This window comes from Dietzia sp. IBK-p2-15D (assembly GCF_057773105.1).
The window spans coordinates 57,002-112,491 of the sequence record NZ_JBYMTK010000002.1; the positions used below are offsets into that span (position 1 = coordinate 57,002).

Sequence of the window (55,490 nt, forward strand, 5' to 3'; positions counted from 1 at the left end):
GTGATCGCGCGGACCATCCGCACGTCGTCGTGGTAGCGGCCGAGCTTGGTCAACGGGTCGCGGCCGTGGAAGCCCTCGAGGTCCGGGTCGTGCTCGGAATAGAGGAAGTAGAAGGGCACGGGATTGGTCCGCCGCGCGAACCCCTTGCGCGCGTGCCAGCTGACGTCCATCGCCCGGTACCACTGCAGTGGCCCCGCGAACCCGGTGCGCGCGTACTCCTCCTCGTAGGTGTCCATCTCCTCGACCGACAGCCACGGCCACGGCAGCGGTGGCGCCTCGGGCAGCGCGTCGAGATAGGTGGAGCCGGGCGGATGCTGCCACACGTCGAGGTAGTGATAATCCGCCGACAATGCCCAGAAGACGCGGGTGAGGAACTCACGCTCGCGCCCCGCCAGGTCGGCCTCGGCCACACCGGGCTGCGCGAAGTAGTGCAGGTGGAGGAAGTGCTTCCGCGCCATCATCGCCGACCCCTCCAGGGGCGGGACCGACCCGGCGGTGCTCATGAACGGGTTCTCCATCCCGATCACCGCGCGGACCCGCCCGGGTTCGAGGTGGCACGTGTCGTAGGCGACGCCGGCGCCGAAGTCGAAGCCCACCAGTACCACCCGGCCCGCGTCCTCGGCATCGCAGACGGCCACCACGTCGTCGACGACCTCGCGCGGGGCGTACGCCGCGACGTCCGTGGGCGCGTCCGACCCACCCATCCCGCGCAGATCGGGGGCGATGACCCGCCAGCCCGCCGCGGTCAGGTCGGGGATCAGGCGGTGCCACGTGAACCAGAAGTGCGGGAAACCGTGCAGGAGAACCACGGTCCCGGGGCCGTCGCCGGTCGGCGCCGTGGCGGACCGGGGGTCGGGGTCGGCGACCACGTAGTGCAGTCGGACGCCGTCACGGTCGACGGAGCGGTGGTCGATCATGGTGATCACCTTGCCTGTTCGATGGGGCTGACGGGATCGGTTCGGGGTGTGTGCGAGGTCTGTCGACGACGCCGACGACGACGAGGTCACCCCTCCCCCGAGACGAGAGCCCCGGCCCGGCCTGCGGAACAGGCGGGACCGGGGCTGACCGGCCGGGGGCCGGGTCTGGCTGCTCGCTGTGTCAGGCTCGCGGTGTCAGGCTCGCTGTGTCAGGTCAGTGCATGACCGGGCACTTGAAGTCGACCTTCCAGTCCTGGATCGCGTTGAGCCAGCCCGAACGCAGACGCGTCGAGTCCCCCAGCGAGGTGATGTCCGGCATGTGATCGGCGATCGCGTTGAAGATCAGCTCGATCTGCAGCTTGGCCAGGTTGGCGCCGATGCAGTAGTGCGGGCCGTTGCCGCCGAACGTCAGGTGCGGGTTCGGGTCGCGGGTGATGTCGAACGTGAACGGATCGGAGAAGACGTCCTCGTCGAAGTTCGCCGAGCCGTACATGATCGCGGCACGGTCACCCTTCTTCATGGTCACCCCGCCGATCTCCACATCCTCGGTGGCGGTGCGCTGGAACGAGGTGATCGGGGAGGCCCACCGCAGGATCTCGTCGTAGGCGGTCGCCGGGCGTTCGCGCTTGAACAGCTCCCACTGGTCGGGGTTCTCGAGGAACGCGATCATCCCGTGGGTCGTGGCGTTGCGGGTGGTCTCGTTGCCCGCCACCGCGAGCAGGACCACGAACCAGCCGAACTCGTCGGAGGTGAGCTTCTCGCCGTCGACATCGGCCTGGATGAGCTTGGTGACCAGGTCGTCACGGGGGTCGGTCTCGCGCTTGGTGGCCAGCTCCTGGGCGTAGGAGAGCACCATGGCGTTGGCCGTCTGCGACTCCTCGACCTTGCCGGGGACGTCGTAGCTGGTCATCTGGTTGGACCACTCGAAGATCTGGTGACGGTCCTCCAGCGGGATGCCGATGAGCTCGGCGATCGCCTGGAGCGGGAGCTCGGAGGCGACGTCGACGATGAAGTCGCCGCTGCCCTTCGCCGCCGCGGTCTCGACGATGTTCTTGGCCTTCTCGGCGAGGTGCTCGCGCATCTTCTCGATGTTGCGCGGGGTGAACCCCTTCGAGATGATCCGCCGGTACTTCTTGTGCTCCTCGCCGTCCTGGTTGATGAACAGCAGGCGGGTGAGCTCGACGATCTCCCGCTCGGTGCCGGGGGCGAAGCGCGGGATGGCGGTGTTCTCGAAGGTGGAGAAGACCTCGTTGGTCCGGCGCGAGATCTCCTTGACGTCCTCGTGCTTGGTGACGACCCAGTAGCCGTCGTCGTCGAAACCGTCGACCCCGGGGTCCTTGGCGCACCACCAGATCGGCTCGGTCCGGCGGAGGTGGGCCCACTCGGGATGCGGTAGGCGCTTCTCGTAGAGCTCCGGATCCGTGAAATCGAACCCCTCGGGAATGGTGACTGGCTGCACTGGCACTCCTTGACCACGTCTGATTGCGTCTCGTGCTCGAACGGCGCCGGGACATCTCTGCCCTCACCCCGCAATGTAATCTAGAACACGTTATAGGCACCATACTGGAACACGTTCACTTCTGGGTCGTCGTTCCTGATCGCCCGGAGCGCCCGGTCGCCCCCCGCACCGCGAACTCGGAATCCCCCGCCGGGTGACGTAAACTAGAACTCGTTCTAACCTTGCTTCCAAAGGAGCGCATCCATGGGAAATCCCGTCATCGTCGAGGCCGTCCGGACCCCGATCGGAAAGGCTCGCGGCGCACTGTCGGGCCTGCACCCCGCGCACCTGCTGGGGGCCTCGCAGAAGGAGGTCATCCGGCGCGCCGGGATCGACGCCGCGCTCGTCGAGCAGGTCGTCGGAGGGTGCGTCACCCAGGCCGGCGCCCAGGGGAACAACGTCACCCGCGGCGCCTGGCTCGCGTCGGGACTGCCGTGGCAGACGGCGTGCACGACCATCGACTGCCAGTGCTCGTCCGCGCAGCAGGCCAATCACTTCATCGCCAACCTCATCCACGCGGGGGCGATGGACGTCGGGATCGCGTGCGGCGTCGAGTCGATGAGCTGGATCGCGCTGCGCGCCGCCGTCGGCGACGGCTCCAACGGGATGCCGCGCCCGGACGACTGGGACGTCGACCTGCCCGACCAGTTCACCGCGGCCGACCGGATCGCGAAGCGCCGCGGGTTGAGCCGCGCCGACCTCGAGGAACTGGGTGTCCGGTCCCAGGCCAACGCGAAGCGCGCGTGGGAGGAGGGCCGCTTCGATCGCGAGACCTTCGCCGTCGACGCCCCCGAGCGACTCAAGGACGGCACCTACACCGGCGAGACGGTGACCGTCACCCGCGACCAGGGGCTGCGCGACACCACCGCCGAGACCCTCGCCGGCCTCAAGCCCGTCATGGAGGGCGGGCTCCACACCGCCGGCACCTCCAGCCAGATGTCCGACGGCTCGGCCGCCGTCCTGCTCATGGACGAGGACGTGGCCAGGGCGCACGGACTGAAGCCGCGGGCACGGATCGTGCACCAGGCGCTCGTCGGAGGGGAGCCGGAGTACCACCTCGACGGGCCGGTCCAGGCCACCCAGCGGGTACTCGACCGCTCCGGCATGTCCATCTCGGACTTCGATCTCTTCGAATGCAACGAGGCGTTCGCCTCCGTGCTTCTAAGCTGGGCGCAGGTGCACGGGCCCGACATGGACAAGGTCAACGTCAACGGAGGGGCCATCGCGATCGGCCACCCCGTCGGAAGCTCCGGCTCGCGGCTCATCACCACCGCCCTGCACGAGCTCGAGCGCACGGACGGCGAACGCGCCCTCATCACGATGTGCGCGGGAGGCGCCCAGGCCTCGGCGAGCATCATCGAGAGGATCTGACATGAGCAACGCCATCGAGACGGCCGCGAACCGCCGGCGGGAGGTCTTCGCCGCCGTGTCGTCGGCCGACGGCCCCGAGGACGCGGTCCGCGCCATCGCGAGCCTGCTATCGGTGTCCCCCGACGAGGCGGGCGAGGTCCTGCGGGCCCCACTCGAGGCGTTCGCCGGCTCCCCCTCCGGAGGGTCGGCCGGAGGGGCCGGACAGGGCTTCACCCTCCGGCCTTTCACCGAGTCCGAGGAGCACACGTCCCTCTATCACGCACGCTCGTCCGATGAGACGTCCGCGACCGGCGGGACCTGGGACCGGGAGAAGACCGAGCAGGAGTTGCGGAACGGTCTGGACCGTATCGAGGCCGAGTCGGCGATGTGGTTCGTGGCGGTCGACACCGACCGTGACGCGCCCATCGGGCTCGTCTTCGGTGAGCAGATCGACAACGGCGACGTCGATGTGGCCATCTGGATCCGCCCCGAGGAGCGCAAGAAGGGCTTCGGGCTCCGGTCGCTCAAGGAGAGCCGCCGCGAACTCGCCGCGTTCTTCCCCGGCAAGCACCTGATCGTCCGTGCACCGATGGCCGGTAACCGGTGAGCGGAGCCGGTCCCACGCCCGAGACCGGCGTCGACGACCCGAGGCGGGGCGCGCCGTGGGTCGTGGGCGTCATCAAGGTGATGTCGCGGGTCAACACGTGGGCGTACCGGGTGTCCGGCGGGCGGATCGGCGGATCCTGGCGGGTGGGTTCCGCGCTGCGGGCCCCGGTGCCCGTGTGCCTCGTGACGACGACCGGCCGCAAGTCCGGCGAGCAGCGGACAGTGCCGCTGCTCCACCTCCCGGACGGGGACCGGGTCCTGCTCGTCGCTTCACAGGGCGGCCTCCCCAAGCATCCCCAGTGGTACTACAACGTGCTGGCCGACCCGAACGTCACCGTCCAGGTGGGTCGCCGTCGTCGCGCGATGACGGCGAGGGAGGCGACCCCGTCCGAGCGCGCCGAGTTGTGGCCCAGGCTCGTCGAGCGCTACGCGGACTTCGCCGACTACCAGTCCAACACCAGCCGGGTCATCCCGGTCATCATCTGCGAACCGCGGGCCTGACGCTCGCCCCCTGTCGGAGAGGCCGGGCCCATCCCCCTCGGGACGGGCCCGGCCTTCTCTGCATGAAGGAGGACCTCGCGAACCCGGCCCCGCCGCGGCTACTCCGACAGTGTTCTTCCTTTCCGGTTGTTTCTTTCCGCTAAGAATCTGCACATCACTCGATATTATAAGCCTGCTTTTATAATATGAGTCACACTAGTAACAAAACCTGAGCAAAACCTTGACGCCTCCGACATCTCAGAGCATTCTTATCTGCGTCACTACAGCGGACCGAGCACGACAAGGTTCCACACGCGGCCCCGAGGGGCCGCTCTCACCGAAAGGCCCTCACCCATGAAGAAGTTCACCAGGGCCGCCGCGATCGCAGCGACGGCCACCATTGCCCTCTCCGGGGCCACCGGCACCGCCAACGCCCAGAGCGGCGACAGTTCCTTACCGGGCGGGGTGTCACCGGGCAGCGTCATGGACTGGATCGGAAACAACACCCCCCTCGGCGGTTTGGTCAGCGCCCTCACCGGATCTGCCGGCCAGGCTGCCGGATCGGGGGGCGACGTGGCGGGGGGGTCGGGCGAGCTCAACCCTCTCGCAGGCTCCGAGGCTTTCAACTCCTCCGAACTCCCCGACCTCAGCGTCTCCCCGCTCGATGGCTCCTCCGAGCTGCCCGACCTCAGCGTCAGCCCTCTCCAGGGTTCAGCGGTCCTGCCCGGATCCTCCGGGATCCTCACCGGATCCGAGGGCCTGCTCGACGGGTCAGCGGCGTTCACCTCCTCCGACCTCAGGCCGCTCACCGGCTCCCAGGGCATGGGTTCCGAGGGCATGGGTTCGACCGAGATGTCCCCGCTGTCCACCGAGCTGAACTTCCTCGGCGGGTCCGCGGCACTCCCGCCGCTGTCATCCAACTTCCCCGACGGGTCAACCGAGGGAATCGGCGGGTCAGCCGAACTCGTCGGTGAGGGCATCGCGGGGTCATTGACAAACGGTTCGGCCGGTGACGTCACGGGCCCGCTCGGCGGCTCGATCTCCGACGGCGGTTCGCTCGCGCCGATCGTCGGTTCCGTCGCCGACTGTGGCATCTGCGAGGCGGTCTCGGGGTCGATCACCGGCACCTCGGGCTCGCTCTCCGATCCCGAGTCGGGCCTCCTCGGCTCGCTCACCGGTAACGGCGGCTCGACCGGCGGCAGTGCTGAGGTTCTCACCGGGTCCTTCGGCGACCTGACCGACGTCAACGGTTCCCTCACCTCGCTTACCGGCTCGCTGGAGAACGGCTCCCTGATGAGCACCGCGTCCACCAACACCGGCTCGACCGTCGGACAAGGTGCGTCGCTGGAGAGCCTGGCGAGCCTCGGCGAGAGTGGTGCGGGAAGCCTTCTCCCGGTGCTCGCATTGTCGGCCTCTGCCGGCGCCGCCGCGCTCGCCGCGGGAGTGGCCAACGGGACGATCATGCTGCCGCCGTTGCCGTTCCCGCTGCCGATGCAGATCGCCGGGCTGCCCGTCCTGCCGGACAACGGCCGGGGCTGACCCGGAGCACCCGTCAAGACTGAAGTCGAGAGCCCCGCACCGGGCAGGTGCGGGGCTCTCGCCGTGGTTTACCGGTAAAAGTGTCAGCGCGCCCCGTAGACGGGCACCGGGGTGGGCGACTCGTCGAGGAGACGGGGCACGACCGACCCCAGCTCGGCGGGATCCCACTTGGCACCCTTGTCCTCGGAGGCGGCGCGCTGCCACCCGTCACAGACGGTCACCTTGCCGCCCTCGACCTCGAACACGCGGCCGGTCACCTGCGCCGACTCCTCGGAGCCCAGCCACACGACCAGCGGCGAGATGTTGGCCGGGTCCATGGCGTCGAAGGACCCGTCCTCGGGCGCGGCCATCTGCGAGGCCATTCCCTCCCCCGCGGAGGTGGTCATGCGGGTCCGCGCGGCCGGAGCGATGGCGTTGGCGGTGACCCCGTAGCCCTTCATCTCGGCCGCGGTCTGGATGGTCAGCAGCGCGATGCCGGCCTTGGCCGTGGCGTAGTTGCCCTGGCCCACCGATCCGAACAGCCCGGCGCCGGACGAGGTGTTGATGACCCGGGCCTGGCGCGGGCGCCCGGCCTTGGACTCGGCGCGCCAGTACTCGGCGGCGTGCCGCAGCGGCGCGAAGTGGCCCTTGAGGTGGACGTTGATCACGTTGTCCCAGTCCTGCTCCCCCATGCCGACGAGCATCTTGTCGCGCAGGAAGCCGGCATTGTTCACCAGGACGTCGAGTCCGCCGAAGGTGTCGATGGCCTGCTGGACGAGCTCGCGGGCCCCCTCCCACGAGGAGATGTCGTTCCCGTTGACCACGGCGTCGCCGCCGGCGGCCTTGATCTCGGCGACGACCTGCTCGGCCGGGGACTCCCCGACGTTCGATCCGTCGAGACCGGCCCCGAGGTCGTTGACCACGACCTTGGCGCCCTCGGCGGCGAAGGCCAGCGCGTGTTCGCGGCCGATCCCGCGGCCGGCGCCGGTGACGATGACGACGCGTCCGTCGCAGATTCCCATGGTTCTTCTCCTTGTTCGTGGGTGGTCAGTGCTTGTTGTCGGCGGTGGACGCCGAGAGGAACGCGGGTTTCTCGCCGCCGCCGTGGACCAGCAGCTCGGCCCCGGTGATGTACGCGGCCAGGGACGAGGCCAGGAATGCCGCGGCCTGGCCGACGTCCCGCGGGTCCGCCATCCGGCCCATCGGGATCGTCGCGTCGACGGCCGCCACACCGTCGGAGTCCCCGTAGTGCATTTCGGCCAGTTCGGTCTTGACCGGACCCACCACGACGGAGTTGATCCGGACCGCGGGCGCCCACTCCACCGCGAGTGACTGCGTGAGCGAATCGACGCCCGCCTTGGCCGCCCCGTACGACGCCGTGCCCGGTGACGGCCGGTGCCCCGAGACGGACGAGATGTTGATGATCGCCCCACCGGTCGGCTGCATGACCCGGTTGGCCTCCTGCGCCACGGTCAACGCCGACAGCAGGTTGAGGGCGACGATCTTGGCGTGGAAGTTGGCGCTGGCCTCCGCCGCGAGGGCGAACGGTGCGCCCCCGGCGTTGTTCACCACCACGTCAAGCCGTCCGTGGTCGGCGACGATGCGGTCGACCATCGCGCGCACCGCATCGGCGTCGCGGAGATCGACCGAGTGGAACTCCAGATCGGCCACGTCGGAGCCCTCATCGGCGGGCCGGCGCGCGCAGGTGACGACCACCGCGCCGGCCTCCCGGAAGACCCTGCTGATGCCGGCGCCCACGCCGCGTACGCCCCCCGTGACGAGGACGACCTTCCCCGCCAGACCCAGATCGATGTTCGTCATGCGTGCTAGCCTACCAAGCAAGCGTTTGGTTAGTCACTGTGCCGTCCAAGACGGCGGTGGCGTCGGAAGGAGCTCCATGGGCATCAACGTCGACAAGGGCGCAGACGGGATAGCCACCGTCACGGTCGACTACCCACCTGTCAACGCCATCCCGTCCGCGGGATGGTTCGAACTCGGCGAGCAGATCCTCGCCGCGGGCCGCGACCCCGACGTACACGTCGTGATCCTCCGGGCCGAGGGCCGGGGATTCAACGCGGGCGTCGACATCAAGGAGATGCAGGACTTCGAGGGGTTCGACCACCTCCTGGCCGCCAACCGCGGCTGCTACGTCGCGTTCAACGCCGTCTACGAGTGCGCGGTCCCCGTGATCGCCGCGGTGAACGGGTTCTGCGTGGGCGGCGGAATCGGCCTGGTGGGCAACGCCGACTGCATCGTCGCCTCCGACGACGCGGTGTTCGGCCTGCCCGAGGTGGACAGGGGGGCGCTCGGCGCCGCCACGCACCTGGCCCGGATGGTCCCCCCGCACATGATGCGCACCCTGTACTTCACCTCGCGCAACGTCACGGCGCAGCAACTCCACTCGTGGGGCACCGTCTACAACGTGGTCCCCCGCGACCAGCTGGACGCCGCGGCACGCGACCTCGCTGAGACCATCGCGGCCAAGGACACGCGGGTCATCCGGGCGGCCAAGGAAGCCATCAACCACATCGACCCGGTCGACGTGAAGTCCTCGTACCGCATGGAGCAGGGTTTCACGTTCGAACTCAACCTCGCCGGCGTGGCCGACGAGCACCGCGACGAGTTCGTCAAGACGGGCCAGAATCTGGACAAACGAGACAAGCGATCCGAGAGGACGGGCGAGAACAAGTGAGCAGCACCCCCACCCCGCGCGACAAGCGCACCAGCCTGGACGAGGCCGTCTCACGCCTCTCCAGCGGCATGACGATCGGCATCGGCGGCTGGGGTTCCCGACGCAAGCCGATGGCCTTGGTTCGCGCGATCCTGCGCCGCGAGGACCTCACTGACCTCACCGTCATCACCTACGGCGGCCCGGACCTCGGCCTGCTGTGTTCGGCCGGCAAGGTCTCCAAGGCCTACTACGGCTTCGTCACCCTGGACTCGGCCCCGTTCTACGACCCGTGGTTCGCCACGCGCCGCACCGAGGGTTCGATCATCTCCCGCGAGATGGACGAGGGCATGGTGCGCGCTGGCCTCACCGCCGCCGCGCAGCGCCTGCCGTTCCTGCCGACCCGCGCCGGCCTCGGCTCGGACGTCTTCCGGTTCTGGGGCGACGAGCTCAAGACCGTCGACTCGCCGTACCAGGTCGACGGCAAGACCGAGACCCTCGTGGCGATGCCCGCCCTGCGCATGGACGCCGCGCTGATCCACCTGGACAAGGCGGACAAGCACGGCAACGCCGCGTTCACCGGCGCCGACGGGTACTTCGACGATCTCTACGCCATGGCCGCGGACACCGTCCTGCTCGAGACCGACGAGATCGTCGACTCCGCGGACACCCTGATGAACGAGGTCGGCCCGCAGCGCATGCTGCTCAGCCGCATGTTCGTCGACACCGTCTCCGAGGCTCCGAACGGCGCCCACTTCACGTTCGCGGGTGGCTACGGCCGCGACGAGGCGTTCCAGAAGCACTACGCCGCGTCCGCGAAGGACGAGACGTCGTGGAAGGCGTTCGTCGACGAGTTCCTGTCCGGGTCCGAGGAGGACTACCAGAAGGCCGTCACCGCGTTCGCGGAGAAGGTCGCTGCCGAGAAGGCCGCCCAGAAGGGAGCCAAGTGATGTCCGACGTCACCACCGAGTCCGCCACCACTCAGTCCATCAGCAGGGCCGAGTACTGCGCTGTCGCCTGCGCGGAGATCTTCGCCGGCGCCGGTGAGATTTTCGCCTCGCCGATGACCCCGATGGCCACCATCGGCGCGCGTCTGGCCCGGCTCACCACAGAACCGGACCTGCTCATCACCGATGGTGAGTACCGCTTCCTCGGGCAGACCCCGCCGCTGGGCAAGACCATCGACTTCGAGGGGTACATCCCGTTCCCCCGCGTCTTCGACGTCCTGCAGGCCGGCACCCGCCACGTGGTGATGGGCGCCAACCAGATCGACCGCTTCGGCAACCAGAACCTCTCCGCGTTCGGTGACGACGTGCAGAAGCCCACCCGCCAGATGTTCGGCCTGCGCGGGGCGCCCGGCAACTCGATCAACCACGCCACCAGCTACTGGGTGGGCAAGCACTCCTCGCGGGTCTTCACGGCGAAGGTCGACGTCGTCTGCGGCGTCGGTTATGACCGCTACACCGAGGGTGACCCCGCCTTTCGTTACCACCACATCCACCGGGTGGTCTCCAACCTGGGCGTGTTCGACTTCGGCGGCGCCGACCACAGCATGCGCGCGGTCAGCCTGCACCCGGGCGTGACCGCCGACGAGGTCGCCGAGAACACCGGTTTCGAGATCGAGGGCCTGGCCGACGCCGCGGTCACCCGCGACCCCTCGGCAGAGGAGCTGCGCATCATCCGCGAGGTGTTGGACCCGCGCGGGTTCCGCGACCGCGAGGTGCCGGCCGCATGAGGGCCCCGACACTGTCCACCGCCTTCACCGAGCTCGTCGGTGTCGAGTACCCCATCGTCCAGACGGGCATGGGCTGGGTCTCCGGACCCGAGCTGACGGCGGCCACGGCCAACGCCGGCGGACTGGGGATCATCGCCTCGGCAACCATGACCTACGCCGAGCTCGAGGACGCCATCGTGCGGACCACGAAGCTCACCTCCAAGCCCTTCGGCGTCAACCTCCGGGCCGATGCCGAGGACGCCGCCGAGCGGTGCGAGTTGATGATCCGTCACGGGGTGAAGGTCGCGTCGTTCGCCCTCGCGCCCAAGCCGGAGTTGATCGCCAGATTGAAGGAGAACGGCCTCGTCGTCGTCCCCTCCATCGGGGCGGCCAAGCACGCCGTCAAGGTCGCCTCCTGGGGCGCCGACGCGGTGATCGTCCAGGGGGGTGAGGGCGGTGGCCACACCGGCCAGGTCGCCACCACTCTGCTCCTCCCCAGTGTCATCGACGCCCTCGGTGGCGCGGGGAACACCTCGATCCCCGTGGTCGCCGGCGGCGGGTTCTTCGACGGCCGCGGCCTGGTGGCTGCTCTGGCGTACGGCGCCGCGGGCGTCGCGATGGGCACCCGCTTCCTGCTCACCAGCGACTCCCGGGTCCCCGACGCGGTGAAGAAGCAATACCTCGAGCGCGGGCTCCAGGACACCGTCGTCTCCACCCGTGTCGACGGCATGCCGCACCGCGTCCTGCGCACCGGCCTGGTCAACGCCCTCGAATCGGGCAGCCCCCTCAAGGGCATGGCCGCCGCCGTCCAGAACGCCAATAAGTTCAAGTCCATGACCGGCATGAAGTGGCAACAGCTGGCCAAGGACGGCCTCAACATGAAGAAGGCGTCCGACCGGACGTGGCAGCAGATCGTCATGGCCGCCAACACCCCGATGCTGCTCAAGGCCGGGCTGGTCGAGGGCAACACCGAGGCCGGAGTCCTGGCCTCCGGACAGGTCGTGGGCATGATCGACGACCTGCCGAGCTGCGACGAGCTGATCCAGCGGATCATGACCCAGGCGCACGAACGGCTGGAGGCACTCCGGGAATCGAGCTAAAGAGGGGCACAAATAATACACGGGGATGTGAGCAGGGTTCCGCTAACGTGATCTATCTCATAGCATGAGGGTGTCCAATAGGCAGCGGGCCGCCCCCGCGCATGTGTAGGAGGACCCTCATGACTGCTCCCCGAACCGCCGCCCGGACGGCCACCGTCCTCGGCGCGGCCACCGCTCTGACCCTCGCCGGGGCCGGGGTCGCCATGGCCACCACCATCTCTCCCGACGTCAACAACCAGACCGGCACGGTGTCCGTGACCTTCGCACTCGAGGAAGGCGAATCCTCGGACCTGTGCGGGGCCGTCCTCGCCCCGGCCGCCTCGGCTCCCCGGGTCGCAGCGGAACTCGCCGGAGGCGACCTGCAAGGCATCCTGCGACTGTTCGCCGATGACCCCCACGTCATCACCTTGGAGGCCGGGCGATTCGTAAGAATCCCGTTCGTGGCGATGTCCCGGGGCTTCCTGGGCTCTCCCACCGGGACCGTCTCTGCGAACGACGTCCCGCCGAACGTCTACGCACTGGTGAGCATCTGCCTCTCGGATCGGGAGAACCCCGAGTTCACGCCCGTCGTGATGGGCAATCCGCTCGAGGCCGCCCAGGGCAGCGCCGAGACGGGGTCCGCCGAGCTCGAGATGTTCGTCGAGGATCTCTGGGAGGAGTATGGAAGCTGAAACCGACACGCACACAGGCGCCCGGCCGGAGTCCCCGGCCGGGCGTCGTTCTGTCGCATTCTCCCCTGCTCACGCCTGGCCGCCCCCTTGAAATGCGGCTCGTTGATCGCAGGGTGCGCAAACCATTCAATCAGCTCTTACTCAGGAGTTTCTTGGTCTAGCGTGTGACGCGCGTCCGCACCCGGCGGCCCCGCTCTTTTCTTCCCCCAGGAGACCCCATGACCATTCCCCGCACCGTCGGCCGCGCTGCCGTCGTCCTCGGAGCCACAGCCGCCCTCACCGTCGCCGGAGCCGGCGTCGCCATGGCCACCACGACCGACACCGCCACCGACGGCAACACCGTCTCCGTGACGTTCACGCTGGACGGGGACGGCATCATCGACGGAGATGCCTGCGGTGCGCTCCTCGCGCCGACCTCGACTGCCGCCGCTCTCGCCGGAGAACTCGCGACCGCCACCTCCACGAACCTCCTGGCCACCCTGCAGGACGTCAGTGACGCCCCGGGGGTCGAGCTGCTGACGTCTGAGACGCTCGATTCCCCGGCCGTGCTCCTGGGGACCTTCGCCAATCTCGGTCTGGAGTCGGCCACCGTTTCCGCCACCGTCGACTCCAACGTCTACGCGCTGGTCACCTACTGCGCCTCCGATGACGCGCCCGGGATCAACCCGTTCCTCATCGTCGGCGACCCTCTCGAGGCAGTGATGGGCAGCGTCGCCTCCGGCAGCGAGGGCGACCTGCTCGGCACCGCATCCGCCGTGCTCGGCGGAGCCGGCGGCGAGGCCGAGGGCGAGCTCGACCTCGCGGTCCTGTCCTCCGCGCTCGGCGAGACCGATACCGGGAACTGACCCCTCACCGCGTCGGCGCGCCGACGCCATGAGACGGGCCCCGCACCAGCCGGTGCGGGGCCCGTCTCGTCCTCGGGGTCAGCGCCGTCAGCCGTCCAGGCGCTCGATGATCGTCACGTTGGCGGTGCCGCCGCCCTCACACATGGTCTGCAGGCCGTAGCGGCCGCCGGTGCGCTCGAGCTCGTTCAGCAGGGTCGCGAACAGCTTGGCGCCGGTGGCGCCGAGCGGGTGGCCCAGTGCGATGCCGCCGCCGTTGGGGTTGACCCGGGCGGGGTCGGCACCGATCTCCTTGATCCACGACAGGACGACGGGGGCGAAGGCCTCGTTGATCTCCACCACGTCGATGTCGTCGATCGTCAGGCCGGTCTTCTCCAGCGCCCACCTCGTGGCCGGGATGGGTGCCGACAGCATCATCACCGGGTCGTCGCCCCGGACGGTGAGGTGGTGGATGCGGGCGCGGGGCTTCAGGCCGTACTTCTCGACCGCCTGAGCGGAGGCGAGCAGCCCCGCGGAGGCGCCGTCGCAGATCTGAGAGGCCACGGCGGCGGTCAGCGACCCGCCCTCGACCAACACGGGCAGCGACGCCATCTTCTCGAGGGTGGTCTCGCGGGTGGTCTCGTCGGCCTCGAGGCCGGCCATCGGCACGTATTCGCCCGCGAACCGCCCCTCGGCGATCGCGGCGCGGGCCCGGGTGTGGGACTGCAGCGCCCACTCCTCCATCTCGCGGCGGGAGATGTCCCACTTGTCGGCCATCATCTGCGCGCCGTTGAACTGCGAGATCTCCTGCGAGCCGAAGCGCTCGACCCAGCCGGTGGAACCGGTGAACGGGTCGTCGAAGCCGTACTCGCGGCCGGCGAGCATGGCCGAGGAGATGGGCAGGGCGCTCATGTTCTGCACGCCACCGTAGAGCACCACGTCCTGGGTGCCGGACATGATCGCCTGCGCACCGAAGTGGATGGCCTGCTGGCTGGACCCGCACTGGCGGTCCACGGTGGTGCCGGGCACGCCCAGCGGCATCCCGGCGGCGAGCCAGGCGGAGCGCGCGATGTTGCCGGCCTGGGGGCCGATGGCGTCGACGCAGCCGAAGATCACGTCGTCGACGACCTCCGGGTCGATGCCGGTGCGCTCGACGACCGCCTTGATGACGTGCGCGCCCAGATCGGCCGGGTGCTGTCCGGACAGACTGCCGCCGCGCTTGCCGACGGGCGTCCGGACGGCGTCGATAACGTAGGCCTCGCGGCCGGTCACGCTGGTCATATGTCTCCTCGGGAAGGGGTGGGAAGGTCAGCCGACGGCCAGGCCGTCGAGCACGATGTTGAGGTACTGGTCCGCGATGGCCGCGTGGTCGTTCTCGTCGTCGGGCCGGTACCAGCGCACGGCGACCCATACGGTGTCGCGCAGGAAGCGGTAGGTGAGCCTCACGTCGAGGTCATCGCGGAACTCGCCGGTTGCCATCCCCCGCGTCAACACGTCGGTCCACATCTCGCGGAACTCGGTGTTGCGCTCGCGGAGGTAGTCGAATCGCGAATTTCCCCGCAGGTGCTTGAGTTCGTCCTGGTAGATGGCGACCTCGTTCCGGTCGCGGTGGATAGCCTCGAACGAGGCGCGGACCAGCAGTTCCAGTGTCTCCCGCGGGCCGAGGCCGGCTTCTACGATTCGACGGTATTCGCCGAAGAGTGCGTCGAGGAATCCGCGGAGGATCTCGTCGACGATCGCCTCTTTCGACGCGAAGTGATGGTAGAGACTTCCCGACAGGATCCCGGCGGAGTCCGCGATGTCGCGGACGGTCGTCGCCCTCAGTCCACGCTCGGCGAAGAGCCCGGCCGCGATCGACAGCAGCTCCTCACGCCTGGTCGTACTCGTCATGCGCCCATCCTACCAACCAAGCACTTGCTAGGTACCGAGACCGTGTTCGAATGATGATCTGCCGGGACGTGGATGGGCGCGCCTAGACTGCCCGGCATGCGCTCCACCATCACCTCCCCGTCCCGCCGTCACGGCCGTAGGGTCCTCGCGGCGTCGGCGTCACTCGGCCTCGCCCTCGCCCTCTCCGCCTGCACGATCGGTGGGGGCGACGACGGCGAGGGCGGCGCCTCCCCCACCACCGCGGCGGCCGGGTCCGCCGAACCTGAGGAGCCCGGCGACGCGGGATCGACCCCGCCGGCGTCAGAGGTCGAGCAGCTCGTCCTCACCGCAGAGGACGCCCCGGAGGTGGGTCTGCAGCCCGTCCCCGCCGATGAGATCGCCGGAGGGATGGATGCCCTCGGCGCGTTCACCTCCGACGTCCGGGTCGAGCCGGAACAGTGCGCCGACCTCAGCCAGGACGGGTTGGGCGCGCAGTCGGAGCCGGGCGCGATGGCGATCCAGGCCGGCCAGCTCCGCGACACCTCGATCGCCGTGGCCGTGACCCGGGTGACCGAGGGGCTGCCCGCGCGGGCCCAGCAGATCATTGACTGCCCGGTCATGACGGTGACGTTCCCGCTGCAGGGCGAGGAGATGGTCACCGAGGCGACGAACTCGCTGCTCGACGTCGATGCGCCGGAGGGGGTCGAGGACTTCGCGGCCGTGGTCCAGGACAACTCGATGGACATGATGGGGCAGACGATCCGGACCTCGAACGTGATGATCACGGGAGTCGTCCGAGGGCTCGGCATCTCCGTCACCGCGTCCGGCACCGACGGGCCGATCTCCGACGAGGCCCGGGACACCGCCCTCGGGCTCTTCGCCGCGCAGGCCGAGAAGGTCCGGAACGCCTGACCCGCGGCGTCCGTCAGGCCCGCTGCGAGGAGATGGAGACGACCTCGCCGGTCAGGTAGGTCGTGTAGTCGCTGGCGAGCATGGCGATGGTCGCGGCGACCTCCCACACGTCGGCAGCGCGGCCGAAGGCCTCCTTGGCGGCGAGTTCGTCGAGCAACTCGGACGACGCGGACTTCTCGAGGAACTTGTGGCGGGCGATGGACGGGGCGATCGCGTTGATGCGCACGCCGTAGTCTGCGCCCTCGATGGCCGAGCACCGGGTCAGCGCCATGACGCCGGCCTTGGCCGCCGCGTAGTGCGCCTGCGCCCGCTGCGCGCGCCAGCCGAGCACCGAGGCGTTGTTGACGATCACTCCGTTGTGCGGCACGTCGCGGAAGTACCGCAGCGCGGCACGCGTCGCGCGGAAGGTCCCGTTAAGGGTGATGTCCAGGACGCGGTCCCAGTCCTCGTCGGCCATGTCGACGAGCTCGGCCTCGCCACCGAAGCCGGCGTTGTTGACCAGCACGTCGATGCGGCCCAGCTTCTCCGCGGCCCCCGCGATCAACGCGTCGACGTCCGAGGTCGACTGGACGTTGCAGGCCAGCGCCTCGAACTGCTGGTCGGGGAACTCGGCGGCGAGCGCGTCGCGGGCCTCGCCCATACGCCGCTCGTGGAAGTCCGAGACCAGGACGTCGGCGCCCTCGAGGGCCGCGCGGCGGGCCGCGGAGAAGCCGATGCCGGTACCGGCGGCCGCGGTCACCACGACCTTCTTGCCCTTGAGCAGTCCGTGTCCGGGGGTCTCGGTGGGGACGACTGCGAGGGGGGATGTGCGCTCGGTCATGACGGCCTGGCCTCTCGGGGTAGTCCGAGCACGCGCTCGGAGATGATGTTGCGCTGGATCTCGTTGGATCCGCCGTAGATGGTGTCGGAGCGGGTGAAGAGGAAGAGTCGCTGCCACAGCGCCAACTCGACGTTCTCCGGGTCGCGGAGGTCGTTGGGGGCTCCCTCGGAGGTGTGGGTGGGCCCGGTGAGCGACCTGGCCCCCTGCACGTCCATCGCGAGCTCGCCGAGGTCGCGGTGCCAGTTGGCCCACAGCAACTTCGCCGCGGACGCGTTGCCGCCGGAGGAGTCGCGCTCGGCGAGGGTCCGCAGCGCATGGGCCCGGATCACCTTGAGCCCGATCCACGCCCGGGTGATGCGCTCGCGCACGGCCGGCACCTCGGCACTGCCGTTGGCGCGGGCCATGGCCACGATCTCGTCGAGTTCGCGGGCGAAACCGACCTGCTGGCCCAGCGTGGAGACCCCGCGCTCGAACTCGAGCAGGGTCATGGCCACCTTCCACCCGTCGCCCCGCTCCCCCACGATCATCCCGGCGTCGGTGACGGCGTCGTCGAAGAAGACCTCGTTGAACTCACTGGTGCCGGTCAACTGCTGGATCGGGCGGATCTCGACGCCGGGCTGGTCGAGCGGGACGAGCAGGAAGCTCAGCCCCTTGTGGCGGCTCGTGCCCACCTCGGTGCGGGCCACCACGAACACCCACTGACTGAGGTGCGCGAGCGAGGTCCACACCTTCTGGCCGTTGAGGTGCCACTTGCCGTCCTCACGGAGCTCGGCGGTGGTGGCGACATTGGCCAGGTCGGATCCGGCGCCGGGCTCGGAGTACCCCTGCGCCCAGAGCTCGGTCACGTCGATGATCCGCGGCAGGAACCGGTCCTTCTGCTCCTGCGTCCCGTGGGCGATGAGGGTCGGGCCGAGGAGCGTCTCGCCGAGATGCGACACCCGCGCCGGTGCGTCGGCCTTGGCGTATTCCTCGTGGAAGCGCACCTGCTGGCTCAGTGACGCGCCGCGTCCACCGTGTTCGACCGGCCAGCCGACGCAGGTCCAGCCGGCCGCCGCCATGTGCCGCTCCCAGGCGAGGCGTTGGGGGAAGAACTCGTGTTCGCTCCCCGGGCCGCCGACGCCCTTGATCTCGGCGAACTCGCCGACGAGGTTGGCGTCCAGCCAGGTGCGGAACTCCGCGGCGAACTCGTCATCGGTCATCTCCGACGCGGGCTTGCACTTCTCGGGTGCCGTGCTCTCGGTCATGGGGCCACACTACCAAGCACTTGCTTGGTTCGTGGGATCCGGCCTCCGCCCACGCCGCCATCGGTTTGGATGAGCCCATGACTCCCCCCTCGAAGCCCCTGGCCGGCAAGGTCGCCTTCATCACCGGAGCCGCCCGCGCCCAGGGCCGGGCCCACGCGGTCCGCCTCGCCTCGGAGGGCGCCGACGTCGTCGTCTCCGATGTCTGCGCGCCGGTGTCCGGGTCCGCCACCTACCCCGCCCCCACACCGCACGACCTGGGCGAGACCGTCCGCCTGATCGAGGAGACGGGTCAGCGCGCCCTCTCGGCGGTGCTCGACATCAGGGACCTGGGCGCACTGCAGGACCTCGTCGCCCGCACGATCGACACCTTCGGACGGCTGGACATCCTGGTCGCGAACGCCGCGGTCCTCAGCTGGGGCCGCCTGTGGGAGATGCCGGAGGACGACTGGGACACCGTCATCGGCGTCAACCTCAGCGGGACGTGGCGGACGATCCGCGCGGCCGTGCCGGCGATGATCGAGGCCGGCAGCGGCGGGTCGATCATCATCGTCAGCTCGTCCGCGGGCCTCAAGGCGACGCCCGGCAACGGGCACTACTCCGCCTCGAAGGCCGGCCTGGTGGCGTTGACCAACGCGCTCGCGCTGGAGGTGGGCGAGTTCGGCATCCGCGTCAACTCGATCCATCCCTACTCGGTGGCCACGCCGATGATCGATCCCGAGGGGATGGCCGAGCTCTTCGGCCGCTTCCCGTCGTTCCTCCACAGCTTCGCCCCGATGCCACTGAAGAACGCCCGGGTGGACGGCACGAGCACCCTTGCCGACTTCATGCCGCCCGAGGAGGTCTCCGAGGTGGTCTCCTACCTCGCCGGGGACGGGTCGCGATCGATCTCCGGGGTCCAACTCACCGTCGACCGGGGTGCGCTCAAGTACTAGCTCGACGCGCGGATCAAGAATGACCAAGCACTTGCTTGGTAGAGTTGCGTGCGCCACCCCCGCAGCCCCACCGAGGAGTCCGCGATGAATCCCACCGCCGAGACCACGCCCGCCCAGGGCACTCCCGTCGAGACCACGCCCGCCGCCCTTCGTCGCGCGGCCCTGACGTGGGCGGACCGCGAGGCGATCGCCGACGTCCAACCGGGACAGGACACCCGCTGGACGTGGGCGCAGCTGCTCGACGAGGTCCGCCGGTTCGCCGCCGGCCTCGTCGCCCGCGGGGTGGTCCCCGGCGATCGCGTGGTGATCTGGGCGCCCAACACCCGCCACTGGGTGGTCGCGGCTCTGGGCGTGCAGTACGTCGGAGGCACCGTGGTCCCGGCGAACACCCGCTACACCGGGAGCGAGACGCTCGAGATCATCCAGCGCACCCACGCGGTGGCGGCCGTGGTCGCGGGACCGTTCCTCGGGTCCGATCGGATCGCGGACCTCGCCGCGGCCGCGCGCGGGGCGGCGGGCGACACCCTCGCCGGGGCCACCGACCTGCGGACCCTCGTCCGTATCCCCCTCGACAGTGCACCCGCCGACGGCATCCACGCCGACAGCATCAACGCCGACCCCGTGGACGTGCACCTCCTCGACTTCGCCGACCTCCGGGCGCTGGCCACCGAGGACCTGCTCGCCGAGGCCGACGGCCGTGCGGACGCGGTGACCGGCGACGACGTCGCCGACATCCTGTTCACCTCCGGCACCACCGGCAAGAGCAAGGGCGTCGTGGCCCTGCACCGCCAGACGGTCGCCGGCGCGCGCGCATGGGGTTCCAACGGCGGGCTCACCGAGTACGACCGCTACCTCATCGTCAACCCGTTCTTCCACAGCTTCGGGTACAAGGCCGGCTTCCTCGTGTGCACCCTGTTCGGCGCGACCATCATCCCGCTGGCCGTGTACTCGACCGCCGAGACGATGCGCCTGGTCCAGACCGAGCGTGCCACCGTGCTGCCGGGCGCGCCGACCATCTTCCAGACGCTGCTCGACGACCCGTCCCGCAGCGCGTACGACCTGTCCTCGCTGCGTCTGGCCGTCACCGGCGCCTCGGTCGTTCCCGTGGTTCTGGTCGAGCGCATGCAGTCCGACCTGGGGCTGGAGACGGTGCTCACCGCGTACGGGCAGACCGAGACGATGGGGTTCATCACCACCACCACCGCGGACGACGACGACGTCACCGTGGCCACCACCTGCGGCCGCGCCTACCCCGGCATGGAGATCCGGATCGGCGGGTCCGGCGAGATCCTCACCCGTGGCGAGATGGTCATGCAGGGCTACCTCGACGACCCGGAGAACACCGCCGAGACCATCGACCCCGACGGCTGGCTGCACACCGGTGACGTCGGGGAGATCGACTCCCGCGGCAATCTCCGCATCACCGACCGGCTCAAGGACATGTACATCACCGGCGGGTTCAACGTGTACCCGGCCGAGATCGAGCAGGCCCTCGCCCGCATCGACGGGGTCGTCGAGTCCGCGGTGATCGGCGTTCCCGACGAGCGGATGGGCGAGGTCGGCAAGGCCTTCATCGTCCGTCGCGAGGGGTCGGGGCTCACCGAGCAGGACGTGAAGGACTTCGCCGCCGAGCACCTGGCCAACTTCAAGCGACCGCGCGCGGTCGAGTTCGTCGAGGGCTTCCCCCGCAATGCCTCGGGCAAGATCCTCAAGACCGAGCTCCGATGACCGAGTCGGGCGGGCCCGGCGGAGCCGGCGCGGTGGTGGTCACGGGCGCGTCCGGCGGGATCGGGGCGGCGGTCGCACGCCGCCTCACCTCCGAGTTCCCCGATGCGCCGGTGGTGCTGGGGTACCGGTCGACCGAGCCCGTCGACCTCGCGCACGAACTGACCGCGGAGGGATCCCGGACCGTCGAGTGCGTCCGCCTCACCCCGGGGCGGGACGGCGACGACGGAGACGCCGACGGGAACGACGACGAGGTGGCCGGGGTGATCGACGGGATCGCCTCCCGACACGGCGGAATCCGCGTGCTGGCCCACTGCGCCGGTCCGCACGTGCCCATGGTACACCTGTCCCGGATCGCACCGTCCGAGTTCCGTCGACAGCTCGAGGACGACGCGGGCGGGTTCTTCGCGATCGTGCGCCCCGCGCTCGAGCACCTGCGTGCGGTGGCGGGCAACGTCGTCGTCGTCACCACCGCGGCCACCACCCGCTACCCGGTCCGCGACGGACTGTCCGCCGCCCCCAAGGGCGCGGTCGAGCAGCTCGTCCGGGGCCTGGCCGCCGAGGAGGGGCGATTCGGCGTGCGGGTGAACTGCGTGGGCCCGGGAATGCTCACCGACGGCATGGCCTCCCGGCTCATCGCCTCCGGCGACCTCGACGAGCGCGCGCTCGAGGTCACCCGCGGCAACATCCCGCTGCGTCGGTTCGGAACCGCCGCCGACATCGCCGAGGCCGTAGCGTTCCTCGCCTCCGACCGCGCGGGCTTCATCTCCGGACAGAAGCTCGACGTGGACGGCGGCTACGGGGTCTGACGACCCGCGTCCCGGGGCGGCACGCCACGGCGTCGGGTACAGTACCAACCAAGCACTTGCTAGGTAAGGAGAGTCCCAGGTCATGACCGATGCACCCATCCCCCCGGTCCTCGGGGTCGACGACCTCGGGCCGGACACGCAGCCCGTGGCCTACGAGGTCACCGACGGCACCGCGTACGTCACGCTCAACCGGCCGGACTTCCGCAACGCGCAGAACTCGGTCATGACCTACTCGCTGGACAACGCGTTCATCAGGGCCGTCGAGGACGACGCGGTCAAGGTGATCGTCCTGCGGGCCAACGGCAAGCATTTCTCGGCGGGCCACGACATCGGCACCCCCGAGCGGGACCACCACGTGGAGTACCCCAACCGCGCCGCGATCTGGTGGGACCACACCACCCGCGGCGGCGGCGACCGGCGTCTCGCCCGCGAGTCCGAGGTCTACGTCCAGATGTGCCGACGCTGGCGCGAGATCCCCAAGCCGATGATCGCCCAGGTCCACGGGGCCTGCATCGCCGGCGGGCTGATGCTGGCGTGGGTCTGCGACTTCATCGTGGCGTCCGACGACGCGTTCTTCTCCGACCCCGTGGTGAAGATGGGCATCCCCGGCGTCGAGTACTTCGCCCACGCCTTCGTGCTGGGCCCGCGCCGCGCCAAGGAGATCCTCTACACCGGTCGCAGGTTCGGCGCGGCAGAGGCGCTCGAGTGGGGGATGCTCAACCACGTGGTCCCCCGCGACGAGCTGCAGTCCAAGGTCGACTCGATCGCCGAGGAGATCAAGGCCATGCCCGCCTTCGGGCTCACGCTGGCCAAGAAGGTCATCAACTCGAACGAGGACCAGATGGGTCTGCAGACCTCCCTGGACACCGCGTTCGGATGGCACATGTTCGCCCACTCGGCCAACGCGGAGCCGGACGACACCGACTCGTTCTCCGCCTCGCTCGGCGGGATGGACGCCCGCTCGATGCGCGACAGCGCCAACACGGGCACGACCGGCACGGCACCGTCCGAGACCGGAAAGGACTGACACGTGGACCTGCATCTGGACGCCGCGACCGAGGAGTTCCGCCTTGAAGTGCGACAGTGGCTCGAGGCCAACGTGCCCGCCGAGCCGCTGCCCCACATGGACACCCGCGAGGGCTTCGAGGCCCACCGGCAGTGGGAGGCCACGATGGCCGACGCCCGCATGTCGGTCGTCTCCTGGCCGGAGGAGTTCGGCGGCCGCGACTGTGGGCTGGTCAACTGGGTGGTGTTCGAGGAGGAGTACTTCCGCGCCGGCGCGCCGCTGCGGGTGAGTCAGAACGGCATCTTCCTGCTGGCACCGACGCTGTTCGACCACGCCACCCCCGAGCAGCTCGCGCACATCATGCCGCGTATGGCCCGCGCCGACGACATCTGGGCGCAGGCCTGGTCCGAGCCCGAGGCCGGGTCCGACCTGGCCTCCCTGCGCTCGACCGCCAAGAAGGTCGACGGCGGGTGGATCCTGAACGGGCAGAAGGTGTGGTCCACCCGCGCCTCGTTCGCGGACAAGGGCTTCGGGCTGTTCCGCACCGACCCGGACGAACCCCGACACAAGGGCCTGACCTACTTCATGTTCGACCTGCGGGCCGAGGGCGTCACCGTGCGCCCGATCGACCAGCTCGACGGCCTGCCCGGTTTCGCCGAGCTGTTCCTCGAGGACGTCTTCGTGCCCGACGACCCGGCGAATCCCGCCGAGTCCGGCGTGATCGGCGAGGTCAACCAGGGCTGGAAGGTGGCCATGTCCACCGCCAACAACGAGCGCGGCCTCTCGCTGCGCTCCCCGGGGCGGTTCCTCGCCACCACCGACCGGCTGCTGGAGCTGTGGGACTCCCACCGCGACGGCCTGGACGAGCGCACCCGGGGCGGCCTGGCCGACCGTGTGGTGGACGCCTGGATCGGCTCCCGCGCCTACGAGTTGAGCACCTGGAACACGGTCACCAAGCTCACCGGCGGAGCCAACCTCGGGTTCGAGTCCTCCATCAACAAGGTCTTCTGGTCCGACTGGGACATCGCGACCCACGAGACCGCCCTGGACGTCCTCGGGCCCGCCGGCGAACTCGCCGGGGACCAGTGGATGGACGGGTACCTGTTCGCCCTCGCCGGGCCCATCTACGCGGGCACCAACGAGGTCCAGAAGAACATCATCGCCGAGCGTCTCCTCGGCCTGCCGCGCGGCTGAGAACGGGGTATTCATCATGCAGTTCGCTCTCGATCCCGAGATCGTCGACTTCGCCGCCAGCATCGACTCGCTGCTGGCCAAGTCGGACATGCCCTCGGTCATACGCTCCTGGGCCGCCGGTGACACCGCGCCCGGCACCACCGTGTGGGGCCGCGTCGCCGAGACGGGCGCCGCCGCCCTGCTCATCGACGAGGCCGCCGGCGGCGCCGGGGCCACCGCGGTCGAGGCCGTGGCCGCGCTCGAGGTCCTGGGCCGCCACGCGGTGCCGGGTCCCGTCGTGGAGACCGTCATGGTGGCGCCGCGTATCGCCGCCGCCATCGGCGGCGACTCCGGGGACGTGGCCGAGTCCGTCGCCTCCGGTGCGCTGGCGTCGGTCGCCGTGCCCGGCGTCTCGCCGCTCGCGCCCGACGTGCACGTGGCGGAGTACCTGTGGGTGGCCGACGACGACGAGGTGTTCTCCGCCGAGGCCGGCGAGACCCGCCGATCTGTCGACCGGGCCCGCACGGTGGCCACGCCCACCGTGGGCCCCCGCGCGGCCGCGGTGAGCACCACCGACCTGATCAACCACGGCGCGCTGGGTACCGCCGCCCAGCTCCTCGGACTAGGTCAGGCGATGCTCGACATGAGCGTCGACTACGCCAATCAGCGTAAGCAGTACGGCAAGCTCATCGGCGAGTACCAGGGTCTCAAGCACCAGTTGGCCGAGGTGGCCATCGCGCTGGAGATGTCCCGACCACTGCTGTGGGCCGGCGCCCTGGCGATCGCCGAGAACCCCGACGACCCCGCCGCCGCGGTGCGCGACGTCTCCGCCGCCCGCGTGGCCGTCGCCGACGCCGCCTACCTGGCGGCCCGCACGGCGCTGCAGGTCCACGGAGCCATCGGGTACACGCTCGAGCACGACCTGGGCCTGTGGCTGACCAAGACCCGCGCCCTGCAGACGGCGTGGGGCACGCAGAGCTACCACCGCGGTCGGGTGCTGGACTCGCTGAGCGGCGGGGTCGCGGGGGCCGCCCGATGACCGCCCCCGCCACCCCCGGCGTCGACACCGAGGAACAGGCCGCGCTGCGGCAGTCCGTGGCCGCGCTGCTGGAGAAGCGGTCCGACTCCGCCGCCGTGCGCGCCGCGATCGCCTCCGACCAGGGGTACGACCCCGCGCTGTGGTCGACGCTGGTCGACCAGATCGGGGCCGCCGCGCTGTCGATCCCCGAGGCGCACGACGGTGCCGGGGCGACCTGGGTCGAGACCCACCTCGTGTGCGAGGAGCTGGGTCGCCGGTTGACCCCCTCCCCGATGCTCGGGTCCGCGGTCCTCTCCGCACAGTCCGTCATCGCCTCGGGCGACGAGGCCGCGTGCGCGCGTCTGCTGCCCGGGATCGCCGCCGGCGAACTCGCCGCGCTGTGCTGGGCCGGGCTCGACGGCTGGGCCACCCCGGGTGTCCGAGCCGACGGCACCACCCTCACCGGCACCGCCCACCACGTGCTGGGCGCCGACACCGCCACCACGCTGCTCGTCGTGGCCGTCACCGGCGACGACATCGGTCTGTTCGAGCTCCCCGCCGACGCCGCCGGGGTCACCGTGACCCGCGTGCCGGTGATGGACCCCACCCGCACCCTGTCGCGCGTGGAGTTCGACGGCGCCGTGGCCACCCCGATCGCCACCCGCCCGAGCTTCCTGTCCCGCCTTCGCGCCGCCGCGTGGGCAGCACTGTCGGCCGAGCAGGTCGGTGCCGCCCGCGCCGTGCTGGACGCCACCGTGCAGTACACGCAGGAGCGCAAGCAGTTCGGCCGGGTCATCGGGTCGTTCCAGGCGCTCAAGCACCGGATGGCCGACATGTACGTCAAGGTCGAGACCGCCCGGTCGCTGTCCTACTCCGCCGCCGCCTCCGTCGCCGAGGCGCAGGCACTCGGCGACGGGCCCGCCGCCGACGAGGCGGCCTACGCGGCGGAGATCGAGGCCGCCGCGGCCAAGGTCTACTGTTCCGAGGCCCTGCAGTGGATCGCCGGGGAGTCGATCCAGCTCCACGGGGGCGTCGGCATCACCTGGGAGTACGACGCCCACCTGTACTTCAAGCGGGCCCACGGGACAGCGCAACTGCTCGGACAACCGCACGAACTCCTCGCCGCCCTGGAGGTCGCAGCGGGGCTGTAGCCGGGGCCACTAGAATCATCCGCATGAGCCCCTTCCCCGCGCACGGACGGACCAATGACCAGCGGTCAGCCGAGGACCTCGCGGCCCAGGCCGGTCGCCTGCTCACCGACCTGCGGGTCTCACGGGTGGCGCCGGAGGATCTCGGTGCGTTCGCGGAGGCCGAGGCGCAGTCCGTCATCATCGACCGACTGGCCGTGGCGAGGCCCGGCGACCTCGTGTTCGGCGAGTGGGACCCCGACTCCCGCGCCCGGCTGGAGGCCGACCGCGTGTGGTTCGTCGATCCCCTCGACGGAGTGCGCTCCTACGTGACCGAGGGCCGCCCCGACTGGGCCGTCCACGTGGCCCTGTGGGAGAAGGACCCCGAGGGTGTCGGCGGCATCACCGCGTGCGCGATCGCCATGCCCGCCTATGGCCGGGTCCTCACCGGGCGCGGCGCCACCACCTATCAACCCACGTCGATCATCCGCGGCCCCCGGCCCGGACCACTGGTGCCGCCCCGCGAGGACGACCGCCTGCGCATCGCCGTCTCCGAGGCCGAGCCGCCCGCGTTCGCCGAGGAACTCGCCGAGGAGCTCGACGCCTCCCTGGTCCACCTCGGATCCGGCGGCGGCAAGACCGCCACCGTGCTCGAGGGTGAGTGCGACGCGTACATCCACACCAGCGGTCACCACCAGTGGGACTCCGCGGCCACTGTGGGCGTGGTGCAGCAACGCGGCCTGCACGCCAGCGCCCTGGACGGCTCCGAGCTGGTCTACAACACCGAGCAGATCGAGTTCCCGGACCTGCTGGTGTGCACGCAGGACGTGGCCGAGACGATCATCGACGCGGTCCGCAGATACCTCTAGCGCTCCAGGCCGCGGTATCCGGCGAACCGCTCCGCGATCCGCTCCTCGCTGAGCCCGTAGTCGGCGAGCGTGTAGCGGTGCGCGGGGGCGCGGTCGCCGGACAGGCTCTTGTCGTTCTCGGCCACCACGCCCGTGCGCACCTCCTCCGGCAGCTCCGTGCCGACGGCGCCGTAGACGCGCTCCACCACGCCGGCCGGGTCGGCCAGCAGCTCATGGTGATCGACGTCGACGAACGTCGCCCGTGACGTCTGGTCCGCCTCGTGCCGCGCGCGGGCGGCGTCGAAGGTCTCGACGCCCCGCGCCCAGAAGTCCAACTGTGACTCACCTATGTACTCCGGGGTGAACCGCGTGGACCATTCCGCGGCGGTCTTGTGCGCGAGCGAGCACATCGACGCCATTGACTTGCGCGGATCGCGATGCGTCTGCACCACGACCGCGTCGGGGTAGACCTCGAGCAACGCGTCGAGGGCGAACAGGTGACTCGGGTTCTTGAGCACCCAGCGTCGCTCGGGATCATTCGCCCCGATGAGCTGGAGGTTCCGCTTGTGCCGCCGATACGCGGGCACCCAGTCGGCGCCGGCCAGCCACTGCGAGTAGCCGTCGAGCCGGGCCAGGCACTCGTACGACGCCGACGTGAGCGACTGCCGCAGCAACTGCCAGCACTCCTCGAGGTCGTCCGCGGAGATGTAGTGCACGCCGCCGTAGTCGGGGTTCTCCGCCATGAAGCCGGAGTACAGGTCCCGCAGGCCAACGTAGGCGGGGTCGTCCTCCCACTTCTCGCGCGGCGGCCGCGGCTGCGGCACCTCGGTCAACCACAGTTCGAGCCCCTGGTTGGCGGGGTCCGCGCCCAGGAGCCGGTGCAGCGCCGTGGTGCCGGTGCGGGGCAACCCGGTGACGACGACGGGCCGCTCGATCGCCACCTCCGCCCCGGCCGGGTCCGCCGAGAATCCCGCGTTCGCCAGCAACCGGGCGGTGAGCGCGCTCTTGAGGACCGACCGCCAGTACTTGCTGCCGGCCGGGGTCAGGCCCGCGTCGGAGTGCAGGGAGTCCAACAGGATCCCCAGCGCCTCACGGTGCCCGTCCTCGCCGTCGCCGAAGTCCTCGAGTCCGACCGTGCGCGAGGCGCTGGCGTGCAGGTCCTCGACGGTGCCGACATGCACACGGTCGGTGTCGCCTCCGGCCGAGACGGTCATGAGAGCCCCCTCCGGGCGAACGCGTCCTGGCGGGCGGCGATCCGCTCGCGCCACTGCTCCGGCGTCACCCGCAACTCCTCGAACCCGGGCACCTCGTCGGCGAGCCGATCGAACGGCACCACCTTCACGGTGGGGCCCAGCTCCGGTGTGATGGGATCTCCCACCCGCTGCCAACGGAACTGCATGATGCCCTCGCGGCGGCCCAGCGTCTCGACCCAGTTGGCCAGCCCCGGGTCGCGCTCGGAGACCACCAGATGGATCAGTACGTCGGAGGTGACGTGCGCCTGGTCGGCGGTGAGACTGGTCTGGTGGTGCACGTACTCCAGCGAGGCGTACCACATGCTGCCCAGCTGGAAGCCCTGGTAGGGCACCCCGGCGACGGGCACAGAGATCACCATGGCCTCGTCCGGACCGAGCTCGAAGACGCCCGCGGACGAGAACTGCGTGGTGAGCCCACCCGGCGTCTGCCGCGGTTCGTTCAGCGTGTTGCGGGCCTGGTCGCCGAAGAACCACTCCGGGAACGCCAGCCACGTCCGCAGCCGCCCGACGAGCGCCTCGGCGAGTTTGGCGTAGAACTTCTCCTGCCCGGCGAGCGTCACCGGCTCCGGTGCGGTGCCGACCGTGTCGAGTCTGCGGATGATCGCCGACCCGGCCTCCTCACGGCTCCAGTCGGAGTACACCTCGCGGACCGCGATCATGGACGATCCCGGGTGGAGCACCACGTAGCCGGCGTCGCCCTCGTCGTCGTCGTACCTCGCCGGTCCCAATCGGAAGCGATACCGGCCGTCGGCGTCGATCTCCAAGGCACGGTCGTCGAACGCCGCGTGCGACGCGGCGCGCTCGTCGGCCGAATACGTCCCGGCCATGACCTGGAACGACAGGTCCGCGGTGGTACCGCGCCGACCCTCGATCTCGTACTCGGCGCCGTCGGTGAGGTTGGCGTAGAAGTACAGCGTGTCCGGGTTGTCCAGGCCCATCTTGGTGTACGGGCCCGTGGCCTGGAACAGCTGTGGGTGACTTCGCCCGCGGTGCTGGCCGGTCTCGATGGCCCCCCGGATGGTCCCCAGCAGGTAGTCCAGGCCCTCCGCGACGTCCTCCTCGGTGTGGACGTGCGGCGCCGAGCGGATGATCTCCTCCGCCTCCGCCAGCGCACCCGCCAGCGGTCCCGTCACGCCGCTCACAGCCACGTGTAGGAGTCGGCGGAGGTGATGAAGTTCTCCAGCTCCTCCTGCTCGGGCGTCGGATCGACCACGTCCTCCTCGATGCTGAGGTAGGCACCGCGGTAGAACAGCAGCGGGCGGATGTCGCGCTTGGTCGGGCCGAGGTTGTCGACCCGTCCCAGCACGATCCAGTGATCGCCGCCGTCGAGGACCTGGTCGATCTCGCAGTCCAACCACGCCATGACGCCCTCGATCACCGGCGACCCCAGCGGGCTGGGCGACCAGTCGATCTGCGCGAACTTGTCGTCACCGCGGCGGCCGAACGTCGAGGAGACGTCCTCCTGGTCCTCGGACAGGATGTTCACCACGAACCGTCCCGCCTTCTCGATCCCCTTCCACGAACCCGAGGTCTTCATCGGGCAGAACAGCACCAACGGCGGCTCGAGCGACAGGGCCGAGAACGACTGGCAGGCGAAACCCACCGGCTTGTCGTCCTCGACAGCGGTGATGACGGTGATCCCCGTACAGAACTGCCCCAGTGCGTCACGCAGTTCACGGCTGCTGAAGGACTGGCCCTCCGGGCTCTCGTCGGTGCTGCTCATGTGGGTCGTCCTCCCTGGACTTTCGGCTCGTGAACTGTCTGCAAGGCCCAGCCTAGGCGGCTACTTGAACCCGACGGAGAAGTCGTGGCCCCACAGGCTCACGGCCGTCGACTCACGCGCCACCCATTTCTCGTCGTCCTCGACCTGCACGCCCTCACAGCCGTACTCGCAGTCGAAGCCTCCGGGCGTCTTCATGTAGAAGCTCAGCATCTTGTCGTTGACGTGCCGGCCGAGCGAGGCCGACATCCTCACCTTCTTACGCGTCGCCCGGTCCAGCGCCAGCCCCACGTCGTCCGCGGTGCCGACCTCGACCATCAGGTGGATGATCCCGGTCGGGTTGGGGAACGGGGTGAACGCCAGCGAGTGGTGCCGCGGGTTGCAGCCGAGGAACCGCAGCCACGCGGGCTCGCCGTCGGCCGGTCGGCCCACGATCTCCGGCGGCAGGCTCATCGAGTCACGCAGCGTGAACCCCAGGACGTCACGGTAGAACTCGAGCGCCGCGGTCTCGTCCGGGGTGGACAGGACGATGTGGCCCGCACCCTGGTCGCCGGTGACGAACTCGTGCCCGTACGGCGTCGGGATGCGACGGTGCTGCAGCGCGATGGTGTGGTAGATCTCCAGCGTGAACCCGGCCGGGTCCTGACAGGTGATCAGCCCGCGCACCTTGCGGTCGCGCGCCACCTCGGCAGGTGCGTCCTCCCAGGGCACACCGGCCGCGTCGAGGCGCCGCTTGACGTCCTCGAACTCGCCCTCGTTCGCACACTCCCAGCCCACCGCGGAGAGCGTGTCCTCCTCGCCGGGGACGATGATCCACCGGTGCGGATGATCGTCCATGCGGAAGTAGAGCGACTCGGGATCATCGCCCGATCCCACCACGAAACCCAGCACCTTCGTGCCGTACTCGTGCCAGGCGGCCATGTCCGTGGCGAAGACCCGGACATACCCGAAATTGCTGATCGCCATAATTGCCAGTCCTTTCGATCCGTGAGGCGGATCAGACCATCGAGTCGGTGACCTTTTCGCCGAACTCGTTCTGCCCATACATGATGTACGCCTTGGTGGCCTCGTTGGCGGCGTGGACCCGCCCGGCGTTGGCATCCCGCCAGAATCGCTGGATCGGCGAGGTCTCCTCCAGGGCGCGGGCCCCGGAGTTCTGGAACAGCAGACCGATGGCGTCGATCGACCGCTGCGTGGCCCGGACCTGGTCGCGGCGGGCGCGCGTGCGGAGCTCCATGTCCGGGTACCCGCCGGCGGTGATGATGTCCTGCTCCTCGCGCACGTTGCGCATGAGCTGCAGCCACGCCGCGTCGATGTCACCGGCCGCCTCGGCCAGGCGCACCTTGGCGAACGGATCGTCCTTGACCGCGGTGCCGAACGCGGCGCGCACGCGCTCACGCTGGTGCCCGCGGTGCACCTCGTAGCAGCCGAACGCCATGCCGACGATCGGCGTCGAGATGGTGGTGGGGTGGATGGTGCCCCACGGCATCTTGTAGATGGGGTTGGTGTTGACCTCGAGCCCGGGGCTCTTGGTGGCCGCCATGAGACCGAAGGACAGTACGCGGTGCTCCGGGATGAGTGCGTCCTTGACCAGGATGTCGTTGGAGCCGGTGCCCTTGAGCCCGGCGACGTGCCAGACATCGAGGATCTCGTACTGGGACTTCTCGACCAGGAACGTGCAGAAGTCGACCATCTTGCCGTTGTCGTCGAGCACCGGGCCGCCCACGAAGACCCAGTCGGCGTGGTCGGAACCCGAGGACCAAGACCACTTGCCGTTGAGCACCAACCCGTCGGCGGTCTTCTTCGCCGCACCCATCGGCGCGTACGAGGACGAGATCCGCACCGTCGGGTCCTCGCCCCACACGTCCTCCTGCGCCTGCTGCGGGAAGAGCGCGAGGTGCCAGTTGTGGATACCGAGGATGCTCGCGCACCACCCGGTGGACGGGCACGCCGTCGCGATGGTCTTGACAGCGGTGTAGAAGGTCTCCATGTCCGCCTCGTACCCGCCCCACTGGGCTGGCTGGCACAGCTTGAAGAAGCCGGCCTCGTCGAGTTCCGCGATGTTCTGGGGATGGACCTTGCGCAGGTCCTCCGTCTCCTGGGCCCGCTCGGCGAAACCGGGCAGCAGAGCCGTGATGCGGTCGATGACCTCGTGGGAGGCGTACTCGCTCATGTGAACCTCTCTGGCGTTCGTGGGGGTGATGCGGACTAGACTAGAACACGTTACAGTTTTGCACCAGGCAACCGCCGCCGAGCAAGAGCTTCTGGCACCCTGTGCCAGCACTTACGCACCCTGGTTGTGGCCTGCCCGCCCATTCTATAACCTGTTCTCATCCGGCTCACGCCCCTCAGGAGGAATCATGACCGCACCCGGCTCAGCCCCCGGAGCCGTCCGCGAGATCGATACCGGCAAGGCCCGGGATCGATATGCACGCGGCTGGCACTGCATCGGCACCGTCAAGGAGTTCTCCGACGGCAAGCCCCACTCCATCCACGCCTTCGGCACCAAGCTCGTGGTGTGGGCCGACGACGAGGGCGAGATCAAGGTCCTCGACGCGTACTGCCGCCACCTGGGCGGCGACCTGTCCGACGGCTCGATCAAGGACGGCAACATCGCGTGCCCGTTCCACGACTGGCGCTGGGGTGGCGACGGCAAGTGCAAGGGCATCCCCTACGCCAAGCGCGTTCCCCTGCGCGCCAAGACCCGCGCGTGGATCACCAACGTCCAGTCCGGCCAGGTCTTCGTCTGGCACGACCACGAGGGCAACCCGCCCCTCGAGGAGGACGCCATCCCGGTCATCGAGGAGTACGACACGGGCGAGTGGACCGACTGGGAGTGGAACCGCCTCGTCATCGAGGGCTCCAATTGCATGGAGATCGTCGACAACGTCGTCGACATGGCCCACTTCTACTACATCCACTTCGCGTTCCCGACGTACTTCAAGAACGTCTTCGAGGGACAGACAGCCACCCAGTACCTCAACACCAAGGGCCGTCCGGACCACGATCCGTCCGGCGGCAAGTACGGCGACACCCTCCTGGAGTCCGAGGCCTCGTACTTCGGCCCCGCGTACATGATCAACCCCCTCAAGCAGATGTACGGAGACTTCGTCACCGACGCGATCCTCATCAACTGCCACTACCCGATCGACCAGAACTCGTTCGTGCTCATGTACGGGCTCTCGGTGAAGAAGCCGCAGGGCTTCGACGACGAGACGTCGGCGAAGATGGCCGCGAAGATCGCGACCTTCTTCGGCGAGGGCTTCCTCCAGGACGTCCGGATCTGGCAGCGCAAGTCCTCGATCGCCAACCCGCTCCTGTGCGAGGAGGACGGCCCCGTCTACCAGCTCCGCCGCTGGTACGAGCAGTTCTACGTGGACCGCGACAAGGTCGAACCCGAGATGCAGGAGCGTTTCGAGTTCGAGGTCGACACCACCGCGGCCAACCAGTACTGGGAGAGCGAGGTCGCCGAGAACATGCGCAAGCAGGCGGCGGGCGAGGCGGAGATCTCCGACGAGCAGACCCAGTACACCGGCATGGCCGAGGTCGCCGGCGAGGCGGGCGCGGCCCCGTCGAAGAACTGATGTTCAAGAAGAACGATTCGCGGCGCGCGCCCACCTGGGACGAGACCGACCCGGCGCGCGCCGCGCGGCTCCACGAGTACACCGACCTGGATCGCGAGACCTACACGCGGGCCGGCTTCCAGCCCGTCGAGTGCCGCAGTTGTGGCACCAGCGTGGCCGTGCGCAAGAACAGCGAGAAGCACACCTCGATCCAGTGGACGGAGGGCGGCGACCGTAACTGCCCAGTCCTCAACGAGTGGCGCGAGGGTGGTGCACGGCCCGATGGCGAGGACACGTGCCCCCGGATGCTCGCGAGCATCCGCTACGCCTACGCCGAGGGTCTGCTGACCATCGCCGAGGGCGTCGACCCGGCCGACGACGAGCACATGGTGAACCCGCTCTACGTCCCCGAGTAACACCCCGACGTCCGGCGACTTCCCCGAGGCGAGAACAGCCCGGAGGAGGTCGCCGTCGTCTGGGACAGTGCGCAGAAACCCGTCCGCGCGTATCCAAGCGATAGGCTCCCGATCCATGACCGAAACTCCCCCGCTCGGCTCCTTCGTGCGCGAGCTCACGATCGCCGAGGTGATCGAGGAGACCGCCGACGCCAAGTCGATCGTCTTCGACATCCCCGCCGGTTGCGAGGACGACTTCCGGTACACCCCCGGACAGTTCCTCACCCTGCGAGTTCCCAGTGAGCGGACCGGATCCGTCGCGCGCTGCTACTCCCTGTCGAGCTCCCCCACCGAGGACGCCCGGCTCAAGGTGACCGTCAAGCGCACGATCGACGGATACGGGTCCAACTGGCTGTGCGACAACGCCGAGGCCGGTATGAGCATGCACGTGCTCGCCCCGTCCGGCATCTTCACGCCCAAGAATCTCGACCAGGACTTCATCCTCCTGGCCGCGGGTTCGGGCGTGACCCCCGTGATGTCGATCCTCAAGTCGGCCCTCGCCCAGGGCACCGGCCACATCGTCATGGTTTATGCGAACCGCGACGAGAAGTCGGTCATCTTCAAGGACGAGCTGCAGCGCCTCCAGCGGGAGAACCCCGACCGCCTCACCGTTCTCCACTGGCTCGAGTCGGTCTCCGGCATCCCCACCGCGGAGATGATCGGCAACCTCCTCCAGCCCGTCGCGACCAAGCGGCACTCCTACATCTGCGGACCGGCGCCGTTCATGGAGACCGTCAAGGACGGGCTCCGCCGCTCGGGCGCCGACATGCACCTCATCCACACCGAGGTGTTCTCCTCGATCGAGGGCGACCCGTTCGCCGAGATCGTCATCGACGAGTCGGCCGACGAGGACGGCGCCGGCCCGGCGACCGCGATCGTCGAGCTCGACGACGAGGTCCACGAGATCTCCTGGCCCCGCAAGACCCCGCTCCTCGACGTCCTGCTCTCCAAGGGGATCAAGGCACCGTTCTCCTGCCGGAAGGGCGAGTGCTCGGCGTGCGCCTGCATCCTCAAGTCCGGTGAGGTCGAGATGATGCACAACGGGATCCTCGACCCCGAAGAAGTGGAAGAGGGATACGTCCTGAGCTGCCAACTCCTCCCCAAGACCGACCGCGTCGAGGTGTCGTACTCCGAGTGAGCCCGCTCCGAATCCAGCCGGGGCTGGCAGACTCGGTGGCGTGACCAGCCCCGTCGTCGCCTTCACCTCCAGGTACGGCTCCACCCGGCGCTACGCCACCGCGCTCGGGAGGCGACTCGGCGCGCCCGCGGTCGAGCTCGCCGACCTCGCCCCCGCATCCGACGCCGACCCGCTGATCCTGCTCGCGCCCGTCTACGCGACCCGGATCCTCGGGCGACGTCGGATCATCCGGGCTATCCGCTCGGCTCCCGGGCGGGTCGCCCTCGTCGTCGTCGCACTCTCCCCCGCGGACGACCCCGGGCGCGGCTCCCTCTCCGCCCGCCTGATCACCGCCACCGGCCGGGCCGTCACCACCTTCCACGTCCGAGGGGACCTCGACCCCGCCCGACTCAACTGGGTCGACCGCACCCTCATGGCCGCGCTCCGCCGCCAGTTGCGCAGGACCCCCGACACGCCCGCCGCGCGGATGCTGTTGTCCGGCGAGCCCCTGCACTTCGTCGACGAGACGGCCCTCGACCCGGTCGTGGCCTGGGCGGACGGCAGCGACACCGCCCCCTGAACCGCCAGCAGCCGCGCACTCCGGGGGTCATCCGGGGCGCGCGGCTGCAGGCCGGGAGGATCAGGCGTTCGCACGCTCCTTCTGGATCTCCAGCGCGATGTCGATGAGCTGGTCCTCCTGGCCGCCCACGAGTCGACGCTCCCCGGCGCGGAGGAGGATCTCCGAGGCCGGCACGTCGTACCGCTGCGCGTGGCCCTCGGCGTGCTTCATGAAGGACGAGTAGCAGCCGGCGTAGCCGAGCATCATGGCCTGGCGGTCGACGACGCACTCGCTCGGCATGAGCGGGCGCACCACGTCCTCCGCGGCGTCGGCGATCTTGAAGAAGTCGACGCCGGTGGTGATGCCGAGCTTGTCGCACACGCCGACCAGCGCCTCGACGGGCGTGTTGCCCGCGCCGGCGCCGAACCGACGGGTGGAGCCGTCAATCTGCTGGGCGCCCGCGCGGATGGCCATGATGGAGTTGCCCACGCCGATGTCGAGGTTCTCGTGGCCGTGGAAGCCGACCTGGGCGTCGTCACCGAGCTCGGCGACGAGAGCCGAGACGCGGTCGGAGACCTGGTCCATGACGAGCGCCCCCGCCGAGTCGACGATGTAGACGCACTGGCAGCCGGCGTCGGCCATGATCCGGGCCTGCTTCGCGAGCACCTCCGGCGGCTGGGTGTGGCTCATCATGAGGAAACCGACGGTCTCCAGGCCGAGGTCGCGGGCGTAGCCGAAGTGCTGGATCGAGACGTCGGCCTCGGTGCAGTGGGTGGCCACGCGGCAGATCGACCCGCCGTTGTCCCGGGCCTGGAGGATGTCGTCCTTGATGCCCAGGCCGGGCAGCGTGAGGAACGCGATCTTCGCCTGCTTTGCGGTCTCGGCCGCGACCTTGATGAGGTCCTGGTCGTACGACTTGGCGAAGCCGTAGTTGAAGGAGGCGCCGCCGAGGCCGTCGCCGTGGGTGACCTCGATGACCGGGACGCCGGCGCCGTCGAGCGCGGCGACGACGTTGCGAACGTCCTCGACGGAGAACTGGTGCCGCTTGTGGTGCGAACCGTCGCGGAGCGAGGAGTCGGTGATGCGGATGTCGAGCTCGGCGCTATAGGCGCGGGCGTGGGCGTTGTGCGGGTTGGTCGTATCCATGTCTGTCACACTCCGAGCTTGGTCTTGGCGATATCCTCGCCGACCTTGGTGGCGGCGGCGGTCATGATGTCGAGGTTGCCGGCGTACGGCGGCAGGAAGTCTCCGGCGCCCTCGACCTCGACGAAGATCGCGACGCGGGCCATGCCGCCGGTGATCTCGGTGGGAGGGTCGAACTGCGGCTCCTGGAGTAGGCGGTAACCCGGCACGTACTCCTGGATCTCCTTCTCCCGCGTGCGGATGGCGGTGGTGATGAGGTCGTGGTCCGCATCCTCGGGGATGGCGCAGAAGATCGTGTCGCGCATGATCATCGGCGGCTCGGCCGGGTTGAGGATGATGATGGCCTTGCCGCGCTTGGCGCCGCCGACCTGCTCGATCGCCAACTTGGTGGTCTCGGTGAACTCGTCGATGTTGGCGCGGGTGCCCGGGCCGGCCGACTCGGAGGACACGGAGGCGACGATCTCGGCGTATTCCACCGGCACAACCGAGGACACGGCGTGGACCATCGGGATGGTGGCCTGGCCGCCGCAGGTGACCATGTTGTGGTTGGGGGCGTCGACGTGCTCGTGGAGGTTCGCCGGCGGGATGACCATCGGGCCGACCGCGGCCGGGGTGAGGTCGATGGCGATGATGCCGGCCTCTTCGTACTTGGGCGCGTAGGCCTTGTGCACGTACGCGCTGGTGGCCTCGAACAGCAGGTCGGGCTTCTCGCCACCGGCCTCGATGGAGGTGAGCAGTTCGTCGGCGCCGCCCGCCATGCAGGTGAGGCCGTGGTCGGCGGCGCGCTTCATGCCCTCGGACTCGGCGTCGATGCCGATCATCCATTTGGGCTCGATGTACTCGCTGCGCTCGAGCTTGTACATGAGGTCGGTGCCGATGTTGCCGGACCCCACGATCGCGGCGGTGAGCTTGGTCTTGTCTGTCATGACGGAAGTGTCGCGCGGGCGGGCTCGCGGGACAACAGGTTGTGCCACTCAGTGAAATCGCGGCACTCCAGGGCGGTGCACGCCGGCACTCAGGCCGGCCGTGCGCGCGCCCGGGCCGCGCCCGGAGGGTTCGTGAGGTGACCGTCTGCGCTGATGAGCCGGTCGGCGAAGGCGTTCCACTCGCGTTCCCGTATGGCGTCGCGCGCACGGGCCAAGGGGCCCTTGGGTCTGGTGCGGTGTTGGTGTCCGGTGTCGGTGAGGATGATCAGTTCGCCGAGTGGGCCGGGCCTGTAGGCGTTGGTCCCGAACGTCTTCTCCCGGTGGTGTTTCCGACACAGGCAGACGAGGTTCCACTCGGTGGTAGGCCCGCCGAGTTCGGGATCCTTCGTATTGAACGCGATCACATGGTCCACGTCACAGTCCTCCGCGGGAACCGAACACCCCGGATGTCGGCAGGTGCCGTCGCGCATGCGGATGCGCTCCGCCATCGCGGGGGTGATCAGGTAGCGCAGGGCGTGTTCAGGGGAGTCGAGCGCGCCGGGGGCGGGGTCGACGAGTTCGAACCGCACGCGTGCGTCGTCGCCCTCCAGCAACTGCTGGCACAACCAGGAGAAACTGCTGTATGCGCCGTGCACAAACTCCACGCGGTTGGGCAGCCCCTGCGCGGCTGCGGCGATCACACTCACCCGGATCGGCTGACCCGCCGCGGCGGCGTTCCCGAGTGATGGCCTGGGCATGTCCGCCCCCACCATGACTTCGCCCAGCTCGATCGATCCGTCATCCCCCGGGCCGGAGCCCGTCCCGCCGGTGTCGGCGGGCGCCGGGGGCGGGGCGTACACGGCGAGGGAAGCGAGAGCGTCGGCACGCAGCTGATCCAGCGTGCCGGGCACCCCGTCTCCCGAGGCAGCGCGGGCGTCGGCCTCGATGCGCCCCCTCAGTAGTTCCGCATCTGCTAGTGGCAGCTTCGCCCACATCGAGGCCATCCCGTTGCGGTCCGACCGGAACCGGACCGTGCGCGTCAGTGCCGCCCGTGTCCGGGCGTCCTCGGCGCCCTCTGGGTCGAGGCGGCCGACAGCGTCATCGATCCGACCGTCCACGGAATTGCGAGTCGGACGGTCACCGCCGTCCAGGTCGTCGACGATGCCCGACACGACCTCGTCCTCCACGTCCGAGACGATCGAGTCGGGCACCTCGGCCAGCTTGCAGGCGATGTCGATGGCGAGCTGTTCGGGAACGACCCCGCGCTCCACCGAGGCCCGCAGCCGCGTGAGCCGCGAATGGATCTGGACCCCGGCGGTGACCAGACGCGCGGCGTGCCAGCACGTGAGCTGACAGGCCGCCACGAGATGGTCACGCGCCCTGGACTGCGGGTCCAACCGTGCGTACGCCGGACGTGCACGACCACCGCTGCCGGCGACCCCATCGAGGCCATCGGCGCCATCTGCGTCCTTGCCGAGCTCCGCCCGCGACATCTGCTCGACCAGGGCCGCTGCCGCCTCCAGCCGGGTTGCACCTGCCCGGTTCTGCGCCAGGGTCGCGGCTCGTGCCGCCTCGCTCACCGCCGTCGTGTCGAGCCCGCCCAGGGATTCCGGAACCGCGAAGAGTGTCGTCGTCGTCAATTCCCCCACCTCCTGCCGCCGCGCCCATATTAGAACCTGAGTTCGACACTACGAGACGGCGCGCGTTAGCGCAAGTGTTCGATCATCCCGGCCTCCGGTGTCCGACCCGCGCGCTACACTCGGCGCATGACCGAGCCCCCCGCCTCTCCCGTTGACCGCGCCTTCGAGGTGCTACGCGTGACGGCGGGCGGGACGGGGATGACGCTCAGCGAGATCGCGCGCGAGACCGGGCTGGCCAAGTCCACGACGCTGCGCCTCCTGGCCGCGCTCGAGCGCAACGACGCGGTGACGCGGATCGGGCAGCGCTACCGGCTGGGTCCGTTGGTGCACGAGCTGGACCCGATCCCCGTCTCGCCGGCGTACGAGCGGATCCGTCGGGTACTCACACCGTTCCTTGCCCACCTCTTCGAGGCCACACGCGCGACCGTTCATCTGGCCACCCTGCACGGGGACGAGGTGGTCTACCTCAACAAGTTGCACGGGCCGCGGCCGATCCCGTCGCCGTCGCGGATCGGCGGCGGCCTGCCCGCGTACTGCACCGGGGTGGGCAAGGCGATGCTCGCGTTCGACGAGGACGCGGCCGACCGCGTGGCGCAGGGGCCGTTGATCGAGTGGACGGACACCACTCTGACCTCCCCCGACGCCCTCGCGGTGGAGCTCGCGGAGATACGACGGAGGAGGCGCGCGGTCGACCGGGCCGAGCTCACGCCCGGCCTGTACTGCGTGGCGGCGCCGGTGTTCGACGACGACGACGAGGAACACGCCGGCCGGACGCGGGCCGTCGCCGCGTTGTCCGCCAGCGCGGCGGACGAGAGCGCCCTGGCCCGGCTCGAGCCGCTGGTCACCCGCGTCGCCGCGGCGGCCAGTCGCGCGGTGGCCGCGGACGCCTAGCGGAAGTCCATGGTGACGTCGCCCAGCCCGGCGAACTCGGCGCGGAAGCTGTCGCCCGGGGCGGCGTCCATCGCGCGGATCGCGGTGCCCGGCAGGATCACGTCGCCCTTGCGCAGACGGACACCGAACTTGGCGACCGTCGACGCGAGCCACCCGACCGAGTTGAGCGGGTTGCCGAGCACCGCGTCGGAACGCCCGGACGCGAGGAACTCGCCGTTCTTGTAGAGGGTCGCATCGATTGCGGCGACGTCGATGTCCGCGAGCCGGACCCGCTGCTCGCCCACCACGTAGCCGCACGACGAGGCGTTGTCCGCGATCGTGTCGGGCAGCGTGATCTTCCAGTCCCGGATGCGGGAGTCGATCAACTCGATCGAGGGGACGACCCACTCGATCGCCGCGGCAGCCTCCTCCTGGGAGCATCCCTCCGGCGGGATGTCGGCGCCCAGGATGAAGCCGACCTCCACCTCGACCCGCGGGAAGCAGAACCGGGCCGCCTCGATCGCGGTGCCCTCGGGGTACTCCATGGTGTCGAGCAGATGCCCGTAGTCGGGCTCGTCGACGCCCATCATCTCCTGCATCGCCTTGGACGCCAGGCCCACCTTGTGTCCGGTCACCACCGCTCCGGCGTCGAGCTTGCGGCGGATGTTCACCAGCTGGATCTCGAAGGCGTCGTCCGGCGTCATGTCCGGATGGTCGTCGGTCAGCGGCGCGATCGGCGCGACGTCGGACTCGGCGTCCCAGAGTCGCTGGGCTAGTGTGGCGCGGGTCTCCTCGTTGAGCATGACGGGGATGCTACCTGGGCCGTCTGGCGCCACGGCGATCAGTTCTATAACGTGTTCTACATGGCAGACCAGGAATTCGACGTCGTCGTCGTCGGCAGCGGTGGAGCAGGCATGACGGCCGCCCTCGCGGCAGCAAAGAAGGGCCTCAGCGTGGTCCTCGTTGAGAAGGCCCCCCACTACGGCGGCTCCACCGCCCGCTCCGGCGGCGGCGTGTGGATCCCCAACAACTCGGTGCTCCGCCGCGACGGTGTCCTGGACACCCCTGAGGCGGCCCGGACCTACCTCCGCTCGATCATCGGCGATGTCGTGGAGCCCGCGAAGATCGACGCCTACATCGACCGCGGGCCCGAGGTCCTGGACTTCGTCCTGGCCAACAGTCCCCTGCGGCTGGAGTGGGTCAAGGACTACGCCGACTACTACCCGGAGGCCCCCGGTGGTCGTCTCGGCGGACGGTCCGTCGAGCCCAAGCCCTTCGACCTGAACCAGCTCGGCTCGGAGGCCGACAAGTTGGAGCCCGGTTACGCCAAGGCCCCGGCGAACATGGTCGTGATGCAGTCCGATTACCGCTGGCTCAACCTGCTCCAGCGTCCGCACACCAAGGGCATCAGGCGCTCGATCCGAGTCGCCGCCCGCATGTTCCTCGCCAAGGCCCGCAAGCAGAACTCGGTGGGCATGGGCCGGGCGCTCATCGCCGCGATGCGCAAGGGCCTGCTCGACGCGGGCGTTCCGGTGTGGCTCGAGACCCCCATGACCGGCCTGGTGACCGAGGGCTCGGGCACCCAGGAGCGCGTCGTGGGCATCACCGTCACCCGCGGTGACGAGGAGGTGACCCTCCGTGCGCGACTCGGTGTGGTGATCGGGTCCGGTGGCTTCGAGCACAACCAGGAGATGCGCGACAAGTACCAGCGTCAGCCCATCCCCACCTCGTGGACCGTCGGCGCCGCCGCCAACACCGGTGAGGGAATCGAGTACATGGAGAAGGCCGGCGCCTCGCTGTCCTTCATGGAGGACTCCTGGTGGGGTCCGTCGATCCTGCTGCCGCGCGGCCCCTGGTTCGCACTGGCCGAGCGGTCGCTGCCGTGTTCCTTCATGGTCAACTCCCGCGGCGAGCGGTTCATGAACGAGTCGCTGCCCTACGTCGAGGCCGGCCACAAGATGTACGGCGGCGAGTTCGGACAGGCACCCGCCGGGCAGGAGGGGACCCCCGGCGAGAACGTCCCGGCCTGGATCATCTTCGACCAGGAGTACAAGAACCGGTACCTCTTCGCCGGCCTGCAGGCCAAGCAACCGCTGCCCAAGAAGTGGCTCGAGACCGAGAACTTCCACAAGGCGGACACCCTCGCCGAGCTCGCCGATCTCATCGGCGTGCCGGCGGAGGCGCTGGAGCGGACCACCGAGAAGTTCAACGGCTTCGCCGCCAAGGGCGTCGACGAGGACTTCAACCGCGGCGAGTCGGGGTACGACCACTACTACGGCGACCCGACCAACAAGCCCAACCCGAGCCTCGGCCCGGTCCGCAAGGCGCCGTTCTACGCCGCCAAGATGGTGCCCGGCGACCTCGGCACCAAGGGCGGCGCGAACACCGATGTCCACGGTCGGGTCCTGCGTGAGGACGGCTCCGTGATCGAGGGACTCTACGCCGCGGGCAACGCCTCCTCGCCGGTCATGGGTCACACCTACGCCGGCCCGGGCGCCACCATCGGCCCCGCGATGGTCTTCGGCTACCTCGCCGTGGAGAACATGCTGGCCGCCACCCCCACCACCACCGCGAAGACGGGAGTCTGACGTGCCGATCGACCTCGACAAGGCCCTCGGGGCGCAGTTGCCCTCGCAGGAGTTCTCCTGGACCGCCTCCGACGTGGCGCTCTACGCCCTGTCGGTGGGCGCCGCCGCCGACCCGATGGACACCACCGGTCTCGAGTACGTCCACGACACGGCGCCCAAGGTGCTGCCGTCGTTCGCCACCGTCGCAGCGACGATGAACGTCACCGAGGCGCCCCGGGTGTCCTTCCCGGGCGTCGAGATCGACCTGGCCAAGGTCGTCCACGGCAGCCAGTCCGTCACGCTGCACCGGCCGATCCCCGCCTCCGGCACCGCCACCACCACCACGAAGATCGCCGAGATCCAGGACAAGGGCTCGGCCGCGGTGATCATCCAGGAGTCCGAGACGGTCTCCGCCGACGGTGAGAAGCTGTGGACCTCGCGCTCGGGCATCTTCGCCCGCGGTGAGGGGGGCTTCGGCGGCGATCGCGGGACCTCCGAGAAGGTCGAGTACCCCGAGCGGGAGGCCGACCACACCATCGAGGTGGCCACGCTCCCCCAGCAGGCGCTGTTCTACCGCCTCTGCGGCGACCGCAACCCGCTGCACTCCGATCCCGCGTTCGCCGAGGCGGCCGGGTTCCCGCGCCCGATCCTCCACGGACTGTGCTCGTACGGCCTGGTCCTGCGGGCGGTCGTGGATCAGGTGCTCGGCGGCGACGTCGCCCGCGTCGGCGGTTACGGCGTGACCTTCGGCGGCATCTTCTTCCCCGGCGAGACCATGCGCATCCGCGTGTGGGAGGAGGGCTCGCGACTGCTCGTGGCGGCGACCGTCATGGAGCGCGACGACGCCCCCGTGCTGAAGAACGTGGTGGTCGATCTCGCCTGACCGGCGCTGGTCGCCCCACCGGGCGGCATCCGAAAGCACCCGAGAACACCCCGCGGTCGACCACCGCGGGGTGTTCTCGCGTCCGGCCGACACCGGCGCCCGCCGTGGTGCGACATGAAGACTCCGTCATGGAGGTTTCATCAACCCGTCATACCGGGCACCCAGGATGGCACTCATGACAGAGAACAACAGCCTCCGCACCGTCCTCCTCGCCCTGTCCGCCTCCGCCGCCCTCATCCTGTCCGGATGCGGCGCGGGGAATGACGCCGGGAGCAATGCCCCTGCCTCCGAGACCACCACCGTGACCGCGCCTGCCCAGTCCGTCGACCTGGATGATCAGGACGATGACCGGGGCGGTGACGACGACGCCGATGACGACCGCGACGACCGCAACGACCGCAACGATGATGACGACCGCGATGACCGCGACGACGATGATGATGACGACCGGGACGACCACGGCGACGACGACGACGACCTCGACGACTGACCGGGCCCGCCATGTCTGAGTTCACGCGCAAGCTCGCCCTCATTGCCGCGGTGGTGCTCGTGCCCGCCGGACTCGCACTGGTCGCCGTGGCGATCGGTTCCGATACCGGCGCCCCGCCCGTCCGGGTCGAGGACGCGACGGTCGACATGCACGCGCCCCCCGGCCAGCAGGGGCGTACCTCGTCGTCGTCATCTCCCACGACGAACTCCTCCCCGACCCCCATCTCATCCCCCGGTGAGGCACCGGCGCCGGCGCCGGCGCGACCGGTGCCCGTGCAACCGGTTCAGCCGGTGGTGCCCTACTACGGAGACGACCGGGATGACGACTGGGACGATGGGTGGGACGACGACGGGGATGACTGGGATGACGACTGGGACGACTGAGACCGGCGCCGCCGAACGGGCGGACGCCACCTCGATCCCGGCGCGGTGGCGGATCGTCGGGTGGATCGTGCTCACCACCGCCCTGGTGCTGCTCGCCCTCGGTCTGACGCTCCGGACACTGCTCATGGCAGACGTCGACCGGACCGCGAACGCGGACGTGGTCCAGGAACTCGACGAGTTCCGCGCGTTCGTCCGTGAGGGCGTCGATCCGACGACCGCAGAGCCGTTCGACGATCCCGAACGACTGCTGCGGCTCTATCTCAGCCGCCAGATACCGGCGGCCGACGAGGTCCACCTGGGGATGGACGAGGCCCGGGTGTTCGCCGTGGACCGCTCCGCAGGCGATCCGAGCCCCTACGACCTCGCGGCCGATGCAGAACTCCTCGAGACCATCCGGGCCTCGGCCGACCCGTCGGGCATCGCCGACAGTCCGGTCGGCCCGGTCCGGTGGGGCAAGATGACCATCGCCGCCGGTGAGGCACCGGGCGGGGCGGACGCGGCCGCCGGCGAGTCGACGTTCGTGATCGCCGTGTTCACCGGGCCGGAACGTGCCGAGGTGGACTCCACCATGCGCGTCTTCGGTTGGGGGTCGCTCGGCGGCCTCGCGCTGACCGCACTGTTCGGCTACCTCGTGGCCGGACAGATCCTCGCGCCCGTCCGAGAGGTGCGCCTGGTGGCCGAGCGGATACAGGAGAGCGACCTCGACAGCCGGGTTCCGGTACACGGTCGCGACGACATCTCCCAGCTCGCCGAGACCTTCAACGCGATGCTCGACCGGATCGAGGGTGCCTACGACACCCAACGTCGGTTCGTCGACGACGCCGGTCACGAACTGCGGACCCCGATCACGGTGATCCGCGGTCACCTCGAGACGATGGATCCCGACGACGACCCCGCCGCCCGCGCCGAGACCCTCCGCCTCGTCGACTCCGAACTCGACCGCATGTCCCGGATCGTCTCCGACCTGCTCACCATGGCCAAGTCCGAGCGCCCCGACTTCGTCAGGCCGCGACCCGTCGACGCCGCCGAGCTGCTGCTGGACATCGAGTCCCAGGCCCAGCAGTTGGGTGACCGCCGGTGGGAACTCGTCGAGATCGCCGAGGGCGAGGCGTCCGTGGACCCGCAGCGGATCACCCAGGCCGTGCTCCAGCTCGCGTCCAACGCGGTCACCCATACCGAGGTGGGCGACCGGATCCGGATCGGGTCCCGGTGGGTCGACGGCCGCCTGGTGGTCTCCGTGGCCGACGAGGGCCCCGGGGTCGCGCCGGAGGACGCCGAACGCATCTTCCGCCGCTTCGACCGCGGCACCGCCGGGACCTCCGGTTCCGGTGGCGCCGGCCTCGGACTGGCCATCGTCACCGCGATCGCGACTGCCCACGGAGGCACCGTCACCCTCGACTCCACGCCCGGTCACGGCGCCACCTTCGCCGTCGACATCCCCGTTCCAGACCGCCCTCAGGAGGCCCAGCCGTGAACCGCATCCTCATCGCCGAGGACGACGCCCGGATCGTGTCGTTCCTCCAGAAGGGCCTGCACGCCGCCGGCTTCGTCACCTCCCATGTCGCCGACGGCCGCTCCGCCCTCGAGGCCATGCGGGCCGGCGACCACGACCTGGTGGTCCTCGACATCGGCCTCCCGCTGATGGACGGGTTCGAGGTGCTCGCCACCGCCCGCGGGTCGGGGATCACGACGCCGGTCGTCGTTCTCACCGCCCGCGACTCGGTGGACGACACCGTCCTCGGCCTGGAATCCGGGGCCAACGACTACCTGGCCAAGCCGTTCCACTTCGCCGAACTGCTCGCCCGGGTGCGTATCCGGCTGGGCGAGCGCGGTGAGTCAGCGGAGGCCACACCCGTCCTGCACCACGGCGATCTCACCCTCGACCTGCTCACCCGGATCGCCACCGTCGCCGGGCGACCCGTCGAGCTGACGAGCCGGGAGTTCGCGATGCTCAAGGTGTTCCTCAAGCACCCCGGGCAGGTGCTGTCGCGGGAGCAGATCCTGGCCCACGCCTGGGGATACGACTTCGACCCCGCCTCGAACGTCGTCGACGTGTACGTCCGCACACTGCGCCGCAAGATCGGCGCCGAACGGCTGGTCACCGTCCGCGGGGCCGGATACAAACTGTCGTGACCGCCGCCCCGTCTGATCGCGCGGCCTGACCCGGCGGCTCAGCAGAGCTCGCGGAACTGCTCCACCAGTCGGAGGCGACCCGGGGCGTCGAGCGCCATCGGGGTGACGGTGAGGGTGGTGGCGCCGGCCTCGCGGAACGCCTCGACGCGCTCGGCCACGTACCCCGCCGGGCCGATCAGAGAGACCGAGCGGACCAGTTCGTCGGGCACGGCCGCGGCGGCCTCGTCCTTCTTGCCGTCCAGGTACAGGTCCTGGATCCGGGCGGCCTCGGCCTCGTAGCCGTAGCGGCAGGCGAGCTCGTTGTAGAAGTTCTTGCCGCGGGCGCCCATCCCGCCGATGTAGAGGGCCAGGTGCGGGCGCACGAAGTCCAGGTAGCCGGGGACCTCGTCCTCCTCGCAGATCGCCAGCGCCGGCCCCGCGTAGACCTCGAGTTCGCCCAGGGACGCATCGCGCTTCTCGCGGCCGCGGGCCAGCGCGTCGCCCCAGGCCAGGTGCGCCTTCTCGGGGTGGAAGAAGAGCGGCTGCCAGCCGTTCGCGACCTCGGCCGCGAGCTCGACGTTCTTGGGGCCCAGGGCGGCGAGGATGATCGGGATGTCCTCGCGCACCGGGTGGTTGATGAGCTTGAGCGGCTTGCCCAGGCCGGTGCCCTGATCGGCGGGCAGGGGGATCTGGTACTTCTTTCCGTCGTGGACGACCTTCTCGCGGCGCCACACCTTCCGGCAGATCTCGATGATCTCGCGTGTGCGGGCCAGCGGGGCGTCGTACTTCACGCCGTGGAAACCCTCGACGACCTGCGGTCCGGAGGCGCCCAGGCCGAGGGTGAAGCGACCGTCGGAGACGTAGTCCAGGCCCGCCGCGGTCATCGCGGTGAGCGTGGGCGTGCGGGTGTAGATCTGCAGGATGCCCGAGGCCAGCTCCATGGTGGACGTCTTGGCCGCGAGGTAGCCGAGCTGGCTGACCGCGTCGAACGAGTAGGCCTCGGGGACGAACGCGATGTCCAGTCCCGCCCGCTCGAGGTCGGCGGCCTCCGCGGCCGTCTCGGCGAATCCGCCGCTGTAGTTGAGAGCCATTCCGATGCGCATGCGCGCAACGCTACCGGGGGGCCCGGTCACCCCGGATCACCACGTCGAGCTCGCTCCCGATCCGCACGAACACCCCGACCCGGCGACGCATCGGCGTATCGGTGCGTTCGTAGCCCACCAGCCGCATCCGCGCGTCGGAGGCGACCTCCAGGACGGTGTGCTCGGGCAGGTCGACGTCGGAGGTGGGGACGACGACGAGGTCGGCGGTCCCCAGCATCCGGGCCAGTCGCAGTCGGCGCGTCGGTTCGTCCCCCCGGCGACGCAGCCACCGGCGCACCGCGACCACACAGGCCGCGATCCCCCACGCGACGAGCGGGAGCAGCGCCACGAGCGTGAGCACCCAGCCGGGGCTCACCGCCGCACCGCCACGCGGGTGAACCGCATCGGGTCCAGCCAGGGGCCCCGCTGCACGAGTGCCCGCGTGCCCCCCACCGGTTCCAGGCCCCTGGACCGGGCCGCCGCGTAGACGACCGACCGGGGTAGCCGTAGCTCCCAGGGGCGGATGACCACCTCGTCGTCGTCGCCGTCGAGCCGCACCGCGAGCGCACGGGCGCGCCGACCGTGCCGGCCCCGATACCACCGCGCCGGGTCGATTTTCCGCATGCAACGGATCGTACGGGGCCGTAGGCTCGCCCCCATGGCACCGAAGCCCAGCCTTCAGTCCGAGTCACACCCCGCCGATCCCCGTGCGGCCGATCCGGAGCTCACCGACGACGGGCACGTCGTCGAGCCCAGCGCGGACGACTACCGTCACGCCACCGAACTCGAGATCAACCACGACTGGTACAAGTCCGCGGTGTTCTACGAGGTCCTGGTGCGGGCCTTCTACGATTCCGACGGCAACGGCACCGGCGATCTGCGCGGGCTCATCGAGAAGCTCGACTACCTCGAATGGCTCGGCGTGGACTGCCTGTGGCTGCCGCCGTTCTACGACTCGCCGCTGCGCGACGGCGGGTACGACATCCGCGACTTCCGCACCGTGCTGCCGGAGTTCGGCACCGTCGAGGACTTCGTGGAGCTCCTCGAGCAGGCGCACAGCCGGGGTATCCGGGTGATCACCGACCTGGTCATGAACCACACCTCCGACACCCACGCGTGGTTCCAGGAGTCCCGAGCGGACCCGACGGGCCCGTACGGCGACTTCTACGTCTGGTCGGACGATGACGCCCGGTACCCGGAGGCGCGCATCATCTTCGTCGACACCGAGTCGTCCAACTGGACCTACGACCCGGTGCGCGGACAGTTCTACTGGCACCGCTTCTTCTCCCACCAGCCCGACCTCAACTACGACAACCCCGAGGTCCAGGAGGCGATGATCGACGTCCTGCGCTTCTGGCTGGACCTGGGGATCGACGGGTTCCGCCTGGACGCCGTGCCGTACCTGTTCGAGCGCGACGGCACCAACTGCGAGAACCTGCCCGAGACCCACGAGTTCCTGCGCAAGTGCCGGGCCGTGGTCGAGGAGGAGTTCCCCGGGCGCGTGCTGCTGGCCGAGGCCAACCAGTGGCCCGAGGACGTGGTGGACTACTTCGGCGAGTCCGAGGTGGGCGACGAGTGCCACATGGCGTTCCACTTCCCGCTGATGCCGCGCATCTTCATGGCGGTGCGGCGGCAGTCCCGGTTCCCCGTCACCGAGATCCTCGCCCACACCCCGGACATTCCGTCCTCGGCCCAGTGGGCGATCTTCCTGCGCAACCACGACGAGCTGACGCTCGAGATGGTCACCGACGAGGAACGCGACTACATGTACGCCGAGTACGCCAAGGACCCGCGGATGAAGGCGAACATCGGCATCCGCCGGCGCCTGGCCCCGCTGCTCGACGGCGACACCAACCAGCTCGAGCTGTTCACCGCCCTGCTCCTGAGCCTGCCCGGGTCGCCGATGCTGTACTACGGCGACGAGATCGGCATGGGCGACAACATCTGGCTCGGCGACCGTGACGCCGTCCGCACCCCGATGCAGTGGAGCCCCGACCGCAACGCCGGCTTCTCCCGCTGCGACCCGGGCCGGCTGTACCTACCGGCGATCATGGACCCGCAGTACGGCTACCAGGGCGTCAACGTGGAGGCGCAGATGAACTCCACCGCCAGCCTGCTGCACTGGACGCGGCGCATGATCCACGTCCGCAAGGACCACCCCGCGTTCGGGCTGGGCGAGTTCACCGACCTCGGCGGGTCCAATCCGTCGATCCTGTCGTACCTGCGCTCGCTGGATTCCGACGGCACGGGCACCGACGTGATCCTGTGCGTCAACAACCTGTCGCGGTTCCCGCAGGCGGTGCGCCTGGACCTGGCGGAGCACGCTGGTCGTCAGCCCGTCGAGCTCACCGGCGGGGTGCCGTTCCCGGAGATCGACGCCGACCCGTACCAGCTCACGCTGCCCGGGTACGGCTTCTACTGGCTCGAGCTGCGCAGCCCGGAGGAGGGACCGCGATGACCGGACCAGGGACGTCGATCCCCGCCGTCGACGACGACACGATCGCCCGACTGCTCACCGACTGGCTGCCCGAACAGCGGTGGTTCGCCGGCAAGGGGCTGGAACTCACCGGAGTGCGGATCACCCGGCGCGAGGTGTTCCTGGACGATCCCGAGGTCCTGGTCGAGCACCTGCTGGTGGATCTCGAGGTGGACGGTCGGCCCCAGCGCTACCAGGTGCCGATCGCGACCGCGGCCGAGTTGCCGGGTGACCGACGGGCGTTCCCGTTGACCCCGGAGGGCGCCTCCCCCGTGATCTACGACGGACTGCGCGACCCCCGCGGCACCGAGTCCCTGCTCCGCCACCTGGCCGGGCAGGACGAGGTCGGCGGGCTGCGGTTCCGACTGGTCCCCGGCGCCACGCTTCCCGAGCCCACGTGGGGGCGGCTGCTGGAGGGTGAGCAGTCCAACTCGTCGCTGGTGTACGGTGACGACCTCATGGTCAAGGTGTTCCGGCTGGTCCAGCCGGGCGTGAACCCCGACGTGGAGCTGCACGCCGCGCTGGCCGACCGGGAGTGCCCGGCGGTGGCGGCGCTGCGGGGATGGGTGGAGTTGGACGACGACGACACCGCCGCCGGCGACACCGGGGCCGGGCCCACCACGCTCGCCATGGCCCAGGAGTTCATGGCCGGGGCGGCGGACGGGTGGGCGATGGCCACGGCGAGCGTGCGTGACCTGTTCGCCGAGGCCGACCTGCTCGCCGAGGAGGTCGGCACCGACTTCGCCGACGAGAGCTTCCGGCTGGGCGCGGCCGTCGCGCAGGTGCACGAGGACCTGGCGGCGGCGACCGGGGTGAGCACCCGGGACGGCACCGATCTGGTGGCGTCGATGCGGGCCCGCCTGGATGCGGCGGTGGCGGAGGTGCCGGAGCTGGCCGAGTTCGCCGACGCGGCCCGGGCGGTGTTCGACGAGGTGGCGGGATCCGGCCCGGTGCGGGTGCACCGCATCCACGGCGACCTGCACCTCGGCCAGACGCTGCGGGTCCCGGACCGGTGGATCGTCATCGACTTCGAGGGCGAGCCGGCCGCGCCCCTCGCCGAGCGACGGGTGGCCGACGCCCCCGCCCGCGACGTAGCCGGCATCCTGCGCAGTCTCGACTACGCGGCACAGCACACCCTGATCGGTGTGGAGGACCGGCAGCTGCGGTTCCGGGCCCGCGAGTGGCGCGACCGCAACGTCGACGCCTTCTGCGCGGGGTACGCCGAGGTCAGTGACTCCGACCCGCGCGAGACCGGTGCGCTGCTACGGGCCTACACGCTCGACAAGGCGCTGTACGAGGTCGTCTACGAGACGCGGAACCGACCCGGCTGGGTCGCGGTGCCGATGGGCGCGGTGCGGCGCATCCTCACCGCGGACTGACACGCCTGTCGCCCACCCGGCCGGTCGGGCGGGTGGGCGACAGGGGCGACACCGTGAGGCGTCAGTTGCTCGAGATCCGCTCCTTGGCCCACTTGTAGTCGGCCTTGCCCGCGGGCGAGCGTCGGATCTCGGGGACGTCGACGATCACCTTGGGGACCTTGTAGTTCGCCAGGGACTCGCGCAGGAACGCCGAGAGCTCCTCCTGCTCGGCCGACATGCCCTCGCGGAACGACACCACCGCGGCGACCTTCTGGCCGTACCGCTCGTCGGGTGCACCGGCGACCAGCGCGTCGTGGACGGCCGGGTGCGCCTTGAGCGCCTGCTCGACCTCCTCCGGGAACACCTTCTCGCCACCGGTGTTGATGCAACCCGAGCCGCGGCCCAGGAAGACGATGGTCCCGTCCTCGCGGATCTGGCCCATGTCACCGAGCACCGCCACCCGCTGGCCACCGACCTCCGGGAAGGTCTTGGCGGTCTTCTCCGGATCGTTCCAGTAACCGAGGGGGACATGGCCGCGTCGGACGATGTACCCGACCTCGTCCGACCCGGGCGTGATCGGACGGTTCGACTCGTCGATCACCCCGAGGCGCGGGGTGGGGGCCAGGAGCATCTCACCCTGCTCGTTGAGGTTCATCTCGCCGTCGTTGCCGGTCTCGGACGCGCCGAAATTGTCGCGGATGATGACGTTCGGGAACGCCTCGATCAGCCGGTCGCGGGAGGTCTTGGACCAGATGCCGCCGCCGGACGCGACCATGAACATGGCGCTGAAGTCCTTGGTCTCCTTGGCCGCGAGCAGGGCGTCGGTGATCGGGACCGCCATGCCGTCGCCGACGAACATCAGCAGCTGGGCCTTGTACTCGGCGGTCGCGTCCACGATCACCTCGGCGTCGAAGTCGCGGAACATGACCAGGTGGCCGCCCAAGTTGACGAAGGTCAGCAGGGTGAACAGGCCGGCGCCGTGCATGAGCGGGGCCGAGATGACGATCTTGAAACCGCCCTCGGGCGAGACGTTGTCCGCGACCTCCTGCGGGCTGTGCCGCTTGTCGCCGTACGGGTTACCGCCGGACAGGCACGCGTAGTAGTAGTCCGACATGTGCCACTGGACGCCCTTGGGGAACCCGGTGGTGCCACCCGTGTAGACGATCCAGTGGTCGTCGCCGCGCACGGGATCGAAGTCGCGCTCCGCGGACTGTCCCGGCAGCTCGGCGTCCACGTCGACGACCGTCAGGCCGTTCTCGGCGCAGGCGTCGGCGAGGACCTGCGGGACGCCACCCACGACGAGGACCGTGCGGGCGGTCTCGAGCTTGGGCACGGCGGCGGCCATGGTCTCCGCGAACTCCGCGTCGACCAGGACGGCGACCGACTGCGAGTCGTTGAACAGGTAGACCAGCTCGGCCGGGGTGTAGCGGTAGTTGACGTTGATCCCGGCCACCCGGATCTTCATGGCCGCGACGATGGCCGCCATGTGCTCGGCGCTGTTCTTCATGTACAGCGCGATATGGCTCTGCGGCTCCGCACCGTGGGCCTTGAGGAGATGACCCATCCGGTTGGCGAGCTCGTCGATCTGACGGTAGGTGTAGTCGACCCCGTCCATCGTGAGCAGGAGGTTGTCCGGGATCTTGTCGGCCACGGCCTCGAAGACGGCGGCCTCGTTCATCTCCGGATTGGTCCCGGCGAGGGGATCGGTGGACTGGTCGGCTGCTGCATCAGTCATCGGGCGGGTCCTTTGCACGCGGGGGGGCTAACTGTGTCGTCTCTCACATTGTGACCTGAACTTGTTCTCATGTCCAGACGCGGGTCTGACCTGCGCTGATTTCAGATTGCTGGAACAGGTTCTATTCACTATAGGCGGCCGCACCGGCAGGTCGCTGCAGCGGTGGGGCCGGGGAGGGCCTACATTGCGAACATGAGCGGATCACGGTCCAGAAATCCCGGCCCGCCGTACGACGGCGGTCTCCGGCTGCCGCGTTCGACGGGGTCGGGTGACGTGCCGCAGGATGGCCGTCGCTCGTCGGCGCGGGAGGCCGACCGGCCCTCGCGGCGGCGCGGCCCGACCCTGCACGGCCCGTCCGAGCAGGGCACTCTGCGGTCCCGCGGGCTCGCGGGAGGGCTGCGGATGTTCGTCCGCCCGGCGCTGGACAGGATGCCCGCGACGGACGTCTCGCTCGGCCGCCTGCGTGCGCTGACCTCCGGCGCCGGGCGGGCGGCCGCCCTGGAGAGCACCAACGACTGGTCCGGGGACGGGCCCGTGCCCGGCCTCTGGGTGGGCCGCAAACGCTTCTTCGACTCGGACAAGGTCATCTACCACATCCACGGGGGTGGTTTCACGTTCGGATCGCCGTGGTCGCACAAGGCCCTGGCGTCCAGGATCGCCAGCGAGACCGGCGTCCCCGTGTTCCTGCCGGACTACCGGCTCGCCCCGGAGCACCCGCACCCGGCGGCCACCGAGGACACGATCGCCGGGTGGGAGTGGCTGCTGGAGATGGGCTTCCCGGCCGAGAACATCGTGGTCGCCGGAGATTCCGCGGGGGGCAATCTGGCGATGCAGCTGGTCGCCCACCTCGAGCGGACCGGGGCGGCGATGCCCGCCGGCGTCGTCCTGCTCTCCCCGTGGGTCGACCTGGACTTCACCGACATGACCGCGCGGGACCGGGCGCGCAAGGACCCCTTCCTCGCGCTGGGGCTGGCCGAACTGTGTCGTCGCCAATACGCACCGGGTGTGGACACGGACGATCCGGCGATCTCCCCGATCAACTACGAGCCCTCGCCCGACTGGCCGCCGTTCCTCATCCAGTGCGGCGGCGAGGAGATCTTCAGCGGGGGGATCGAGAAGATGGCCGAGAACTTCGCCGAGCACGGGGTGCGCCACGAGTTCCAGCTGTGGCCCCACCAGTTCCACGTGTTCCAGGTCTTCCACCCCCTCGTCCCCGAGGCCAAGATCGCGGTGCGGGACATCGGATCGTTCGTGCGCGGCTGCCTGCGGGGCTGAGCCACTCGGGCAGGCCACGCCCGAGGGCGGCAGCCCGCCCCGAGGCCGCTGTCAGACGGTGAGCACCAGGCCCGAGGTGGGCACGCCGGTGCCCGCGGTGACGACGAGCTTCTCGGCGCCGGGGACCTGGTTGACCGAGTCACCGCGGAGCTGACGGACGCCCTCGGCGATGCCGTTCATCCCGTGGATGTAGGCCTCCCCGAGCTGGCCGCCGTGGGTGTTGAGCGGGAGCCGTCCGCCCACCTCGAGCGCGCCGGGCTCGCGGACGAAGTCCTTGGCCTCACCGCGACCGCAGAAGCCCAGCTCCTCGAGCTGCATGAGGACGTACGGGGTGAAGTGGTCGTAGAGGACGGCCATGTCCATGTCGTCCGGACGCAGCCCGGACTGCGCCCACAGCTGGTCACCGACGATGCCCATCTCCGGCAGTCCCGCGAGCTCGGGGCGGTAGTACGAGGTCATGATGTACTGGTCCGGCCCGGACCCGGACGCCGCCGCCGCGATCGACACCGGCGTGTGCGGCAGGTCGCGGGCCCGCTCGGGCGTGGTCACCACGATCGCCTGACCGCCGTCGGACTCCTGGCAGCAGTCCAGCAGGTGCAGCGGCTCGGCGATGTAGCGCGAGTTCTGGTGGTCGTCCAACGTGATGGGCTTGCCGTGGAAGAACGCGGCGGGATTGGTCGCGGCGTGCTTGCGGTCGACCACCGCGACCCGGCCGAAGTCCTCGCTCGTGGCGCCGTACTCGTGCATGTAGCGCTGCGCGACCATGGCCACGAACCCGGCCGGGGTGGACAGGCCGTGCGGGTAGGAGAAGGCGTTGTCCGTGCCGGAGGAGTTGACCTGCTGCACCAGCGCCGAGTTGACCTGGCCGAAGCGCATCCCGGAGCGCTCGTTGAACGCGCGGTAGCAGACCACGACCTCGGCCACGCCGGTCGCCACGGCCATCGCGGCCTGCTGCACGGTCGCGCAGGCGGCGCCGCCGCCGTAGTGGATGCGGGAGAAGAAGTTCAGGCTGCCGATCCCGGCGGCCCGGGCCACCGCGATCTCGGTGTTGGTGTCCATGGTGAACGACACCAGGCCG

The 55,490-nt window shown here is 69.8% G+C and carries 55 protein-coding genes (2 of these 55 running past the window's edge); 33 read left to right on the plus strand and 22 right to left on the minus strand.

Features of this window, described 5'->3' with window-relative positions; all coding sequences use genetic code 11:
- Positions 1–917 carry the 5' portion of an alpha/beta hydrolase gene (locus AC3DEV_RS03145; protein ID WP_488371271.1) on the minus strand. The gene continues 100 nt to the left of window position 1, outside the view, so only the first 917 of its 1,017 coding nucleotides appear in the window; it begins with the start codon at positions 915–917; its stop codon lies off the left edge, out of view.
- Positions 918–1,131: 214 nt separating this feature from the next.
- The gene (locus AC3DEV_RS03150) at positions 1,132–2,376 is read right to left on the minus strand and encodes a cytochrome P450 (RefSeq protein WP_488371272.1); all 1,245 of its coding nucleotides are present in this window, start codon (positions 2,374–2,376) and stop codon (positions 1,132–1,134) included.
- A 243-nt stretch (positions 2,377–2,619) separates the two neighbouring features.
- Here AC3DEV_RS03150 and AC3DEV_RS03155 point away from each other — a divergent pair, with 243 nt between their 5' ends.
- The 4 genes from AC3DEV_RS03155 to AC3DEV_RS03170 all read left to right on the plus strand — a co-directional run bounded on the left by AC3DEV_RS03155 (position 2,620) and on the right by AC3DEV_RS03170 (position 6,390).
- Entirely contained in the window at positions 2,620–3,786 is a 1,167-nt protein-coding gene (locus AC3DEV_RS03155; RefSeq protein ID WP_488371273.1) for a steroid 3-ketoacyl-CoA thiolase, read from the plus strand.
- 1 nt (position 3,787) lies between these two features.
- Positions 3,788–4,372 carry a GNAT family N-acetyltransferase gene (locus tag AC3DEV_RS03160; RefSeq protein ID WP_488371274.1) on the plus strand — a complete coding sequence of 195 codons (585 nt, stop codon included), beginning with the start codon at positions 3,788–3,790 and terminating at the stop codon, positions 4,370–4,372.
- Complete coding sequence (locus tag AC3DEV_RS03165) at positions 4,369–4,872, plus strand: nitroreductase family deazaflavin-dependent oxidoreductase (protein WP_488371275.1); 504 nt, start codon at positions 4,369–4,371, stop codon at positions 4,870–4,872. Before AC3DEV_RS03160 ends, AC3DEV_RS03165 begins: the two co-directional genes overlap by 4 nt.
- Before the next feature lie 333 nt (positions 4,873–5,205).
- Positions 5,206–6,390, plus strand: a complete 1,185-nt coding sequence (locus tag AC3DEV_RS03170; protein WP_488371276.1) for a hypothetical protein — start codon at positions 5,206–5,208, stop codon at positions 6,388–6,390.
- Between the two features lie 83 nt (positions 6,391–6,473).
- On the opposite strand, the gene AC3DEV_RS03175 is transcribed toward AC3DEV_RS03170, so the two are convergent.
- Complete coding sequence (locus AC3DEV_RS03175) at positions 6,474–7,391, minus strand: SDR family oxidoreductase (RefSeq protein ID WP_120284548.1); 918 nt, start codon at positions 7,389–7,391, stop codon at positions 6,474–6,476.
- A gap of 25 nt (positions 7,392–7,416) precedes the next feature.
- Entirely contained in the window at positions 7,417–8,190 is a 774-nt protein-coding gene (locus tag AC3DEV_RS03180; protein WP_396468033.1) for an SDR family oxidoreductase, read from the minus strand.
- A gap of 76 nt (positions 8,191–8,266) precedes the next feature.
- On the opposite strand from AC3DEV_RS03180, the gene AC3DEV_RS03185 reads away from it, so the two are divergent.
- The 6 genes from AC3DEV_RS03185 (at position 8,267) to AC3DEV_RS03210 (ending at position 13,367) form a co-directional block, all read left to right on the plus strand.
- The gene (locus tag AC3DEV_RS03185; RefSeq protein WP_109148489.1) at positions 8,267–9,061 is read left to right on the plus strand and encodes an enoyl-CoA hydratase family protein; all 795 of its coding nucleotides are present in this window, start codon (positions 8,267–8,269) and stop codon (positions 9,059–9,061) included.
- Positions 9,058–9,987, plus strand: coding sequence for a CoA transferase subunit A (locus AC3DEV_RS03190; protein ID WP_488371277.1), 930 nt, complete (start codon positions 9,058–9,060; stop codon positions 9,985–9,987). The genes AC3DEV_RS03185 and AC3DEV_RS03190 overlap by 4 nt, the downstream gene beginning before the upstream one ends.
- On the plus strand, positions 9,987–10,772 hold the full coding sequence (locus AC3DEV_RS03195; RefSeq protein WP_488371278.1) for a CoA-transferase subunit beta: 786 nt from the start codon (positions 9,987–9,989) through the stop codon (positions 10,770–10,772). Before AC3DEV_RS03190 ends, AC3DEV_RS03195 begins: the two co-directional genes overlap by 1 nt.
- On the plus strand, positions 10,769–11,851 hold the full coding sequence (locus AC3DEV_RS03200; RefSeq protein ID WP_488371279.1) for an NAD(P)H-dependent flavin oxidoreductase: 1,083 nt from the start codon (positions 10,769–10,771) through the stop codon (positions 11,849–11,851). The genes AC3DEV_RS03195 and AC3DEV_RS03200 overlap by 4 nt, the downstream gene beginning before the upstream one ends.
- 119 nt (positions 11,852–11,970) lie before the next feature.
- Positions 11,971–12,522 carry a hypothetical protein gene (locus AC3DEV_RS03205; protein ID WP_488371280.1) on the plus strand — a complete coding sequence of 184 codons (552 nt, stop codon included), beginning with the start codon at positions 11,971–11,973 and terminating at the stop codon, positions 12,520–12,522.
- Between the two features lie 218 nt (positions 12,523–12,740).
- Complete coding sequence (locus tag AC3DEV_RS03210; protein WP_488371281.1) at positions 12,741–13,367, plus strand: hypothetical protein; 627 nt, start codon at positions 12,741–12,743, stop codon at positions 13,365–13,367.
- Between the two features lie 87 nt (positions 13,368–13,454).
- On the opposite strand, the gene AC3DEV_RS03215 is transcribed toward AC3DEV_RS03210, so the two are convergent.
- Complete coding sequence (locus AC3DEV_RS03215; protein WP_488371282.1) at positions 13,455–14,624, minus strand: acetyl-CoA C-acetyltransferase; 1,170 nt, start codon at positions 14,622–14,624, stop codon at positions 13,455–13,457.
- 27 nt (positions 14,625–14,651) lie between these two features.
- On the minus strand, positions 14,652–15,233 hold the full coding sequence (locus AC3DEV_RS03220; protein ID WP_488371283.1) for a TetR/AcrR family transcriptional regulator: 582 nt from the start codon (positions 15,231–15,233) through the stop codon (positions 14,652–14,654).
- Positions 15,234–15,329: 96 nt separating this feature from the next.
- Here AC3DEV_RS03220 and AC3DEV_RS03225 point away from each other — a divergent pair, with 96 nt between their 5' ends.
- Positions 15,330–16,124, plus strand: coding sequence for a hypothetical protein (locus AC3DEV_RS03225; RefSeq protein WP_488371284.1), 795 nt, complete (start codon positions 15,330–15,332; stop codon positions 16,122–16,124).
- A 13-nt stretch (positions 16,125–16,137) separates the two neighbouring features.
- Here the strand turns inward: AC3DEV_RS03225 and AC3DEV_RS03230 are convergent, their stop codons facing one another.
- Positions 16,138–16,944: an SDR family oxidoreductase gene (locus AC3DEV_RS03230; RefSeq protein WP_488371285.1), complete on the minus strand. Its 807-nt coding sequence runs from the start codon at positions 16,942–16,944 to the stop codon at positions 16,138–16,140.
- Positions 16,941–18,188 (minus strand): acyl-CoA dehydrogenase family protein, encoded by a 1,248-nt coding sequence (locus tag AC3DEV_RS03235; RefSeq protein ID WP_488371286.1) that lies wholly within the window; start codon positions 18,186–18,188, stop codon positions 16,941–16,943. The genes AC3DEV_RS03230 and AC3DEV_RS03235 overlap by 4 nt, the downstream gene beginning before the upstream one ends.
- Positions 18,189–18,265: 77 nt before the next feature.
- Here AC3DEV_RS03235 and AC3DEV_RS03240 point away from each other — a divergent pair, with 77 nt between their 5' ends.
- From AC3DEV_RS03240 to AC3DEV_RS03275, 8 genes are all read left to right on the plus strand, one after another.
- Entirely contained in the window at positions 18,266–19,120 is an 855-nt protein-coding gene (locus AC3DEV_RS03240; RefSeq protein ID WP_488371287.1) for a mycofactocin-coupled SDR family oxidoreductase, read from the plus strand.
- Between the two features lie 84 nt (positions 19,121–19,204).
- On the plus strand, positions 19,205–20,848 hold the full coding sequence (locus AC3DEV_RS03245; protein ID WP_488371288.1) for a FadD3 family acyl-CoA ligase: 1,644 nt from the start codon (positions 19,205–19,207) through the stop codon (positions 20,846–20,848).
- Complete coding sequence (locus AC3DEV_RS03250) at positions 20,845–21,654, plus strand: SDR family NAD(P)-dependent oxidoreductase (protein WP_488371289.1); 810 nt, start codon at positions 20,845–20,847, stop codon at positions 21,652–21,654. The genes AC3DEV_RS03245 and AC3DEV_RS03250 overlap by 4 nt, the downstream gene beginning before the upstream one ends.
- Positions 21,655–21,736: 82 nt before the next feature.
- Positions 21,737–22,681: an enoyl-CoA hydratase gene (locus AC3DEV_RS03255; protein ID WP_488371290.1), complete on the plus strand. Its 945-nt coding sequence runs from the start codon at positions 21,737–21,739 to the stop codon at positions 22,679–22,681.
- A gap of 3 nt (positions 22,682–22,684) precedes the next feature.
- Positions 22,685–23,854, plus strand: coding sequence for an acyl-CoA dehydrogenase family protein (locus AC3DEV_RS03260; protein WP_488371291.1), 1,170 nt, complete (start codon positions 22,685–22,687; stop codon positions 23,852–23,854).
- Between the two features lie 16 nt (positions 23,855–23,870).
- Positions 23,871–24,872, plus strand: a complete 1,002-nt coding sequence (locus AC3DEV_RS03265; protein ID WP_488371292.1) for an acyl-CoA dehydrogenase family protein — start codon at positions 23,871–23,873, stop codon at positions 24,870–24,872.
- Positions 24,869–26,002 (plus strand): acyl-CoA dehydrogenase family protein, encoded by a 1,134-nt coding sequence (locus AC3DEV_RS03270; protein ID WP_488371293.1) that lies wholly within the window; start codon positions 24,869–24,871, stop codon positions 26,000–26,002. The genes AC3DEV_RS03265 and AC3DEV_RS03270 overlap by 4 nt, the downstream gene beginning before the upstream one ends.
- Positions 26,003–26,025: 23 nt before the next feature.
- A complete protein-coding gene (locus tag AC3DEV_RS03275; RefSeq protein WP_067711783.1) occupies positions 26,026–26,847 on the plus strand; it encodes an inositol monophosphatase family protein in 822 nt (273 codons plus the stop codon).
- On the opposite strand, the gene AC3DEV_RS03280 is transcribed toward AC3DEV_RS03275, so the two are convergent.
- From AC3DEV_RS03280 to hsaA, 5 genes are read right to left on the minus strand one after another with little or no spacing between them, the layout of a single operon-like run.
- A complete protein-coding gene (locus tag AC3DEV_RS03280; RefSeq protein WP_488371294.1) occupies positions 26,844–28,040 on the minus strand; it encodes a sulfotransferase family protein in 1,197 nt (398 codons plus the stop codon). The genes AC3DEV_RS03275 and AC3DEV_RS03280 overlap by 4 nt on opposite strands.
- Positions 28,037–29,221 (minus strand): hypothetical protein, encoded by a 1,185-nt coding sequence (locus AC3DEV_RS03285; protein ID WP_488371485.1) that lies wholly within the window; start codon positions 29,219–29,221, stop codon positions 28,037–28,039. Before AC3DEV_RS03285 ends, AC3DEV_RS03280 begins: the two co-directional genes overlap by 4 nt.
- The gene (gene hsaB / locus AC3DEV_RS03290; protein ID WP_132062675.1) at positions 29,218–29,802 is read right to left on the minus strand and encodes a 3-hydroxy-9,10-secoandrosta-1,3,5(10)-triene-9,17-dione monooxygenase reductase subunit; all 585 of its coding nucleotides are present in this window, start codon (positions 29,800–29,802) and stop codon (positions 29,218–29,220) included. Before hsaB ends, AC3DEV_RS03285 begins: the two co-directional genes overlap by 4 nt.
- A 60-nt stretch (positions 29,803–29,862) precedes the next feature.
- Positions 29,863–30,765 carry an iron-dependent extradiol dioxygenase HsaC gene (gene hsaC / locus AC3DEV_RS03295; RefSeq protein ID WP_154828961.1) on the minus strand — a complete coding sequence of 301 codons (903 nt, stop codon included), beginning with the start codon at positions 30,763–30,765 and terminating at the stop codon, positions 29,863–29,865.
- A 31-nt stretch (positions 30,766–30,796) separates the two neighbouring features.
- Positions 30,797–31,972, minus strand: coding sequence for a 3-hydroxy-9,10-secoandrosta-1,3,5(10)-triene-9,17-dione monooxygenase oxygenase subunit (hsaA, locus tag AC3DEV_RS03300; protein ID WP_119192656.1), 1,176 nt, complete (start codon positions 31,970–31,972; stop codon positions 30,797–30,799).
- Between the two features lie 187 nt (positions 31,973–32,159).
- On the opposite strand from hsaA, the gene AC3DEV_RS03305 reads away from it, so the two are divergent.
- From AC3DEV_RS03305 to AC3DEV_RS03320, 4 genes are all read left to right on the plus strand, one after another.
- Positions 32,160–33,383: a 3-ketosteroid-9-alpha-monooxygenase, oxygenase component gene (locus tag AC3DEV_RS03305; RefSeq protein ID WP_325768563.1), complete on the plus strand. Its 1,224-nt coding sequence runs from the start codon at positions 32,160–32,162 to the stop codon at positions 33,381–33,383.
- Positions 33,383–33,778, plus strand: a complete 396-nt coding sequence (locus tag AC3DEV_RS03310) for a hypothetical protein (RefSeq protein WP_067711766.1) — start codon at positions 33,383–33,385, stop codon at positions 33,776–33,778. Before AC3DEV_RS03305 ends, AC3DEV_RS03310 begins: the two co-directional genes overlap by 1 nt.
- 115 nt (positions 33,779–33,893) lie before the next feature.
- Positions 33,894–34,955 carry a ferredoxin--NADP reductase gene (locus AC3DEV_RS03315; RefSeq protein WP_120284589.1) on the plus strand — a complete coding sequence of 354 codons (1,062 nt, stop codon included), beginning with the start codon at positions 33,894–33,896 and terminating at the stop codon, positions 34,953–34,955.
- Between the two features lie 40 nt (positions 34,956–34,995).
- The gene (locus tag AC3DEV_RS03320) at positions 34,996–35,514 is read left to right on the plus strand and encodes a flavodoxin domain-containing protein (RefSeq protein WP_154828965.1); all 519 of its coding nucleotides are present in this window, start codon (positions 34,996–34,998) and stop codon (positions 35,512–35,514) included.
- Between the two features lie 60 nt (positions 35,515–35,574).
- Here AC3DEV_RS03320 and dmpG read toward each other — a convergent pair whose 3' ends face one another.
- The 3 genes from dmpG to AC3DEV_RS03335 form a co-directional block, all read right to left on the minus strand.
- Positions 35,575–36,639 carry a 4-hydroxy-2-oxovalerate aldolase gene (gene dmpG / locus AC3DEV_RS03325; protein WP_067711758.1) on the minus strand — a complete coding sequence of 355 codons (1,065 nt, stop codon included), beginning with the start codon at positions 36,637–36,639 and terminating at the stop codon, positions 35,575–35,577.
- Between the two features lie 5 nt (positions 36,640–36,644).
- Positions 36,645–37,562: an acetaldehyde dehydrogenase (acetylating) gene (locus AC3DEV_RS03330; RefSeq protein ID WP_253003178.1), complete on the minus strand. Its 918-nt coding sequence runs from the start codon at positions 37,560–37,562 to the stop codon at positions 36,645–36,647.
- A gap of 89 nt (positions 37,563–37,651) precedes the next feature.
- Positions 37,652–39,190, minus strand: a complete 1,539-nt coding sequence (locus AC3DEV_RS03335; RefSeq protein ID WP_488371295.1) for an HNH endonuclease signature motif containing protein — start codon at positions 39,188–39,190, stop codon at positions 37,652–37,654.
- Positions 39,191–39,307: 117 nt separating this feature from the next.
- On the opposite strand from AC3DEV_RS03335, the gene AC3DEV_RS03340 reads away from it, so the two are divergent.
- Positions 39,308–40,072, plus strand: coding sequence for an IclR family transcriptional regulator (locus AC3DEV_RS03340; RefSeq protein WP_488371296.1), 765 nt, complete (start codon positions 39,308–39,310; stop codon positions 40,070–40,072).
- Here the strand turns inward: AC3DEV_RS03340 and AC3DEV_RS03345 are convergent.
- Positions 40,069–40,854, minus strand: coding sequence for a 2-keto-4-pentenoate hydratase (locus AC3DEV_RS03345; RefSeq protein ID WP_067711747.1), 786 nt, complete (start codon positions 40,852–40,854; stop codon positions 40,069–40,071). The genes AC3DEV_RS03340 and AC3DEV_RS03345 overlap by 4 nt on opposite strands.
- 51 nt (positions 40,855–40,905) lie before the next feature.
- Here AC3DEV_RS03345 and kstD point away from each other — a divergent pair, with 51 nt between their 5' ends.
- The 6 genes from kstD (at position 40,906) to AC3DEV_RS03375 (ending at position 46,507) form a co-directional block, all read left to right on the plus strand.
- Positions 40,906–42,639, plus strand: a complete 1,734-nt coding sequence (gene kstD / locus AC3DEV_RS03350) for a 3-oxosteroid 1-dehydrogenase (RefSeq protein ID WP_067711745.1) — start codon at positions 40,906–40,908, stop codon at positions 42,637–42,639.
- A 1-nt stretch (position 42,640) separates the two neighbouring features.
- Positions 42,641–43,501 carry a MaoC/PaaZ C-terminal domain-containing protein gene (locus tag AC3DEV_RS03355; protein WP_488371297.1) on the plus strand — a complete coding sequence of 287 codons (861 nt, stop codon included), beginning with the start codon at positions 42,641–42,643 and terminating at the stop codon, positions 43,499–43,501.
- Between the two features lie 175 nt (positions 43,502–43,676).
- Entirely contained in the window at positions 43,677–43,991 is a 315-nt protein-coding gene (locus AC3DEV_RS03360) for a hypothetical protein (protein WP_488371298.1), read from the plus strand.
- An 11-nt stretch (positions 43,992–44,002) separates the two neighbouring features.
- The gene (locus AC3DEV_RS03365; protein WP_488371299.1) at positions 44,003–44,374 is read left to right on the plus strand and encodes a hypothetical protein; all 372 of its coding nucleotides are present in this window, start codon (positions 44,003–44,005) and stop codon (positions 44,372–44,374) included.
- Entirely contained in the window at positions 44,355–45,848 is a 1,494-nt protein-coding gene (locus tag AC3DEV_RS03370; protein WP_396444144.1) for a sensor histidine kinase, read from the plus strand. Before AC3DEV_RS03365 ends, AC3DEV_RS03370 begins: the two co-directional genes overlap by 20 nt.
- Positions 45,845–46,507 (plus strand): response regulator transcription factor, encoded by a 663-nt coding sequence (locus tag AC3DEV_RS03375; protein ID WP_067711728.1) that lies wholly within the window; start codon positions 45,845–45,847, stop codon positions 46,505–46,507. Before AC3DEV_RS03370 ends, AC3DEV_RS03375 begins: the two co-directional genes overlap by 4 nt.
- Before the next feature lie 38 nt (positions 46,508–46,545).
- Here the strand turns inward: AC3DEV_RS03375 and AC3DEV_RS03380 are convergent, their stop codons facing one another.
- Genes AC3DEV_RS03380 through AC3DEV_RS03390 form a run of 3 tightly spaced genes read right to left on the minus strand, consistent with a single transcriptional unit; the run spans position 46,546 to position 48,192 of the window.
- The gene (locus tag AC3DEV_RS03380) at positions 46,546–47,589 is read right to left on the minus strand and encodes an LLM class F420-dependent oxidoreductase (RefSeq protein ID WP_067711725.1); all 1,044 of its coding nucleotides are present in this window, start codon (positions 47,587–47,589) and stop codon (positions 46,546–46,548) included.
- Positions 47,590–47,599: 10 nt separating this feature from the next.
- Positions 47,600–47,944 (minus strand): hypothetical protein, encoded by a 345-nt coding sequence (locus AC3DEV_RS03385; RefSeq protein WP_182635985.1) that lies wholly within the window; start codon positions 47,942–47,944, stop codon positions 47,600–47,602.
- The gene (locus AC3DEV_RS03390; protein ID WP_067711720.1) at positions 47,941–48,192 is read right to left on the minus strand and encodes a hypothetical protein; all 252 of its coding nucleotides are present in this window, start codon (positions 48,190–48,192) and stop codon (positions 47,941–47,943) included. The genes AC3DEV_RS03385 and AC3DEV_RS03390 overlap by 4 nt, the downstream gene beginning before the upstream one ends.
- 34 nt (positions 48,193–48,226) lie before the next feature.
- On the opposite strand from AC3DEV_RS03390, the gene treS reads away from it, so the two are divergent.
- On the plus strand, positions 48,227–50,026 hold the full coding sequence (treS, locus tag AC3DEV_RS03395; RefSeq protein WP_488371300.1) for a maltose alpha-D-glucosyltransferase: 1,800 nt from the start codon (positions 48,227–48,229) through the stop codon (positions 50,024–50,026).
- A complete protein-coding gene (locus AC3DEV_RS03400; RefSeq protein WP_488371301.1) occupies positions 50,023–51,423 on the plus strand; it encodes a maltokinase N-terminal cap-like domain-containing protein in 1,401 nt (466 codons plus the stop codon). Before treS ends, AC3DEV_RS03400 begins: the two co-directional genes overlap by 4 nt.
- A gap of 61 nt (positions 51,424–51,484) precedes the next feature.
- Here AC3DEV_RS03400 and AC3DEV_RS03405 read toward each other — a convergent pair whose 3' ends face one another.
- Positions 51,485–53,137, minus strand: a complete 1,653-nt coding sequence (locus tag AC3DEV_RS03405) for an AMP-binding protein (RefSeq protein ID WP_067711713.1) — start codon at positions 53,135–53,137, stop codon at positions 51,485–51,487.
- A gap of 192 nt (positions 53,138–53,329) precedes the next feature.
- Here AC3DEV_RS03405 and AC3DEV_RS03410 point away from each other — a divergent pair, with 192 nt between their 5' ends.
- On the plus strand, positions 53,330–54,412 hold the full coding sequence (locus AC3DEV_RS03410) for an alpha/beta hydrolase (protein WP_488371302.1): 1,083 nt from the start codon (positions 53,330–53,332) through the stop codon (positions 54,410–54,412).
- A gap of 51 nt (positions 54,413–54,463) precedes the next feature.
- On the opposite strand, the gene AC3DEV_RS03415 is transcribed toward AC3DEV_RS03410, so the two are convergent.
- Positions 54,464–55,490 carry the 3' portion of a lipid-transfer protein gene (locus AC3DEV_RS03415; protein ID WP_488371303.1) on the minus strand. The gene runs 146 nt beyond the window's last position, so the window shows 1,027 of its 1,173 coding nt (coding positions 147–1,173); the start codon falls outside the window, past its right edge; its stop codon occupies positions 54,464–54,466.

Bases quoted from the DNA above. Each gene is read 5' to 3' on its own strand.
- AC3DEV_RS03155 (WP_488371273.1), top strand. From the start codon at position 2,620: ATGGGAAATCCCGTCATCGTCGAGGCCGTCCGGACCCCGATCGGAAAG.
- AC3DEV_RS03160 (WP_488371274.1), top strand. From the start codon at position 3,788: ATGAGCAACGCCATCGAGACGGCCGCGAACCGCCGGCGGGAGGTCTTC.
- AC3DEV_RS03170 (WP_488371276.1), top strand. From the start codon at position 5,206: ATGAAGAAGTTCACCAGGGCCGCCGCGATCGCAGCGACGGCCACCATT.
- AC3DEV_RS03175 (WP_120284548.1), bottom strand. From the start codon at position 7,391: ATGGGAATCTGCGACGGACGCGTCGTCATCGTCACCGGCGCCGGCCGC.
- AC3DEV_RS03180 (WP_396468033.1), bottom strand. From the start codon at position 8,190: ATGACGAACATCGATCTGGGTCTGGCGGGGAAGGTCGTCCTCGTCACG.
- AC3DEV_RS03185 (WP_109148489.1), top strand. From the start codon at position 8,267: ATGGGCATCAACGTCGACAAGGGCGCAGACGGGATAGCCACCGTCACG.
- AC3DEV_RS03195 (WP_488371278.1), top strand. From the start codon at position 9,987: ATGTCCGACGTCACCACCGAGTCCGCCACCACTCAGTCCATCAGCAGG.
- AC3DEV_RS03200 (WP_488371279.1), top strand. From the start codon at position 10,769: ATGAGGGCCCCGACACTGTCCACCGCCTTCACCGAGCTCGTCGGTGTC.
- AC3DEV_RS03205 (WP_488371280.1), top strand. From the start codon at position 11,971: ATGACTGCTCCCCGAACCGCCGCCCGGACGGCCACCGTCCTCGGCGCG.
- AC3DEV_RS03210 (WP_488371281.1), top strand. From the start codon at position 12,741: ATGACCATTCCCCGCACCGTCGGCCGCGCTGCCGTCGTCCTCGGAGCC.
- AC3DEV_RS03215 (WP_488371282.1), bottom strand. From the start codon at position 14,624: ATGACCAGCGTGACCGGCCGCGAGGCCTACGTTATCGACGCCGTCCGG.
- AC3DEV_RS03220 (WP_488371283.1), bottom strand. From the start codon at position 15,233: ATGACGAGTACGACCAGGCGTGAGGAGCTGCTGTCGATCGCGGCCGGG.
- AC3DEV_RS03225 (WP_488371284.1), top strand. From the start codon at position 15,330: ATGCGCTCCACCATCACCTCCCCGTCCCGCCGTCACGGCCGTAGGGTC.
- AC3DEV_RS03230 (WP_488371285.1), bottom strand. From the start codon at position 16,944: ATGACCGAGCGCACATCCCCCCTCGCAGTCGTCCCCACCGAGACCCCC.
- AC3DEV_RS03235 (WP_488371286.1), bottom strand. From the start codon at position 18,188: ATGACCGAGAGCACGGCACCCGAGAAGTGCAAGCCCGCGTCGGAGATG.
- AC3DEV_RS03240 (WP_488371287.1), top strand. From the start codon at position 18,266: ATGACTCCCCCCTCGAAGCCCCTGGCCGGCAAGGTCGCCTTCATCACC.
- AC3DEV_RS03245 (WP_488371288.1), top strand. From the start codon at position 19,205: ATGAATCCCACCGCCGAGACCACGCCCGCCCAGGGCACTCCCGTCGAG.
- AC3DEV_RS03250 (WP_488371289.1), top strand. From the start codon at position 20,845: ATGACCGAGTCGGGCGGGCCCGGCGGAGCCGGCGCGGTGGTGGTCACG.
- AC3DEV_RS03255 (WP_488371290.1), top strand. From the start codon at position 21,737: ATGACCGATGCACCCATCCCCCCGGTCCTCGGGGTCGACGACCTCGGG.
- AC3DEV_RS03265 (WP_488371292.1), top strand. From the start codon at position 23,871: ATGCAGTTCGCTCTCGATCCCGAGATCGTCGACTTCGCCGCCAGCATC.
- AC3DEV_RS03270 (WP_488371293.1), top strand. From the start codon at position 24,869: ATGACCGCCCCCGCCACCCCCGGCGTCGACACCGAGGAACAGGCCGCG.
- AC3DEV_RS03275 (WP_067711783.1), top strand. From the start codon at position 26,026: ATGAGCCCCTTCCCCGCGCACGGACGGACCAATGACCAGCGGTCAGCC.
- AC3DEV_RS03280 (WP_488371294.1), bottom strand. From the start codon at position 28,040: ATGACCGTCTCGGCCGGAGGCGACACCGACCGTGTGCATGTCGGCACC.
- hsaB (WP_132062675.1), bottom strand. From the start codon at position 29,802: ATGAGCAGCACCGACGAGAGCCCGGAGGGCCAGTCCTTCAGCAGCCGT.
- hsaC (WP_154828961.1), bottom strand. From the start codon at position 30,765: ATGGCGATCAGCAATTTCGGGTATGTCCGGGTCTTCGCCACGGACATG.
- hsaA (WP_119192656.1), bottom strand. From the start codon at position 31,972: ATGAGCGAGTACGCCTCCCACGAGGTCATCGACCGCATCACGGCTCTG.
- AC3DEV_RS03305 (WP_325768563.1), top strand. From the start codon at position 32,160: ATGACCGCACCCGGCTCAGCCCCCGGAGCCGTCCGCGAGATCGATACC.
- AC3DEV_RS03310 (WP_067711766.1), top strand. From the start codon at position 33,383: ATGTTCAAGAAGAACGATTCGCGGCGCGCGCCCACCTGGGACGAGACC.
- AC3DEV_RS03315 (WP_120284589.1), top strand. From the start codon at position 33,894: ATGACCGAAACTCCCCCGCTCGGCTCCTTCGTGCGCGAGCTCACGATC.
- dmpG (WP_067711758.1), bottom strand. From the start codon at position 36,639: ATGGATACGACCAACCCGCACAACGCCCACGCCCGCGCCTATAGCGCC.
- AC3DEV_RS03330 (WP_253003178.1), bottom strand. From the start codon at position 37,562: ATGACAGACAAGACCAAGCTCACCGCCGCGATCGTGGGGTCCGGCAAC.
- AC3DEV_RS03340 (WP_488371296.1), top strand. From the start codon at position 39,308: ATGACCGAGCCCCCCGCCTCTCCCGTTGACCGCGCCTTCGAGGTGCTA.
- AC3DEV_RS03345 (WP_067711747.1), bottom strand. From the start codon at position 40,854: ATGCTCAACGAGGAGACCCGCGCCACACTAGCCCAGCGACTCTGGGAC.
- AC3DEV_RS03360 (WP_488371298.1), top strand. From the start codon at position 43,677: ATGACAGAGAACAACAGCCTCCGCACCGTCCTCCTCGCCCTGTCCGCC.
- AC3DEV_RS03365 (WP_488371299.1), top strand. From the start codon at position 44,003: ATGTCTGAGTTCACGCGCAAGCTCGCCCTCATTGCCGCGGTGGTGCTC.
- AC3DEV_RS03370 (WP_396444144.1), top strand. From the start codon at position 44,355: ATGACGACTGGGACGACTGAGACCGGCGCCGCCGAACGGGCGGACGCC.
- AC3DEV_RS03380 (WP_067711725.1), bottom strand. From the start codon at position 47,589: ATGCGCATCGGAATGGCTCTCAACTACAGCGGCGGATTCGCCGAGACG.
- AC3DEV_RS03390 (WP_067711720.1), bottom strand. From the start codon at position 48,192: ATGCGGAAAATCGACCCGGCGCGGTGGTATCGGGGCCGGCACGGTCGG.
- treS (WP_488371300.1), top strand. From the start codon at position 48,227: ATGGCACCGAAGCCCAGCCTTCAGTCCGAGTCACACCCCGCCGATCCC.
- AC3DEV_RS03400 (WP_488371301.1), top strand. From the start codon at position 50,023: ATGACCGGACCAGGGACGTCGATCCCCGCCGTCGACGACGACACGATC.
- AC3DEV_RS03405 (WP_067711713.1), bottom strand. From the start codon at position 53,137: ATGACTGATGCAGCAGCCGACCAGTCCACCGATCCCCTCGCCGGGACC.
- AC3DEV_RS03410 (WP_488371302.1), top strand. From the start codon at position 53,330: ATGAGCGGATCACGGTCCAGAAATCCCGGCCCGCCGTACGACGGCGGT.